The sequence below is a fragment of the Algoriphagus aquimarinus genome (assembly GCF_007997215.1).
In the GTDB taxonomy this organism is placed as follows: domain Bacteria; phylum Bacteroidota; class Bacteroidia; order Cytophagales; family Cyclobacteriaceae; genus Algoriphagus; species Algoriphagus aquimarinus_A.
In genome coordinates, this window is record NZ_VORW01000008.1 from 115,343 (window position 1) to 166,020 (window position 50,678).

Sequence of the window (50,678 nt, forward strand, 5' to 3'; positions counted from 1 at the left end):
CCTTATAACTTTTCAAGCTTTTAACATTTCTACCTTATGCTAAAAAACTACTTCAAAATCGCCTGGAGAAACATCCTTAGGAATAAGATGCGTTCGTTTATTCACATTTTGGGTCTTTCTATAGGTGTGGCGATATGCTTTTTGATATTCAATGTGGTGTCGCATTCCTATAGTTTTGACCGCTTTCATGCAGATAAGGAGAGAATTTACCGTATAAATACCCTGACGGATTGGGGAGATGGTGGAAGTTTTCCTAATTCTGGAACTCCAGGGCCATTAGGAGAGGTGATTCAGGATGAGATCTCAGGAATCGAAGGAAAAGGCAGGCTCTATACTATGTATGAGACCTTGGTGGCTTTGCCAAATACTAACAAGGTGTTTGGTAGGTCTAATGAGGTCACTTTTGCTGATCCTGGTTTCTTTAAAATATTCCCTAGAAAATGGCTTGCCGGAAATCCGGAAACAGCCTTGATTCAACCGGAATCTGTAGTGATCTCAGAAGCAAGTTTGCATAAATATTTCCCTGGCTCGGAAGCTTCAGATGTCTTAGGGCAGGAATTGATGTTCGTAGATTCGGATTCTATCTATGCAAAAGTCACTGGAGTCATCGCTGGATATACAGATAACACAGACTTTATTTTTCAGGATTTTATATCCTACAGCACCATCAGAACGCAAGAGCAAATAGAATGGTATGGTCTACATGATTGGACTTCTGTGAATTCAAGTAGTCAGCTTTTTGTCAAGCTCGCTCAGGGAGTATCACCTGAAACTGTGGATGAAGCATTCAAGCCTTTGATTGCAAAAAATATGGAGGCTGAAGAAAATGGTGAGTATAATACCAGCTTTTTCGCCGAGCCACTTACAGCGATGCATTTTGGACAAACCTATGGTAGTAACAGTGTTTCCAAAACATTCCTCAAAGGATTAGTTTTTATTGGCTTGATAATCCTGGTGCTTGCGACTTTGAATTTTGTGAATCTTGAAACTGCTCAAGCTATAAGCAGATCCAAGGAAGTTGGTATTAGAAAGACGATTGGAGGAACTCGGTTTCAATTGGTCTCCCAGTTTCTAGCGGAGACATTCATGATCATTTTGATTAGCACAATTCTGGCCTTAGGACTAGTAGAAGGGCTAAAAATATTATTTATTACTTACTTACCGAAGGATTTTAAGATAGAATATTTCTCGCTTTTCAACTTACTGTTTTATACAGCTTTCCCACTTTTATTGACTTTGATAACGGGGATTTATCCAGCCCTGATTCTATCTAATTACGATCCTCAGCGTGCTTTGAAAGGTGAAATGATCAGAAGTGGAAAGTTCTCTGTGGGAGTATTTCTGAGAAAGAACCTCACCATCATTCAATTGTCATCTTCTATCGCTTTTATTATCCTGGTGTTGGTACTGAACTATCAGCTGAAATATGTGTCGAGTCAGCCGCTGGGTTTTGAAAAAGAAGCGGTGATGTATGCCCGACTGCCATTCATGTCCGATCAGGATAAAATGCTCCAGCTTCAGGACCGCTTTAATCAGGAAGCAATAGTGAAGAGTGCAAGTCTGAGCGGTAGTCTGGTGTCGTCCACAAGTTTATGGACTTCGGATGTCAAGATTCCTGTGGACACCACAGAGAAGGAGATGTACATACAAGTGATGAATGTGGATTCAGCCTTTGTAAGTGTTAATGGTATTCCTCTACTGGCAGGTTCAGACGGTATAGACAGAGCCGATGAGATATTGGTTAATGAGCAATTTGTGAAGGAAGCTGGTTTTGCTTCGATAGAAGAAGCGGTTGGGATAGAGGTTACTTATAGCCAAGAGCAGGTGAGAATTATAGGTGTGGTTGCAGATTTTCACTCAAGAACGCTCCGTGAGGAAATTCGCCCATTGCTATTCACCTATAATCCAGCCTATTTTCAATCGGTGAATGTGAAGCTTAATTCCGATCAAAATTTGGCCGTAGCAAAGGAGCGATTGGAGCAGATTTATTTGGAGGTTTATCCTTATGAAACAGCCTCTTTTAATTTTCTGGATACTCAAATAGATAGGTTCTATCAGGAAGATGTGAAAATTAAAAACGTGCTGGGTTTTGCCTGTGGCTTGGCGATTTTGATTTCCTGTTTGGGATTGTTTGGACTTTCCAGTTTCACCATTGCTCAGCGCACCAAAGAGATAAGCATTCGAAAAGTCTTGGGAGCCACTTTACAGCAGATTCTTTTCTTGATCTCTAGAGAGTACATGATCTTGGTGGGAGTTTCATTCCTCATCGCAATATTTCCAGCATACTACTTCCTCAATGACTGGTTAAATGGCTTCAAAACCCGAGTGGAAATGCCTTATTTAATATTTGCTGCAGCCGGTTTGGGAGTGATGGCAATTTGCTTGCTGATCGTCGGTATTCATTCTTATGTGGCTTCGCAAACAAATCCGGCTAAGGTGCTGAAGAGCGAGTAGAATAAATTGCTCGCGGCGGCGCGGCGGCGCAACGTTAAAAAAATCAATAACATCAGATTAGCTCCCGCTCTTCGTAGCTATGGGGAGGCGCAGAGGCGCAATGTTTTGAAACAAATTTTTTAAAGTAACGAGCACCGTCGGTGCGGATTATGTTATAGCCCCCGGTTTCAACCGGGGGTAAATTGATAAGGCAAAGTTTTTGGGTTTTGGCCGCGGGAATGTCAAGTGATTCAATGCCAGTTCGCCAAAACCAGGGGAGTTAAAGATTTAAAATCTAAAGTCGAACACATTTGAGATCCTGTGGTGGAAAAGGAATCTGTGATGTAACATAGAGCGGCCCTACAAGGGTTGAACTTATTTGAAAGGAATTACAAATCCCAAAAAAACAGAAAAGCGTAGATAATACCGATTATTATCGAGGGCTACGCTTAGTGAAGCTGAAATGATACCGACGGAAGGTGTATGATATGTGCATACCAGCCAATAACTCTTTATGATTTTTCCATTTCTTCACATAAAAACTGCTTTTCGTTTTCAGGGTAAATGATATCTTTAGGGAGTTCTTTTTTACCAACCCATTTTTCATGACTGTATCTGATTACCTCCAGAGTATAAATACTAGGTATAAACTTGGTCACGCTACTGAACATACTTTTCGTGGTGATTTACAAAACCTCATCGAGTCCCTCGTTCCTAACATCTCCGCGACCAACGAACCTAAGCGTCAAGCCTGTGGTGCTCCGGATTACATTCTTACGAATAAAAAGGAAATTCCCGTCGGCTTCATTGAAGCAAAAGACATAGGGGATTCAGATCTGAAAGGCGTCAAAAAGAACGGAAACAAAGAGCAATTCGACCGATACAAAGGATCTCTGGACAACCTGATCTTTACCGATTACCTCGACTTTTACTATTACAAAAACGGGGAACTCGTTACTTCCATTTGCATCGGTGTGGTGGATGGTGGAAAAATCCTTCCCCTTCCCCATAATTTCCCTGCTTTCGAACTCCTCATCAAGGAGTTTACCACGCATATCAGCCAAAGTATCAAAAGCCCAAAGAAACTGGCTGAGATGATGGCAGGCAAAGCTAGAATGCTGGCCAATGTGATCGAGAATTCCCTCAATTCGGATGTGATGAATCAGGAGAATTCCACCTTGAAAGAGCAGATGAATGCCTTCAAGGAAATCCTGATTCATGACATTACGCCAAAGGAATTTTCGGATGTATATGCCCAGACGATCTCCTACGGGATGTTTGCGGCGCGGCTTTACGACGAGACCTTAGATTCCTTTTCCAGACAGGAAGCTGCCGAACTGATTCCCAAGTCCAATCCTTTCCTGCGAAAGCTATTCCAATACATCGCTGGCTATGACCTCGACGATAGAATCACCTGGATCGTGGATGCGTTGGCGGATATTTTCCGGGCTGCTGATGTGAACGCCATTCTGAGCAACTTCGGCAAAGCCACCCAGACCGAGGATCCCATCATTCACTTTTACGAGACCTTCCTGAGTACCTACGATCCCAAGCTGCGCAAAGCCCGTGGGGTTTGGTACACGCCGCATCCCGTGGTGAACTTTATCATCCGTGCTGTGGATGATATTCTGATCGATGAATTTGACCTGCCGATGGGATTGGCGGATACGTCCAAAACCACTATCAAAGTACCCATCGCTACGCACGACAAACGCTTCTCTGGCGGTATGCGGGAAGTGGATCAGGAAGTACATAGAGTACAATTCCTCGATCCGGCTACCGGCACGGGTACCTTCGTGGCGGAGGCGATCAATCATATCTATTCCAAATTCAAAGGACAGCAGGGTGTATGGAATTCCTATGTGGAAAATCACCTGCTGCCCCGCATCAACGGCTTCGAGCTCCTGATGGCATCCTATGCCATGGCGCATCTGAAGCTGGATCTGGTGCTCAAGCAAACTGGCTATACGGGCACCAAAGGTCAACGCTTCCGCATCTACCTTACCAACAGCCTAGAGGAATACCACAAGGATACAGGTACGCTCTTCGCCAACTGGCTTTCTGCCGAGGCCAACGAAGCCAATCAGATCAAGCGGGATGCTCCTGTGATGATCGTAGCTGGAAATCCACCTTATAGTGGAGAAAGCTCGAATAAAGGCGAATGGATTATGAATCTGATGGAGGATTATAAAAAAGAACCTGGAGGAAAAGAGAAACTTAAAGAGCGAAATCCAAAATGGATCAATGATGACTATGTAAAATTCATCCGCTATGGACAGCACTTTATAGAGAAAAATGGATCTGGTATTCTAGCCTTTATCAATCCCCATGGATTTTTGGATAATCCAACCTTCAGAGGAATGCGATGGAATCTGCTAAAAACTTTTGATAAAATCTATACCATTGATTTGCATGGAAATTCTAACAAGAAAGAAACTGCGCCTGATGGAAGCAAGGATGAAAATATTTTCGATATTAAACAGGGTGTGTCAATTAATATCTTTATTAAAAAGTCACCAAAAAATGATGATAAATTATCAAAATTGTTTCATAAAGATCTTTATGGTAAAAGGGAAGCCAAATATAGATATTTAGTTAATACTTGCTTCTCAAAAATTGACTTTAAGGAAATTGTTGTTAAACCTCAACTCTATTCATTTATAGGACGAGATGATAAAAAACAAAGTGTATATGAAAAAGGAATGTCAATTTCTAAGTTGTTTAATGAATCATCAGTAGGTATAGTTACAGCTAGAGATAATTTTACGATTCATTTTAATAAATGTGATCTTGAAATGACTATTAAAGAGTTTCTGTCTTTAGAAGATGAAGTAGCTCGTAGAAAATTTGACTTAGGTAAAGATGTAAGAGATTGGAAAGTGGCTTTTGCAAGAAATGATTTAAATAATAACTATCCAAATAAGGGTTCATTTGAGCAAATATCATATAGACCATTTGATAAAAGAGTGACATTTTATACCGGAAATTCTAAAGGATTTCATTGTTACCCTAGATTTAATATAATGAGAAATCTAATTAGTGAAAAGAATTTAGGACTTATTACGGCAAGAAGTAATAAATCAGAATCGTGTGATCATTTTTTTATTACAAAAAATATAATGGAGGCTAAATGTGGTGAAAGGACTACTCAATCAGCTGTTTTCCCTCTCTATCTCTACCCAGATTCCGATTCCCAACTTTCCCTAGATTCAACAAGCACCCGAACTCCCAATTTTGATCCAAAGATCGTAGCAGAAATCGCCAAGGGATTGGGGTTGAAGTTTGTTGCGGAGCCCTTCGACGTCGCTCAGGGTGACACGAGAACCATGTTTGCGCCGATAGATTTGCTGGATTACATCTATGCAGTGTTGCACTCTCCGAGCTATAGAGAGACGTACAAGGAATTTTTGAAGATAGATTTCCCTCGAGTGCCTTATCCTACCGATGTGGAGGAGTTCTGGAGACTAGTCGCCCTAGGCGGCGAACTCCGATCCCTGCACCTGATGGAAAGCCCAAGTCTAAACGACTACATTACCCAATACCCCGTAGGTGGTGAAAACGAAGTCGAGAAGCCGCACTTCGTCATTGCGAGCGACGCAGGAGCGAAGCAATCTGTATCAGAGGAACAGATTGCTTCGGCAAAAAGCCTCGCAATGACGGGGAAAGTCTATATCAACTCCGAACAATACTTCGACGGCGTACCCGAACTCGCCTGGAACTTCTACATCGGCGGCTACCAACCCGCTCAAAAATGGCTCAAAGACCGCAAAGGCCGCACCCTAGATTTCTCCGATATACTGCATTATCAGAAAATCATCAAGGCGCTTGTCGAGACTGATAGGGTGATGAGGGAGATAGATGGGGAGGATATTATGAAAGGAGGTGAGGGATGAATGCATATGTAATTAACTGGTATGGGCCATATGATGATACAACAATTAAAGAAGTTGAATTTAGTAGATGTTTGTATATGATTACTGGGTACTCAAATAAAGATTTAAAAAAGATAAATAAAGGAGATACTACAGATATACATAAAACTATACTTTATAGTGGCATTACTATGAGGAAAGTCAGAAAAAGATTGAATGACGGTAAACATAAGCATTGGAGTTTAGAGTCTGAGCCTGATTTTTGGATTGGCAAAGTGGAGATAGCAACTACTTCAAGGTATTTATTAGAAAAGATAGAGCATATTATTATTAATTTTTGGAGCCCAAAACTTAATAGTAGAAAAAAACTAACTAAACCAAAGCATAAATTAGTGTTAGTGAACCAATGGAGATTTGCTGATAAAACTACAAGAGTTATTAAATATCATGTTGCACAAAAGCTTCCAGATTTAATATTTTTTAATGGGGAAGACTGGTATTGTAGCGAAAGATTAGTGGAGTTTGAATGAGTTTGTTGCTGAAATTATTTAGCGAGATCAAATTTTTATAAAAATTAAAAGTATATGATAATGAAACGATCAGGGTATGTAGCTAACCTCAGAAAACAATATGAAATATTACATTCTTCGATATATAATATTTTAGACCCAGCTAGAGAACTGCCTATTAAAGGAATTTATAAGGTGATACGTGTGCTTGGTGACTGTGATAAGGCTTTTAACGATACCATGAAAGTTGTCTGTAATTGGAAAGAGGATCAAGATGATTTGTTTTTCGATGAATTTGAATTAACGATAGACTTGAAGTGTCTTATAGATGAATGTAAAAACCCAAAAGATGATTGGTTTAAGAATAATAATATCGATCAAAGAAGATTTTTTTTATGGGATAATATTAGTTATTATAATCTTAGAATTAATAAAGTTGATGCTTCGTGTATAGAATGGGATTTTTTCTACAAAAATAATAATATCAATTTCTCTATGAATATGAAAGGTCAAGCTCCAATGGTACGACACCCATTATTTGATCCCGAAAATAATTCTAATAATGATGTACCTAAAATATATGTTACCTCTAATGAGACAATGGATTATTTTAAAAATCTGTATCCTGGATACGAAATAATTCTTGTTTCAGAAAGGGAAATTTTTGATGCGGAAAGTTTTAAATACTTTGAAGAATATTCTAAACTTTGCGAAAGATTCGGGAAATTAAATGCAAAGACAATTCCAGTTCCAGGAATTTATCGAATCAATTTCGTTTATATGATTCAGAGCGACTTAGGTTTTGATAATGGTGTTAAGTTTCTTGGAAAAGCAAATTATTTGAGGGAGGTAGTTGATCAGGAGTATGTGTTTGATACATCATTTTCCGTCGTAATACGATTAAACTCTCTTGCTAATATTAATTCAAGTAATCCCACACTAAATATAGACTTACTGAATAATTTATCATTTAGGAGGGATTCTTCCGTTAAATTTCCTGAGTTAGTAGTAGATACTTGTAAATATTTTTTTATTAGAATTAATGACATACAATTGGAAAAGGGTTCATACTGTGTTGATTGGGATTTAATTCAAGTTGTTGAACTTGCAAAATGTGATTGATTTCATTGGTTATTAGTTTCTTAACCATTTACAAGTTGAACCCCTTCTGGGTGTAGTATTGCCTTTTGACTAAGCGGAGTTTGTAACTCCGCTTTTCTATTTTTTGGAAATTGAAATTCCATTTCCGAAACAAAAAATTTGGCTAAAGCCTAAAACAACCTTGCTATCACTTTTGCCTCCAGCTAAAGCAGGAGGCAACGCAGCCAACACCAGCAGGAATTGGAATGTGGCTTTAGCCAAATTCCCTAAAAGCTACCATAGCTTTACCGACCCTACATTTCATCCGTTTCCTGATCTAGATCTATTTTTTGTTGATCTAATTCATCTTTTTGCTGATCTAGATCTAGATGTTGTTGATCTAATTCATGTTTTTATTGATCTAGCTCTGCTTTTCGATGCGCTAGCTCATGAATTTGTTGATCTAGTTCTACTTTTTGTTGATCTAGATCTAGTTTGTGATGCTATAGATCATGATTTTCTAGATCTAGTTCTATTTTTTATAGATCTCTCGGGTTCTTAGTGGCACTTGGCCTAGGTTTCTGAGCTTTCTGAATAGTGGGACTCGCCTACAAAAAAAGCCGAAGTCAATCGACCTCGGCTTTTACTACTGGGTAATAAGCAACTTCTTACTCTGCTGATCCTGCCATTTCTTTTGGGCCCTGATGTTCAAATCGCTTTCTCAGTTCGTCATAGATCGCCTGAGCTCCCGGTACTCCCATTTTGGCGGCGTACTTGATAGAATTGTAATAAATACGTGCCTGATCATAGGCCTCCGAGCCAGTCAAGCTGATCGTGTATTTAAAGGACTCCAACAATTGCTCCAGCGCAACCATAAAAGGTTTGAGTTGCTTGTATGCATCCAGATCCTTTTTCATTTCCTCTACCTCTAGAAAAGGCGGATTGAATTGGGGATTGGAAATAGCAAATTCCGTTGCCTTCTCTACGAACGGCAACGTACCGTCAGCCATCTTGGTCAGACGCTTGGCTCTGCCCTTGGTAAGGGATGTGAAATAAGGATCCATAGTAGTTTGGATGTCCTGGATGTCCCCGCGCACCTTAATGATGTCTGCTTCTGGGATCACAATAGAGATTAGATTCTCCATAAAAATTTGTGTTTAAGGTAAAAGATTCATTAAAAACTGTATAAAATTTAGTTCTTAAAATATTAAAATTCAATAGGTTAGGCTGAATATTTTTGCAAACACATAGATGTATTCTTAATCTAGCACATGGAGTGCCGTTTTCATACTCTTTTTCTTACCTATCATTTATCTGATAGCTCTGAAAGTCTTAGTACTTTGTACTACATACATTGCACTTCTCACAAACTATCTTTTCCGAAAAAATCAATAAATAACCCTAGAAGTAAATAAAATTTTTAATTAAGTTTTTTTATCCCAAAATTGACATGAAACGTTAAATTGCAGTCCAGTTTTATCGATTGATTACAATAAACGCTCTAAATAATCTTTCATGTCCAAATCAAATTCTTTTTACTTTCTGGCACTTTTTGCTCTTGCAACGCTTCTAGCCTCATGCAGTTCGCAAAAAAGCAGTTCCGGTAAAGGCTTCGTCCAACTTTTCAATGGGGAAAACCTTGATGGTTGGGTAGGTAATAAAACTTCGTACAGAGCAGAAGATGGCATGATCGTCATTGATCCCAAGGGAACTGGTGGAGGAAATCTATTCACTGAAAAGGAGTATGGAGACTTTATCCTTCGCTTTGAGTTTCAACTCACTCCTGGAGCCAACAATGGTCTAGGTATTCATGCGCCGCTAGAAGGAGATGTAGCTTATGTAGGCAAGGAGCTTCAGATTTTGGATAATACGGCTGATAAATTTGCAGAGCTGGAAGAGTACCAGTACCACGGTTCAGTTTATGGCGTTATTCCTGCAAAACGTGGGTTTCAGAAACCTGTGGGCGAGTGGAATAAGCAAGAAGTGATTGTCAATCATCCACACATCAAAATCATCCTGAATGGAGAGACAATTCTAGATGGAGATTACCTAGAAGCAAGCAAAAACGGTACATTGGATCATAAGGAGCACCCGGGATTACAGCGCAGTTCTGGGCACATTGGCTTTTTAGGTCATGGTGATGTAGTCCGTTTTAAAAATATAAGTATCAAAGAATTAACAGCAACCAAGTAATAACTTCAATAAGAAATGAGTAAGAAAATAGAAAGTATTGATCGTAGAGACTTTGTCAAAAAGAGTGGTTTAGGGATTTTAGGTGCTGCTTTAGCTCCTTCTCTTTTGGCCAGATTAAATGCCGGTGAACGCCTAAGAACAGCACATATTGGTCTTGGCGGTATGGGAATGGCTGATTTGGATGCTATTTCTTCACATGCATTAGTAGATGTTACAGCTCTTTGTGACGTGGATAGTGTGAATCTGGCGAAAGCTAAAGCACTTCATCCAAACGCAAAAGTCTATTCAGATTATAGAGAATTGCTCAAAGAGATGGGCAATAAAATCGATGCTGTGGTAGTGTCTACTCCAGATCATACACATGCGCCTGCCTCTATGATGGCTATGGAAATGAACAAGCCAGTGTATTGTCAGAAGCCTTTGACTCACCATGTGAGTGAAGCTAGAGAAATGAGCAAGATGGCGACTGAAAAGAATTTGGTAACTCAGATGGGTATCCAGGTTCACTCTTTCTATGATTATAAATTGGCTACTCTGCTTATCCAGTCTGGAATCATCGGTAAGGTGCATACCGTACGTGCTTGGTCTCCAAAAGTCTGGGGTTACGATGGGCCTGAGCCAGAAGGATCTGATCCAATTCCTGCAAACCTTGACTGGAACCTATGGCAGGGAACTGCTTCAGAGCGTCCATACAAGGAAGGTTTTTATCATCCTGGAAATTGGAGAAAGATAATGGATTACGGCTGTGGTACACTTGGAGATATGGGTGTGCATATTTTTGATACTCCGTATAATGCATTGGAACTTGACGTGCCTCGCACGATCATCAATGAATGCCGTGAACCTACTGGTTTTGGCTTCCCTGCTAATAACATAGTGACTTATGAGTTCCCAGGCACTAAGCATACTGCAGAATCGCTGAAGTGGGTTTGGTATGATGGAATCGGAGCTCCAGAATCGCATGAAGATTTGATGCTTCCAAATGGAGATGAATTGCCTGATCAAGGTGCGATGTTTATGGGAGAAAAAGGCAGATTGTTATTGCCACACTTCCAGCAGTTGCCACGCAAAATCGTAGATGGCAAATATGTGGAAATGGACATAGAATCATTCAAGTTGGGCAAGCCTGTGAAAGATTATGATGGAGAAAGCAAGAAGCATTACCACCAGTTTGTGGATGCCTGCTTGGGCAAAGACCAGACTTCGGCGCCATTCTCGTATGCATCTAGATTGACAGAAACTATCCTACTTGGCGTGATCGCTGGCAGATTCCCTAACGAGACACTACACTGGGATAGCAAAAAAGCGAAGTTTGCTGAGAAGAAAGCCAATAAATTTCTTAAAGGGAAGTATCGTAAATTCTAGTATTAAGACTTAAGTATCAAGACACAAGAAATAAGACTCTGGTTATTGAAAATTGAACATTGATTATAGATCATTGAGAATTGAGGTTATGCTGTCAGGTCGAGCGTCCCGATAGCTATCGGGATCGAGACCATAATTAGTAATCACTTCGACTTCGCTCAGTTTGACATTGAACTTGAATATTGAACATTGAGAATTGAATCTTGATCATTGCCTTTGTGCGCTGGCGAACAAAAATGTTCGAGAAAGCAAACCTGATATACATGTTAAAATGCCTCTGGAGTTAATTCAGAGGCATTTTTTTATGGCATAAAAGTGGAAAAGAATGAATTGAATTTAAAATGTAGAATTGAAAATTTGAGTTGTCACCCTGAGCGAAGTCGAAGGGTAGATTCATTAAGGAAGGAATTATCGACACTGAACCTGAAATAATGCCTAATGATGAAGGTCGAATAATGAATAATGAAGTAGCCCAAGTGAGAATACTAATTTAACTATCCAATCATGTGGAAAAACTACCTTAAAATATCCTTTCGAAATTTGCGGAAACGCAAGTTGTACACTGGCATCAACCTGATTGGGTTGACGATAGCTATTGTAAGTTTTTTGGCGATTTGCCTGTATATACAGCATGAGTGGAGCTACGATAAAATGTATGCTGATTACGATAGAATCTACAAATTCAATCAGGAATTTGTTTCCCAAGGTGAAAGCCAGCTAGTCAGCTCTACACCCTCCAGTCTGATTCCTACGCTGATCGAGGAAATCCCAGAGGTGGAGACAGGTACCTTGGTTTTTGATATTAGTATTTTTTCATCTGTGCTGATAGATGCTGGTGAAGGGAATCAGGAGGAGCAATCCTTTGCCTATGCTGATGAAAACTACTTTAAAGTATTTGATTTCGAGTTGTTGTCAGGTAATCCGGCCTTGGTTTTGGCGGAGCCAAATCAAATTGTACTAACAAAAAGTACCGCAGAGCGCTATTTCGGTGATACTGGATCTGCTTCGGGTAAAGTCCTGAAAGTAGACGGCAAAGATTTTACTGTGTCTGGAGTCATGCAGGATTTCCCGAGCAACAGTCATATGGAGTTTGACTTTATAGCATCATTCAAATCTCACAGACATGGTATTGAACCGGAATGGTCCCCAAGCAACTACTATACTTATGTGAAGCTAAAGCCCGGTACAGATGTGGCGGCTTTTGAGGATAAAGTTGAGCAAATCAAGGAAAAGTATCTCGGTAAAGACCTAGCAGAATATGGCTACAAAACAGCCTTTTTCTTACAGCCAGTTAGTCAAATACACTTGGGAGATCAATCTCTTGGCAGCATAAAGCCAGGAACTGATATTCGGTACTTATACATATTTGGTATAGTTGCTTTGCTACTTATCGCAATTGGTATTATCAATTATGTGAATTTGGCTACTGCAGAAGCTACCGAGCGCAACAAGGAAGTTGGGCTGCGCAAAGCTATGGGTGCTGGTCGCGGACAGTTATTTGGGCAGTTCGTATCTGAATCCATGTTACTCACTTTTGGTGCTACTGTGTTGAGTGTGCTGTGTCTTTATTTGATTTTGCCTAAATTCTCTTCAATTGGTGGAGTGCCACTAAGTATGGATTCTTTGATGAACCCCATCGGTATTGGTTTTATGGTTGGCTTGATTGCGATTGTAGGTTTGCTTGCCGGTATGTATCCTTCCTTGATTTTGTCAGGAATGGAGCCTATCAAAGCATTGGCAAATAAGACGAAAATGGGTGGGGGCGCATGGGTTAGAAAATCCCTGGTGGTTTTCCAGTTCTTTGTTTCCATTGGACTGCTGATCGCGACTTTTATCGTGAAAAGTCAATTGGACTACATGCAAAATGTAAGTTTGGGATACGACCGTGAGCAGGTTGTGGCGCTAACATATCACTACAACATGCGAAATGTAGCCGAGACTATGAAGTCAGAAATGCTGAAAAGCGGCGCAGCTACTTCCATAGCACTGGCAGGAGATATGCCTATACATATCAAAGCAGGATATAAGATTTTTCCAGGTGGTGACAATCAGCGTGAGTTTATGATCACGGGATATTCCACCGATGAAGACATTGTAAAAACATTAAACCTAGCAATTCTTGCGGGTACTGATCTCAATGAAAATGATATTTCCAGAGCTGAGGCAAATGAAAGTAAAGCCATAGTCCCTATCATTCTGAATGAATCAGCCATCAAGGAAATGGGCTGGGAACCTGAAGAGGCGATAGGAAAGATTGTGAATTTTGGCTTCTCAGATGCAAGAATTAAGGCTGTTGTAAGCGATTTTTATTTCAACTCCATGCACGAGAATATTGGCCCGCTTGGGATATTTAAAGACCAGGGAAATGCTAACGTGATGCTGGTAAAAATACCTTCTGGAAACCCTAGTGCTACACTTGCTTCTTTGGAAGAAGTATGGAAAAATTTTGTACCCGAGCGACCATTTAATTACCGATTTATAGATCAGGAATATGCTCAGCTTTATCGCTCTGAAGAGCGAGTGGGAGTGATCTTTACGCTGTTTTCAGGCATAGCAGTCTTCATCGCCTGTATGGGATTATTTGGGTTGGTATCCTACGTAGCTCTTCGTAGAACCCGGGAAATCAGTATTCGAAAAGTGCTTGGAGCTACGCAAAAAGATATAGTGTCTGTACTTGCTTCGGATTTCTTCAAGTTGCTCTTAGTAGCTTCGGTTTTGGCAATTGGATTTGGACTTTGGTTCTCTGACACTTGGCTTCAGTCCTTTGCCAATAAAGTTGAATTCTCACCTATGCCTTATATTTTAGCCATTATGCTGGTATTATTATTAGCAGGTTTGACTATAGGATATAGAAGTTGGAAGGTGTTCAGACTGAATCCTGCCAAAACCTTAAAAAGTGAATAAAATTTAAAATGAAAAATTAGAGTTGGGTAATCTTCCAATCCGCCACGGCGGACAAGTATTTTCAATTTTCAAATATTTCAATTAAAAATGATAGAATTAAAAAACCTGGATAAATACATCGAATCACGATTTCAACGTGTATTTATCCTCAAAGGAATAGATCTTACGATTAACGAAGGGGAATTCATCACGCTCATGGGGCCAAGTGGTGCGGGGAAATCTACTCTACTAAATATCCTTGGTTTGCTGGACGAGGATTACGCTGGGGAGTACCTCTTTGGTGACAGAAGCATCAAATCAATGAAGGACCGAGAGCGTGCAGCACTTCACAAAAGCGAGTTTGGATACATTTTCCAAGCTTACCATTTGATTGACGAATTGACGGTGTATGAGAATATCGAGACACCACTTTTGTATAGAAAAGTATCTTCTTCTGAGCGTAAAAGTATTATCGCTGATCTTCTTGACCGGTTTAACATGGTTGCGAAAAAGGATCTTTTCCCAGCACAACTATCTGGAGGTCAGCAACAATTAGTAGGCATAGCTAGGGCTGTAGCGGGTAAACCACGCGTACTTCTAGCAGATGAGCCTACTGGGAATTTGCACTCGGGACAGGCTAGGGAAATCATGGAAGTCTTTCAGGAATTGCACCGCGAAGGAACTACAATTATTCAAGCTACCCACGCACGGGAAAATGCGGATTACGGCACTCGATTAATCGATATGCTGGATGGAAAAATAGAAAAAGATGAAGCGATTATACATGTATAAAAAGTTTATAACCCTATTTATCCCGATAGCTATCGGGACAATACTGTTATCGGGTGCGATTCAGGCTCAGGATACGGTGAGAATTAATTTTCGTCAAGCGGTGGATTTGGCTTTGGCATCCAATGTGGCTTATCAAATTCAGGCGAATAATATGGAAGTTCTAAAGCTGCAAAAGCAGTCAGCTCTTCTTTATCATCTCCCAAATGCAAATATCAACACCTCATTTTCTCAGCAGTCTGGACAGCAGTTTCAGCAAATAGAAGGTGAAATAGTCGTTACCAACGTAACCAATGAAGTAGTAAATGCAGGACTGAATATGAGTATGCCTATTTTCAATGCTGGCAGAAGAATTTTGGATACTCAGTCCGCTAAGTTGGCGTACGAAGCTGGAGGAAAAGGCTTGGATAGAGCTTCTCAGCAAGTAATGTTTGATGTGGCCAGAAGATATCTTCAAGTACTTTTGGATCAGGAGATAGTGAGGATTTCTAAGGAGAACCTTGAGAATCAACAAGAGCTATTAAGGCAAATCGAAGGCTTTTTGGAAGCGGGTTTGAGAACGATGTCGGACAAATACAATCAGCAATCTGAAGTCGCTAGATTGGAATCGGTGGTCGTAGATGCAGAGCTGCAATACCAAAATGATATTTGGGATTTGTCAGAGTATTTGCAGCTGGAAGCAGGAGTAGTACCCGTTTTGGAGTCAGTTGATCCTAGGTCAGAGGGGGCTAGATTTGAAGGAATGAGTATGCCGGAATTGTATGATATAGCTCAGGCTAACCGAGCTGATGGTACACAGCAGGAGCTTCTGGTGACTTCTTTTAAAAAAGATATGCAGGCGATCAAAGCAATGTATTATCCGAGACTTGGGGCATTTTATAATTACAACACCTTCTTTACTTCTTTGGATGATAGAAATCTACAGGATCAACTTTGGAAGGTGTACCCGCAAAACACACTAGGTCTTAGCCTAGCAATTCCAATTTTCAATAATTTCCAAAACAGATTGGATGTAAGTAGAAGTAGAGTGGCGTATAAAAATCAGATTTTGCAAAATGAATCGGTAAACAGAAAAATCTACCAAGACGTGAAACTTGCTTACCTAAACTATATGGCCGCTGTGAAAAAGGAGGGAAACACAGGCATACAGGTAATGGCAGCTGCAGAAGCACAAAATGCAATCAGCGAGCGTTTCCGTCTAGGGATTTCCAATTTCGTTGACTTGGCTACATCCAATCAGCAACTGGTTAGCGCTCAGGCTGATCAAGCTCAGGCTATTTACACCTTGTTCTTCCAGGAAGTATTGATGCAGCATGCTTTGGGTACGTTGGAGGTGTTGAAGTAGGATTTTCGTTTTAACCACATAGCCACATAGATTTCATAGGAAAGGGTCAGAGCATTTTCTTAAATTATTAGGCTATGCTTACTATGTGTCTATGTGGTTTTCATTTTTTCTCTTCCCTAAGAAAAGGACTAAGGAGTAACAGTTATATGTTACATTTTCTTATCAGGCTATTCTCTATCAAGTATCTCATAATACTTACTGATGAATGTCTTTTGACCATGATGGAAAATATTTACCACGTTGAAATTGATAAGTATTCCCTTCGGTGCTTTTAATAAATTTAGATAATTAATGATCTGCGCATGGTGAATTGGGAGGATTTCAGATACAGATTTTATCTCAACAACTACCTGGCTTTCTACCAAAAAGTCGCACCTAAGTTGAGTGTCTAAAAAGTGACCTTTATAATCAATAGGAATGGTTAATTCACTTGCAAATTTTATGTCTTTGGTTTCTAATTCGATTGCAAGACATTTATGATAAATGCTCTCTAAAAGGCCTGGACCCAAATACTTATGGACTTCTATTGCTGCCCCAATGATTTGGTATGATAAGTTGTCAATTGATTTTTGGGTTGATCTCATCTTTTTATCAAAATATAGGGATTTTCAAAAAGATATTCAGAACCTTTTAGCACGTTATTAAGATGGCTGGTTACAAACCCTGTTAATGTGCGATCAAACTGACTTTTATCAATTACTCATTGTTTCTTAAGCTAAAAACATAAAAAAAGCAGGCTCTAGAGCCTGCTTTTTCGGTTGTGGTGGTTAAAATAGTTGGTTGTTATTATCTTAAAGCATCGCAAAGAACATATCCAAATCAGGAATCAAAACGATTCTAGTTCTTCTGTTGATAGCCATGTTTTCAGGAGTGTCATTATCCACAAGTGGCATGTAACTAGCTCTACCTGCAGCGATCATTTTCTCTGGTGCCACGTTATATTGCTCTTGAAGTTTTCTGATAATACTTGTTGCTCTCTTCACAGAAAGATCCCAGTTATCCTGAATTACTCCTGTTGAGATCGTTCTTGGATCTGTATGTCCTTCCACCATTACTTGTAGGCTTGGTTCAGCATTGATTAGCTCAGCAAGTTTTTGTAGCAAAGGATCTGCTTTTGAGTTGATTCTATAACTACCTGTATTAAAAAGTAGCGCATCAGAAACAGAGATCATTACGACGGTTTGGTCTATACTGATATCGATCTCATCTTCTTGTCCTGCTTCGGTAGTAGAAGTGATATTTTTCTTAAGATTGTATTCAACTGCGAGATTTACTGAATCTTCCAAAGTCTGCGCTTGAGCCAATAAAGCTGGATCCACATTCGCTAAGGTTTGCTTCATTTTCTCCTTAGAGTTTTTCGATATTACGGTTGCACCTTCTATGCTTAACATGCCATCATTCTGCATGGTCAACGCATCATTGGTATCGCGAAGTGAGTTGATTCTAGAATTGTATTCTGCAACTCTATTCTCGATGATCTGCATTTTCTCTTCCAACTCAGCTTTTTCTTGCTCAGTGGTAGCAAGTTCAGTTTGAGTTCTATAAAGATTGCCTTCTAGTTCGGTGTATTTTTTCTTTGAAACACATGACACCATCACAGTGGCGCTCAAAAGTCCGGTTATAATTAGTGATTTTTTCATAGTTGATTTCTTTGTCTTTCTATCTACTATTTCAAAGCTATTGCCACAACTGAAAACCGATAATATTTTGGGTCAAATGATCACATAACATGCGTTTTAAGTCAATAGAAGCATATTTTTCAAAAAGAAGAAGTCCCAAAATCTATTTGGGACTTCTTCGAAAAACTGTGGAATACCTACACAGGTTGATTAACTAATTGCTCAGAAACATATATTCATCAATCCATTAAGCGATTGATGACTTTAAATTCATTCATAACTCTATAGGCAGCCCTAGTAACGTCAGATTGAAAGTTTGGAGAATCTGAATCAAAATTGGCAGCAGTATAGCCTTGCCAAATTGTATTTCCTCTTTTACTATCGATCACATAGATCACGAGCATTCCCTGGTTTTGAGTATATCGTACTTGATTGTAAGTCTCGTCTTTTTCCTGATCCTTGTCTAGCTCACCTTCTTCCGTTTCAGGCACTGTTCCTACGCGCTTCAGCCAATAGTCAAACTCCGGTTGTACGTATCCACGATAACGAATAGAATCCATGAAGATTTTATAACTCACCAATAAATCAGGTTTTGAATCTTGTTCTCTGAAACCTTGAGAACCCAATCTAGCGCCGATTGTAGCGCTTAATACCGGAGATATCATGCTGGTGTCTTTTTCAGTAGGAACTACAAAGGCGAATGTTTTATACTTTTTGAAAGAAGCTTGATAATTGTAGTCATAGTCAGTGACATAATCTTTGGAAGAAAAGCATCCCACACAAATAAAAATAAGGAGGGTGAAAAGTAAGTAAGTATTTTTCATGGCATTTGCTTGTGAGTGGTTGAAAGATATTTTACTAAGTACGAACTAGGGGGGTTAGATGGATTTAACTAAAATTAACACCAACATGTTTAAATTAATGAGTTGTAGTTCAGGTGAATAGCTTATTAATTTACCATTATTTCAGGATAAAAATGGTTATGCTTTTTATTTCCTTCTTTTTTTTCATTCAAAATGAGTAGTAAAATCAATAAAATATCGGCTGATGGATAGTTTTGAGAAATTAGTAACTGAAGCAAAGGCTTGTCGATTATGTGAATCATTCCTGCCGCTAGGTCCCCGTCCAGTATTTTCTATACGTCCTACAAGTAAGATTCTGGTGATAGGTCAAGCTCCCGGCACAAAAGTCCATGCTACAGGTATTCCCTGGAATGACCCAAGCGGAGATGAATTAAGACGATGGTTAGGAGTGGATAGGGATGTGTTTTATAATCCGGAAATTTTTGGGATTATGCCCATGGGCTTTTGCTATCCGGGTAAGGGAAAAGGTGGAGATATGCCGCCAAGGCCTGAGTGTGCCCCTACTTGGCATCAGAAAATGATGAATCAGATGCCTGAGGTGAAATTGACATTACTTATTGGGCAGTATGCACAGAAGTTCTATTTGGGTGAGCGCCGAAAGAAAACGCTAACTGAAACGGTAAGGAATTTTGAATTGTACTTACCAGAGTATATCCCGCTAGTGCATCCCTCTCCACGTAATCTGATGTGGAGGAGGAGAAATCCTTGGTTTGAAGAAGAAGTGGTACCGACGCTCCGTGAGCGGGTTCATGAGTTGATTCGGGTATAGATTAAAATCTTTTAGTTGTGGTTTCTGGCTGAAAATTAGTTTGTAATCTACGACTCTGAAAATCGAGCAAGTGACTTTTTAATTGCTATGATTTGGAAAAAAACAGGTATCATATGATGCTTCTTCATTCCTTTCACCAGAAATCTCCTTGCGGTAATAAATACTCACGCAGTACCAGTCTATAATAACCTCAGCTTTTTAGACAAACTCTCAATCCCTCTTTCATCAATGTTGGTTTGAGACCATAGGCTTTTTCAATCTTGGAGGAGTCAAAGCAATAGTCTGAATCTGACTGATAGCGAAGCTCAATAATTTCTTTCATTACAGGCATGAAAATCCCCAAAGTAGAGACAAGCCAGGCTGGCATCACTTGGATATTGAGCTGGGTGCCTAGCTGATGATTGACCATTTCCACGATTTCTTTTCCCGTAGGGTAAGAAGAATCAGTAGGGAGATTCCAGGTTTGATTCCATGCATCATCTTGTAGCGCAAGAAAGGCTGTAGCTTTCCCGGCATCAGGGATGTATATGAATGAATGTTTTTTATCTGCTGAATACAGCCAATGTGCACCTTTACCTGCTATCATTCGCTTGATTACTATTTCGTTTAGAAAGGAATTGCTGGCATTAGGTCCATAAAAATCAGGAGCACGAGCTACTAAAGCAGTGAGTTTTTTAGCTTTTACCTCTGTCCAAAGCATGTCCAAAATCTGCTTTCTCACTTTGCCTTTTCTGCTTTCAGGTTTCAAAGGAGTTTCTTCAGTGAGATGTCCAATATGCGCAGGATCACACGCGTACATGTTGTCGAAGAAAACCAATTTTGCTCCATGGGTTATGCAGGCATCCAGCGTATTTCTCATGATTTTTGGCCAGTCTCTTTCCCAAATAGCAGTTTTGTACTGGATTCCCGCTAATAGGAAAACGACTTCAGCTCCTTTCACCGCCTCAGATACAGCAGCTGCATCCAATAAATCTCCTGAGAAGAGTTGATCTTTATCATTCACTTTTTGAGGCTTCCGGCTAAATTGGCGTACCTGTATTCCTGACTTGTTGAGTTCAGCAGATACAACTTTGGCAATGTTGCCGTTGGCACCGAGTATAGTATGGATAGGCATAAGGTGAATTAGTAGTCTTGGAGAAAATGGTTTATTTTGAAAATTCAATTTCAACTTCCCAAGATAAGTTATTCACTATGAAATTTTTATCCAGCCTTTTTATCCTATTGTTATCCTTTTCCTGCCAACCTGAAAGTACTTCTGACTATGACGCCGACCTGATTATTTATGGTGGGACTTCAGCAGCTATCACAGCGGCGGTGCAGGCTAAGAAGATGGGCAAGTCTGTCATTATAGTTTCTCCTGATAAACACTTGGGAGGTCTGTCTTCCGGTGGATTGGGATATACGGATACGGGAAACAAATCTGTAATTGGTGGTTTGGCGCGTGAGTTTTACCATCGCGTTTATATACATTACCAAACCGATTCGGCCTGGAAGTGGCAGAAAAAGGAAGAGTACGGCAACAAAGGGCAAGGTACGCCTGCGATGGACGGGGAGAATCGAACCATGTGGATTTTTGAACCCCATGTAGCAGAGCAAATTTTCGAGGATTTTACAAAAGAGAATGAGCTGGAAATACACCGAGATGAATGGCTGGATAGGGAGACTGGCGTGACAAAAGAGAATGGGGAGATCACTCAGATCAAGACGCTATCAGGCAAAACCTATAGAGGAAAAGTATTTATCGATGCGACATACGAAGGAGATCTGATGGCCGCTGCTGGTGTGAGCTTTCACGTGGGTAGGGAATCTAATTCGACTTACGGTGAAAAGTGGAATGGTGTGCAAGTGGGCGTATATCAGCATCGACATTATTTTGACAAGAATATTAGCCCTTATATTATCGCTGATGATCCTTCGAGCGGATTACTGCCTGAAATATCAGCTGATCCTTCTGGAGAGAATGGTGAAGGAGACAAGAGAATTCAAGCATATAATTATAGAATGGCGCTTAGTCGTCATCCTGACAATAGAGTGCCCTTTGCGAAACCAGATAACTACGATCCAGCTCGCTATGAACTCCTGGCTCGGGTCTATGCAGCTGGACGGGATGATACTTTTGAGAAGTATGATCCAATTCCAAATCTGAAAACGGATACCAATAACCACGGACCTTTTTCGACTGATTATATAGGGAAGAATTACACTTATCCTGAAGCTAGCTATGAAGAGAGAAAGCAAATTCTTCAAGAGCATATTGACTACCAGAAAGGTTTGATTTACTACTTGGCAAATGATCCCAACGTGCCGGCTGTAGTTCGTGAAGAAATGACGCAATGGGGATTGGCGAAGGATGAGTTTACAGACAATGGAAACTGGCCACATCAGATCTATGTACGTGAAGCGAGACGAATGATAGGTGCTTATGTAATGACTGAACACGATGTACTTGGTGCTAAATCTGTTCCTGAGCCAGTAGGAATGGGTTCATATTCCTTGGATTCACATAATGCGCAGCGATTTGTGACCTCAGACGGTTTTGTGCAAAATGAGGGTGATATAGGAGTTCATGCTGAGAAACCCTATTCTATTTCTCTGGGAACACTTTTACCCAAAAAAGAAGAATGCACCAATCTGCTTGTTCCTGTGTGCGTCTCGAGTTCACACACGGCTTTCGGTTCGATCCGAATGGAGCCTGTTTTTATGATCTTGGGACAGTCAGCCGCTGCCGCAGCTTCCTTGGCAATTGATCAAGGGATTCCAGTTCAGGAGCTGAGTTATGCCGATTTAAAGGTCGTTTTGGATAAGGAGAAGCAGATTCTAACGCAGAAAAAGTAGTTTTTTTGAAAATTTTTAACCGCGGTGGACACGGATGATTACGCAGAGAGTACATATTGTGCTATCCTGCTTCTCCAGAAGCAGGATTTATTCTTATTTGCGATTTAGTGAAGCTTTCATCTCTGAATATTTTTTATTGTGTATATCCGCTTTTCTGCCAGTGTACAATTTTTGATAACTTATCTGTTTGATAATAGTATTCGTTTCCTTTGAAAAAATCCGAAGGATTGAAACAATTCATAACCCTCGGCAAAGCCGGGGGCAACGAAAAACGTTAGAAAAATAAAGCCCCGAAGGGGTGTAACTGTAAAGTTTCGCCCTTTTAGGGCTTTAGAATATTTGAAGCTTTCTTTGCCCTGCACTTCGTAAAGGGTTATGAATGGTTTGACTCCTTCGGAGCCTGTCAGACGACAAGCGGACTTGTCCAGAAATTATCGTATTGCTGGTTACCAAAAATATGGGTTAAATTATCTTTAGTTCATCGGGGTTATACTTTTACAAAGGGGGATATTCATAAAACACAATTGAGATTTCTCTCATCTAAGGAAAAAAGGGCTGAAAACTCAAAATACCCTAGCCCAGTCCGATAGGGCTGGGTGGAAAAAGGTAATTCATTTGCACAAGCTCTGAAAGAGCGAAATACATATGCCTATTTAAGTTTTCTGATGATCCAATTCAGGCTTGAGATCTAAGTGAAAATTGCCTGCAATATCTTTATTCTAATATCATTTACAAATATAAAAGTAATGTATTGCATTTACTTTTGTAAATATAATAAAAGACGTTTATGAAAGGCTATCATTTGGGTGAATTGGAAGAGTTGATTTTGCTGACTGTGGGGATCTTGGATAAAGAGGCTTACGGCGTCGCTGTATTGGAAGAGATCAAAAATCAAACAGGTAGAAAAGTCAATATATCGGCAATTCATACGGTCTTGAACAGATTGGAAGAAAAAGGCTTTTTGAAATCCTACATGGGAGGCGCGACTGAAGAAAGAGGAGGGAGAAGAAAGCGCCTATTCACACTTTCGGCAACAGGCAGGTCGGCTATCGAAGAAGTCAAAAATCTTAGAAATAAACTTTTTGAGCAAATTCCTCCATTGGCTTTAGACTTTTCCCATGGATACTAAGCTAAAGCATCACCCACCCAAATGGCCAGATCGTTTTCTGGAATTCTACTGCAATCCCAGTCGATTGGAGCAAATACAGGGAGATGCCTATGAGCTTTTTTATATGAATTTGGAGGAGCGGGGAGTAGGCTATGCCAGATTCCGATTTTTCATTCACGTGCTCAGCTTTTTCAGGTGGGGCAATATCAGACGAACAAGACCTTCTTATCAGACTTATAACCACGGAGCAATGTTTAAGAACTACATGAAAATAGGCTGGAGAAATCTTCTCAAGCAAAAAGGAACCACCTTTATCTCGATTTTTGGGCTAGCCGCTGCGGTGGGTTGTTGTTTGGTTGCCTATCTGTTTATTGAGCAAGTTTGGTTCAAGGGCATGCATCAGGAGAATAAAGATGAGATTTACCAGATTACTTATACGGCCGAAGGTGAAAATGGAAAAACCACTTTTGGGACTATCGCTGAACCTATATCGGAAATGATCAGCGAAGCATTGCCAAATGTCAAAGCGCAAACACGCATTCAGATAGATTTACCAATTCTTATTCACAAAAACGAAAGTTACTTCCAGCGTGCCCAATACGTGGATCCAGGATACATGGAGATGTTTACTTATTCCATGTTGTATGGCTATCCAGGTGCTTTGAACGAACCTGAGCAAGTTATCCTGACTGAAGAGCTTTCCGAAAAACTCTTTGGCGACACTCATCCCATAGGTCAGGAAATCGCATTAGTTTCTAATGGAGAGGAAAAGATCTTTAAAGTAGGAGGGGTATTCAAGGAATTCAATGACATGGAGATGTTCAATTTTGACCTGTTGGTGAATATTTCCAATCGCTCAAATGCCGAATTGACTCTGCCTCTTAAAGATGCTTGGAAGTCAGAATTGTGGACATTTATTCAGGTGGAAAATGGGACGGATCTTGGGGATCTAAATGCAGGTTTTGCTGAAATGGTGAAGACCCAGAATAAAATAGATCCTGAAAATCCTTACCTGAGCATTCAGCTAGAATCTTTCAATGATTTGGTCAAAAATTCAGAGAACATAGAAAGAGGTGTGGTTAGCTTCTTGGCCGTTGCTCCGCAGCTACTGCTAGCGGCAATCGGTACTTTCATATTGATTTTGGCGGTGTTCAATTACATCAATATTTCCATACTGATGGCTTTCAGACGACTCAAGGAAATAGGTGTTCGTAAGGTGATTGGTAGCAATAAGGGGCAATTGATCGCTCAGTTTCTCAGTGAAAATCTCATGGTCTGCTTTATGGCTATAGTGCTGGGTTGCTTGTTGGCAGCCTTTATTTTCGTGCCTGGATTTAATGATATAGCTTCTAAAAATCTTAAAATAGACCTCTTTAATGATGCATACATTTGGCTGTTTTTGGGAGCAATGTTGTTATTCATCACCTTGGTTTCCGGATTGTATCCTGCTATTTATATCACCTCCTTTAAACCTATCAATATCCTTAAAGGCAATCAGCAAATTGGAAGTAAAAGTCTTCTGACAAGTGTCTTGCTGACTTTCCAGTTTACGCTCGCGATCATAAGTATAGTAGCAGGAGTTGCTTTTGTGCAGACGAATTACATCAATTCAAATCGAGACTGGGGATATACTAGTGCGGACAAGATCATTGTAAATGTGCCTAGTTCTCAAGACTATATTCCTCTTAAAAACAAGCTCTCTGCACTCGCTTCTGTTACGGAAATCAGTGGTAGTCAAGATTTCGTAGGGAATTGGATAAGGGAGGAGGAAATAGTTTTTCAGGATGAAAAGTATGAAATCAGCCTTCTGAATGCTGAGGCTACTTATCCGGAATTGCTTGATTTAAAATTGAAAGAAGGACGAATGTTCAATCCGGAACTGATCTCTGATACACAGGAATCTATTCTGGTGAATGAAGCTTTTCTTGATCGGCTAGGCCTTAGCTTTCCTGTGGATGAAAAAATCACCATTGATAGTGCAAGCTATGCAGTGGTAGGAGTGGTGGAGGATTTTCACACAGTTTTCTTCCAGATGTCTATTGAGCCTATGGCGATCAGAGCATCTCCGGACACTACATTTAATTACCTCACGCTGAAAATGACTCCGGGAACGGCGGCATCTTCCATGCAGGCAGTGAAAAAAATCTGGCATGAAACGATCCCACGCGGTCTTTTTACGGGAAAATTGCAAACTGAGGTATTTGACCATGAGTTCAATGATGTAAAGGGAGTAAGCAACATTCTCTTGTTCTCCGCGATACTTGCTGTGGTTTTGGCAGCACTGGGACTCTTTGGATTGGTGTCTTTGAATATGAATTCCCGCATCAAAGATTTCTGTGTGAGAAAAGTGTTTGGTGCCGATTTGGGTGACTTGTCCATGAAGCTAGCCAAGCGATATTTGATTATTTGGGGAATTGCCTCGCTGTTGGGTGGAGGATTGTCGATTGTTCTTGTTTCTACTTTTCTCAATAGCTTCTTCGCTTTCAATTCAGGCGTAGGGGTGATTCCCTTAGGTCTTGGGCTTTTGGTTTTATTTCTCGTAATCGCCGGGACAGTCAGTTCTCAGATTTGGAAAATAGTGAGAGCTAATCCCGCTTCCATCTTGAAAGCAGAATGATAAGATAGAAGTCCGAAGTGCCGGCACCTAAACACTTTGTGTTTAGCGCGGTTTAAAGGAATGATGGAGGTTAATTATTCTCAGAAAAAAGGATTGATAAGCTACGTGATCAATGGAAAAATCACAGCCGATGATATGCGTCAGTTGCAGGAGGCAAGAGATCAACTGGCTGAAAATAGTGCCTTAAAAGTATTGGCGATTGTAATTTCTTTCAAAGGCTATAAGAGCTTTGAAGGGATGAAAAATGCTTTATTAGGCGATTGGAGAATGCTTCCTAAGCTTTCCAAATACGCCATGCTCACAGATAGTACTTGGCTGCGGGCTTTGATTTTTATTTTAAACCCCTTGGTGCTAAAAAGTGAGCTGAAAGCATTTCCCTTGCGAGATCGCAAGTTAGCCGATAGGTGGTTGGAGTAGCTTTCAGCGCTTTTTAGTTACTTGGGTTACAATTATTACATAGATCGTCTCTTAGGTCAGGCTAGCTTCTACAGGCTTACTTAACTGTTCGATTTCGCATTTGATTTTTGAAAATTGATCTGCCATTTTTTCAAGTATAGCACTAGAATCTATCTCTACTTTATCGATCAACTCTTGATAATATTCTACTCCTTGGATCAGGTTATTTCTGAATTTTTCTAAATACGCCTCTTTCTTGGCCACTTTCTCAGTGACTTTTGTTTCAAATTCCTTTTTCAAATAGGTGACATACAGCTGCAATTCCTTCACAAAAACGTGAGGTCTTTCGATATCCACTTTCAGAGATAACTTGCCATAGATATGATCAGCCATTTCTTTGAGTGAAAAAGTGCCTTTAAAGTAAGCCAGATTCGGTCCAGGACAAATGGTCACTGCATTGAGATTTCGTCTTGGCGTTTCTCCTGCTGCCAAAATCGCGGGTGCACTCAGTCCTTCGCATAGACAGTCTTTTGCTTCCACCTTTTCCATTTCTTCACCTTCTATTTCTCCAGCCTCGAATTGCTTGGCTTTGAGGTCTTGATATTGCCTGGAAGCGGTACAAATTGGCTTGTCTGTGAACTCAGTGTTATTCATCAAAAACTTCTTATAGCATGGGCTTCCGGCTCTGTTCTTCTCAATTCTAGCCTGACGCTGTTCTTCACCTGAGGAAGTTCGCAGGTTGTTGAAAGGCACACCTAAGGGCGAAGCATGGCTGAGGTAGTAGTCGGATTTCTTTGCTTGGAACAAACGCTCCAGCGTATCGTCATCTACTGAGGTAGCTTCAGGTACGAGGAGAAAAGGACTTCCCCAGCCAGTTCCGTCCAGTTCGTAGTATTCACGTAAGAAGTTGTCTTCACTCGCCGTTCCTATACCTCCTTGGTAGGTAATCTTGAAAGTGGGGGCGCTTGATAGCTTAGTTAATTCTTTGTTTTCCAGTGCGCCTTGACAAGTTTCAAAAAGTGTTTGAAACAAGTCATTTCTGTTGTTTTTGAACTCTTCCAAAATCGGTCCGATCAGAAAACCATCAGTTGCAAATGCATGACCTCCGCAGTTCAGACCAGATTCTATTCTGAATTCGGAGACCCAAAGACCCTTCTTTGCTAAGAATTTCCCTTGAATCAAAGCAGATCTATAGTCACTCACTTTTAGGATAATTCCCTTCGAAATCTCTCCGAATTGATTTGGGTAAAATTCCGAAAAATGCTCTGCATACCCATATAAAGCCGGATTCATGCCTGCGGAGAATACCACCGATCCATTTGCTTTGCTCTTGGCGAAACCTCTCAAGGCAGACAGGGCATCCGAGTATTCTCGTGGTAATTCATTGCCTGCTTTATCGATGTTGATCTTGTCCACTTTCGTCATGATGTTCACGTCGACTGCGCCTATACTCAGTTTGGATTTCAATTCTTCTTTGAGTTGAAATTTCTCAGAATCCGAAGCCGTTTCCAGCTTTGCAAACAAGTCCAGCAGCACAGTGTTTTGAGGCAAAAGATCCAGGTACTTACTGAATTCGGTATTTGTTTCCCAGTTCTCATTGATCAATTTATTGAATTGCTCTTCTACGAGAGACTGAGTCAAATCCAGGTAGGCAGTAATTCGCTTTGCCCGATAATCCTCATCAGTATCCGGGATAGGAATGAATTCACGCACAAATTTCTTCGAGTAGATTTTTCGCATGTCTTCGAGCAGATGATCATCCATGATGGAGATCACGCTGGAAATGCCATATTTGGCCACTTTTATTGGCGTGTCTACGGTATATCCTAACCCCATAACTGGGATGTGGAAAGTGTGTGTCAGAGATTGAGAATTCATATATAACTAGGATGAAATTTGCACTTATTTGAAAAAGTAAAATTAGGCTCAATCATAGCCCCTTTGCCTGCTTGGCATCAGTGCTAGGCCTGACTTTTATCAGTTTCTTACCACAGAGGTCACGGTGTCCCGAGCTATCGGGATGCACAGAGAACGCAGCTAGTATTGGCCTTTATTCTTTAATTTCATTATGTCAAGTTGAAAATTGACAATTGAATTTGAACATTGATCATTAACACTGAAAAGCAAGCAACTAACAACCGACAACTTTTTACATTCGATTCACCATTTTAAATTTTAAATTCATCCATTTTAAGTCCCTCCCTCAAAAATATTCTCCTCCTACTGTAGCGTCTTGAGCAAGAACCCCGTCAGGGTAATAAAGAAAGATGAACACACTTCTAAGGATCTATTTGGTTTTGATATTTGCGAGCAGCGCACTAAATGCGGGCCCAGAGAATGACTTGATCAACAAGGAATTCCCGATGGAAGCATCTAATTTTGCTACAAACCGTCGCTATCCTCAGAATCTCGAGGGAATTACTGATTGCATGAGTTCCACAATTCAAATGGAGGAAAGTGCAATAGTTAAGTCAATTACGGAGAAAAGCTCAATAGAAAACTCCTCTGAGGAGCTGAGCAAATGAATAGCTAAGAAGTGAAGATCCCGACTCCAACATGGATGTCGTAAATTATAGATTAATAGGTTTGAATTGAATTGGACTGATCAGGAGCTGATCGATGGTTGCAAACGACGATCGGCTAAGTACGAAGAGGTATTCTATAAAAAATACTATGGCTATGTCATGGGGATCAGTCTGTCCTATTCCAAAGATAAAGCCCTAGCCGATGAGATCACCAACGACTCATTTATGAAGTTTTTTGGATCGATCAAGAAATTTGAGGACTTCCAGTCTGTAAAGGCTTGGCTTCGCCGAATCACCGTAAATACCGCGATAGACTATTTCCGCAAGCAGAAGAAGTTTCAAAATCAAACCGACGTGTCCGAGGAACCTGGCATTTTCCATGAAGTGAATGCGCTTCAGGATTTGGCCTTTCAGGATATTATAAACCTAATCAATCAATTACAGGACGATCACAAAATGGTGTTCAATCTCTATGAGATAGAGGGCTATAGTCATAAGGAAGTGGGCGAAAAGCTGGGTCTGACAGAAAGCTCCTCCAGAGTTTATCTGGCCAGAGCAAAGTCTCAGCTACGCAAATTAGTATCATTACACTTGAAAGAATATGAAGGAAGATAAGCTAGATGAGGAAATCGCTGCTTCCCTTAAAAAGAAGTTAGTCGAAGCCTCCGTGCCCTATGAACTGGGTGCTTGGGAAGGTTTTCAGAAAAAGCGCGCACAGCGCAAACGTAGAACTATTGCCTACTGGGCATCTGGGATTGCTGCGTCTCTACTGCTCATCGCAGTGGGGCTGAATACGGTGGATACTCCCGAAAATAGTACGCCTAGCTCTACGGAAATTCAGCTGGCAGAAAGTGCTGAAAAATCTCCGGAGAATAGAGTTGAGGAGATAACTACAAGGGGATCTGAAGCAGTTGCTGAAAATTCAGACGAGTTAGTCCCAAACACAAATGCATCGGGCTCTAAAACAGCGAAGGAAGCTCCTAAAGTCCAAAAGTCCGATACAACTCCTGCGGATACAAAAGCTTTGGCTTCTGTTCCTCAGCCTGTAAAAAAGGCTATAGAAAAGCCTGTGAAAACGGAAAAGGTAGTGCCTACGGCGCCAATAATTCCCAATGAAAAAACTGTAGCTCAAGTGCCTGAAAAACAAATCTCACAACAGCAGACACTTATTACCAAAGTGGGCGAAGTGGAAAATCCAGTTGATTTGGAGATACCTAAGGAGACGCTGGCTTTGGCAAAAGCTGAAGAGTCTGCGAAACTTACGGAAAAGGAGAAGTTTGTAGCAGAAAATGAATTCCCTATTATCGCAAAAGACAAAGCATCGGTAGGATTAGGCATGGGACTGTCTCCAGGTTTTGGAGCGATACAAAGCGATAATCAGGTAGCGACTGCTCAGACGATTGGACTGGGAATGCTGGTGGATATAGATCTGCCGGGCAAGCTTACCCTTGGTTCTGGTCTTGGCTTGAACTACCTCAACCAAAATAATGAGCAGGAAAGTACGGTGATGTCTTTAGGGAATACTTATCCGCAGGTAGAGAAGTTGGAAGTTCGTCAGATGCAGGTAGAAGTGCCTGTTTTCGTGAAGTATCCTGTGACCAGAAACAACTCAGTATCTATACAAGCTGGATTTTCGAACTATTACGCGCTGAACCAAACAGCCAGTCAAGAGAATACTACGGAGCGCCAATCGGCTTTTTATGCAAATGATGCTTTGGGTAACTCTTCAGTTTCACTTCGTCAAGAGTCGGTGGTAGAAAACAACTCTCTAGAATCAAAAAGTGGCAAGTTCTACCCATTTGCTACGTTGAATTTTGGAGTTAACCTTCGGGTCTTGGAGACTAAAGGTGCCAACTATGTGGTTATGCCTTTTTACAATTATCAGTTGAAGCAAGTTTCTGGTTACGGTGATACCTATGGACTATTTGGAGCAAGCTTCAAGATGAATTTTGGAGGAGGAGAGAAGTAGAGGAAAGTCCCCATATTTTGAGAGTAGAATGGAAAAATAGAATTATTATGAGTATTCTCTAGGATGCTAATTGTCTTATTTTCGAGGATCAGCTAATCTCAGGATGAGGTGAAACTCATTACTCAAAGCTAGTGTATTACCCCGTCGCATTATATTTTTCATTCGCTACTGGTAGGAAAGAAGACATTTCTATACAATTTTAATAATATGAGGTTACTATATTTTTTGACAGCTAAATAAATCAATGCTAGAGCTTTTTGAAATGATTGCGCAAAAGTTTAGATGTGGGTTAAAATGATTATATTTCTTAGGAAGTATTATTAGAATAATACAAGTTTTACTTTCACCCAATCTTAACCCACTTTGCTATGATAAAGGCCCTAAATCTCATTGGGAATATATTGTTTGCTTGTCTCTTTATCTACCTGACATCCTGCGCGAGTTACCGTTATAAGGCTAATGTAGAAGATGAGAAAACGCCAACCCTTTCTGATGGTTGGAGCCAACTTGATGATTCGAACTATCTGGTGGTGCATAGTGGAGATCAGATGATGGAATTATATGAAGTTTCATTTAATGAGAATGAAAAAATTGTTTCGGGAAAACTTAAGCCATTTGTGGGTCTTCCCTTAGAATACTATAATAAAATTCCAGATAAGTCGAGGAATAAAAAGCAGCCAAGAAAACCGGGCAAAACCGATAAGGATGCAGTGAAGCAAATTCATTTTATGCTTACTGACAATTTTGATTTATCGAGTAATGAAATTTCATTTCAACTTGCAGAAATAAGGAATGTTGCACTTTCTAAAAGTGCAACACCTAACAGTTCAATTGTAGGCATAGTAGCAGGTTCAACAGTTGTAGCTTTTGGTACATTTCTAGCCATTGCGTGTAGTTGCCCACATGTTTTTATAAATGACGGTGATGAAGTGAAAAAAGTGAATTCACTTTATACTGGCGCTAAAGCATCACAACTAGAACGTAGTGATCTGAAAAAACTTCCTGATTATTTCTCGGATCAAAGCTCATTTTCTTTGACCATTACAAACGAGGAGAACGAAGATCAATTCACCAATATGGTTGAGTTGGTGGTGGTCAATCATGACGAAAACGTGACAGTGGAGGCCGATATGGATGGTAACATTTACACAATTCTGAAACCGAGAAGTTCTGTTTCAGAGGAGGATTCTGATTATGTTTTAGCTAGAATTTCGGCTAAAGATGAATCCTCATATAAGTTTGATTCAGATGTAGCAGATGGATTGAGTACGATTTCGCTAGAATTTCAAAACCCGCTCCGGGAGAAAACCGGCAAATTGGTGATGAACTTAAAGAATACCCAATGGTCAGGTTATGTATATAATGAATTTAGCTCGCTATTCGGAAGCAAGTATGTAAAATGGATTGAGAAGAATGAGGATAAATCCAAAGAAGAGCGTGAGCAATGGATGCGGGAGCAGGGTATTAAGTTACTGGTAGAAATGAAAACCGAGGAAGGCTGGCAGCAAATCGATGAAATTGAGCTTCTTGGTGATATTACTTATAATTCTGTTGTTGTTCCATTTGAAATTAAGAATGCCAATCAAAATGTTGAGTTTAGGCTTAAATCAGGATTTAGATTTTGGGATTTGGACTTTGCAGGAGTCGATTATTCAAAACAGGATGAATTAAACGTTACCGTTATTAAGCCTAATAGTGCTACTGGCAATAAAGGAGAAGATTTCTTAGATGTTCTCTTGGCTGATGATGAAGTGTATATGAAGCATCTCGGCATGGACTCTTCCACTGAATTAAAATTTGAAGGGCTTCCGGTTTCATCGGAAATGGAAAGAACTGTATTTCTTCGAGCTAAAGGCTATTACATTTCGAAGCAAGAATATCTAGGGAAAGTGGACCGCGCAAAACTCAAGAACTTCAAAAACCCAGGTGAGCTATCAAGGTTCTCTCAAGAATTGTATCAAAACGTATTTTATAATAACCTAGTCACCAAATAATGGATCATCCAATTCACTTTTTACAAGAAACTGATGGTTTTTATGAAGAGGTAAAAAGGGATGTTGCTAAATACGTGAAAACTTCAGAATCCAGAGGATTAGCAACAGGAATTTTCTTTGCGAAGGCTGGGCTTTTAGTTTTCCTTTACCTTGTGTTGTATGGTGTCTTACTATTTACTGACCAAGCTTCAATAGCATTAATAGCAATGGCCTTCATGGGGCCTATTGCCATATTTATAGGGATCAACGTAGCACATGACGCAGCTCATGGCTCTATTTCTAAGAAGCAGTGGCTTAATAGTAGTTTTTTACTTCTATTTGATTTCCTCGGAGCAAACTCGTATATCTGGAAAAAGCGTCATGTTTTCTCTCACCATATTTTTCCGAACATCTTAAATGCAGATGCTGATCTTAAACAAAACCCCATGGTTCGCATTTTCCCAAATGACGAGATCAAGGGTTACCATCGCTTTCAGTTTATTTATGCGCCTTTTTTGTACTTACTATATACCATAAACTGGCTGTTCTTTCGTGATTTCCAGGATTTTAAAAAACGAGAAATCGGTTCACTTAAGCTACGTGGACATGAAAAATCGGAGTACCTCAAGCTAATTTTCTTCAAGATTATCTATGTTTCTTATATAATTATTTTGCCACTTATTTTCTCATCCTTAAGTGGTTGGCAGCTATTTCTTGGTTTTTTGCTTATGAATTTTACTGCAAGCATTACGATCACTTTAGCGCTTATTCCATCTCATGTTGCGGAGGATTCTGCATTTCCTCTCCCTGATGAATCGGGACAAATGACCACTTCCTGGTCGCATCATCAGTTGCATACGATCAGAGATTTCGCAACATCAAATTGGTTTCTCAATTTCTTGTTTGGTGGGTTTAATCACCATTTAGCTCATCATCTTTTTCCCAATATATGCCATGTGCATTATGTGAAGATTACACCGATTATAAAAGAGACAGCTATGCGGTATGGCTTGCCTTATCATCATGAGGAAAGTTTTATCAATGCCTATTTATCCCATTATAAGCTTTTAAAGAAAAATGGTTTGCAAATGAGTTTAGCGGAAGTCGCATGATGTGGATATGGATTTTACCTGGCTTTTCTTTATTTAGTGTGCTCCTTTTTGTATTTCTAAACAAGCAGTTAAAAAGGAAAAAGCCATCCCTTAAAATTGATGAGATAGCGAATTTGCCTACCAATAAAGAATACGCTTATACATTTTTAAATCTTGGAGTGTTTGGCATTATCGGTGCATTCATGGATTATGCTCAGACAAATGATTTATTAAGACTAGAGCCAATCTATACTTTGGAGGAACTGAATTGGTGGTTCCTTATCGTTTCAGTATTTATCTGTTTGGGTATACACGACATCTACTTTTATTTTTCGCATAGGTTATTGCATGTGCCGTTTCTCTATAAAAAGGTGCACACCATTCACCATAAATCAACCAATCCAAATCCATGGACAGCCTTTTCGTTCCACCCTTTAGAAGGAGTTATTCAGATAGGGATAGTCCCACTTCTTGCTATTATTCTACCTATTCCAGAATTGGGTTTGATCATATTTACCCTAGTTATGTCCCTACTTTCAGTATATGGTCACTGTGGATATGAGTTGCGCGCTGAGAAGTGGAAAGGCTTTGAAGTTTTTAATACGGCTTTGCATCATCAGCAACATCATCAGTTGGTACGCTACAATTTTGGGATTTATCTAAGTATCTGGGACAAGCTTTTCGGGACATTTTCACCTTCCTATGATAAATCTTTAAAGCAACTTATCGCAAAAAATAAGGAAGCTAAGAGTTAGTTTGATTCAAAAGGGCGTTTGATAAACCAAACATTTAATCCGTCATTTTCCCACTCGTCGTAAACAGTAAAACCATAACGCCTGTATAAAGGGAGCATATTTTTGGCGGCAGTCTCTGCAAAGATTGGAAGCTTCTCTTTTTTTGAATAGTCATAGACAAAGTCCCTAATTTCTTTAATAGGATTGAGGCCTTCGCTTCTATCTTCTACACCTAACATCCAAAAATAAAGGTGCTCTACATTTGGCCTTCGTTTAGTTATTTCGGCCTCACGTTTTATGATGGTCAAAGGTCTGTTCCAGCCTATGCATTTTCTCCAGAGGGTGGCATATCCGAGCAACCAATTCATAAAATGCTGTTTCCTACAACTTTTAAAAATGAGAGCAACGCCTTTTCCATCCGAGGTAATAAAAGCACCGTCTTTCTCTATGGCAACTGTGAGACAATAATTGCATAGAACTGCGATCCTTTCTTCAATTTGCTGGTCCTTTTTTACAACCCAAAGCACGCCTGGGTTATCGTGAAAACTAGAAATTAATACTCGAAGAGCTACAGATTTATTATGGCTATCAATTTTCAACATAACCTGTAATGGAGCAAATTAAGCTTCACAAAGTGCTGCCTGTTTTGGTACTTCAGGCATTTTCACTTTGCAAAATGGGCACGGATACAAGGTGCCATCATAGTCTAAAAGCATGTAGCTAATGCCACCACCGCAGGGTTTTGCTTTGCGATAACCTGCAGGAAAAAGAACAGTGGGATAGTCTAGAAACTCCCTCTCAAAATTGAATTGATCGCTAATCTTTTTGAGATGTTCTTTGTGCTGAATGTCTAACTCTACATCTTTATCTTGATAGTTCCCCACGGCACGAGGCTCTAATAGATTTACAATCGGCACGTTCCATTTTTTTACCAACTCGATCAATTCTTCAACTCCTCCAGATTCGATATATGCTTTGGTAGGGCAAACGTTCAGAGCCACCAAAACACCAACTTCCTGAAGGTTTTTTACAGCCTCATGTACCCAGAAAAATGATTTGCTACTTCCTCTAAAGGTATTGTGACTTTTCTCTAAATGATTGTCCAAACTGATTGCGGCACCATTAAGTCCCGCTCTTTTAAGTTGCTGTGCTTTTTCTAATGTCAGTCCAAATCCAGAGGTATAAATCCACTGGTCACAACTGGGTTTAAAACGGCTAAGCATCGTAAGCAAATCATCAAATCGACTCAAGGGTTCTCCTCCGGAATAAATTAATTGACCAACACCTTGAGATACGTATTTGTCAATGCGGCTTATAAACTCATCACATGATAACACATCATTATTGTACAGCGTGCCAGCTTCACTACAATGTTCACAGGCCAGGGGGCAGCGTTTTGTTATGGCAATTAACAACCTCCGCAGACCGAACTGGTTTTGATTGGTAGGTTTGATTTCTTGTAAATGAGATTGAAAAAAGGAATTAAACCCAGGTGAGGGCCAGGCGGGATTAAACATATCCCAAGCATACCTACCATCAATTTTAAATGCACGAACCAACTTTTTGTTTCCAATCATCTCTTGGAAATCTGAAATGAGATGCTTTACAACTTTGAAGGCTGTTAGTGGATTTCTATAAAGTTTTACTCCCAGCCACCAGATATTGATAACCATGAGTAAGCGTACTATATCATATTCTACTCGGGTTACAATTCTGGGCATCTTGTGTTTTTTTTTTGATATCAGCCAGTTTTCAAATCAGTTTACATTCCCTCTAGGGTCGTAGAGTATTGATTTTTATTTCTTGGCCAATAGTGTCTGTTTTTAGAAAAAGTATTTTTTTAACTGCTACATAGTTTTTTAGCATAGCTATTGAAAACTTGGTCTTTCCTTGACCTAATTCAAGAACGAGAAAAAAGATAGACCTTCAAAGTTATGCGAAGAAAAATTGGTGGGGGGTTATGGATTTTCAATTTCAAAACCATCGAGACTTGAAAACCTTAAAAATTGCGCACCCCTTCGTGCCCTTTGATGTTAAACAAAAAAAATCCCGTTCATAGCAGAACGGGATTTAGGATTGTGGCAGTATGATTACTTAGTAATCGATAAAGTTGGTCAGTAATTGTAAATCAAGTTTTTTGGAATTATCCGTTGACTGCTTATAGCCTCTTAACACCAAGGTATACACTCTCTTTCCTTTAAGATCCACGTTGGTAGCAGTAGCAAGTGTTTCACCAGTGCTAGAAACAATCTTCAAGTTGTAAGTTTTGGTGGCTAGGCTTTTAAAATCTGAATTTCCCTTGAAAGTCAAATCAGAGAATAGAGCAGTTGCCACTTCATCTACCTTGAGTGAAACTGTTCCTGCATCAGGAGAAAGGTTTACCATTCGAATTTGCGCTTCAGCAGCAGTTGGCTCCGACCAGTCATCATCTACCAAAACAGCATCCAATGCAGCCGCATTTTCCACCATAAATAAGGAGTAAACTGAATCTACTTTGATCTCAAATTCCTTTTCCAAAAGAGAAGTCACAGAATTTGCTTCTGAAAACTTGAAGAGTCTATCCCCAGGATAGAAGTTTTTGTACGGCAATACTTCTGAGTACTTCAATGGGGAATTGTTGACCTGATTTTGATCAGCAAAGACAATCGTTCCAGCGTTACTCGGAGCGCCGTTGTAAATAGAAATGTAACCGGCAGCAGGGTATTCAATTGGGTCATTGTCATCCATGCAGCTGGTCAATCCCATAGTTCCAGCCAGTAGTGCTAGGGAAGCCAGAGATCTAAGATTCTTAGTCGCAAATGATTTTATACTCATCATATGTATTTGTTGGTTTTTGTTTTAAATCACAACCAAGACGCATGATAAGTTTTATTCGCTACAGAAAGAATGAAAATTTGAGCAAGCTCCTTATTTATAATGGGTTAATAATTTGTAACAGTGGTCTGTGTCCACATAGACCCTCTTGTTGCGGCCTGTGAGGACACAAGTCGCGGTAGAATGAAGTATTAATACTGCTCCCAGAAGTTTGGAGGAGTGATGCCTAAAGCGCGCAGATAGACAAAGCCTTGTCCTCGGTGATGAATTTCATTGTCTATGATGTAAAACAAAATGCTGTAGCCAGTGCCATCATACTGTCCAAATGCTTTGATTTTCTTTTGGAACTCCTCCATCATAATGTCCTTCCAATACTTTTGGATTTCTTCTGTGGATTTATCCCAACTGGCGAGAAGCTCAGCTTTTGTCGTCAACTCTTCTTTTTTCTCATCAAGAGCTTCCCAAGTGTCTGTTGCCAAACCTCTAGCTGTTGTACTATCCATAGCCAGCATTTCTTTCATTAGCTGCGCAAAAGTCCGCATTCCACCTATACTGAATTCGAAAAGTTCTTTCTCCGGAAAAGCTTCCAGTGTCCTGCGGGTGACTTTACGATGTCCTAGCCAATGCGTTAGCAATTGATCTTTGTTGATGATTTGAGCAGGTATTGTTGATGTTTCCATAGTGGGTATGTTTTGTTTAAGAATATTCAAAGAAACTACATCATAGTGTCAGCCCTATGTCAGTAGGATTTTGGGATATGAAAGATTTTCTGATTTTTTCCAGTTTCTTTACTTACAGGTTTCAACTGATTTTTTTATGAACAGAATAGATCGACTCACTGCCATACTTACCCACCTTCAATCCAAGCGAACTGTGCGAGCTTATGAGCTTGCTGCTCGTTTTGAGGTGAGTTTGCGTACGATCTATAGAGATGTGAGATCTCTTGAAGCGTCGGGAGTTCCGATCATCGGGGAGGCAGGGCAAGGCTATTCGTTGGTGGAGGGATATAGACTTCCGCCCATCATGTTTAGTAGAGAGGAGGCTCTTGCGATGTTGGTTGCAGAGAAGTTGGTGGAAAAATCTCTGGATGATCAAAGTAGCAAGGTTTTCAAGGAAGCGCTGATTAAGATAAAGGCTGTGCTGAAATCCTCCGAAAAGGATTTGTTAGTAGAAGTGCAGGATACGATTAAGGTTTTGAAGTCGGGGTCTTCTCAGTCTATGAACAGATCCAGCAAGGCTTTTCAGCTTATTCTTCAGGCTATTTCGGAGAAAAAAGTGCTGTCTACGACCTATATTACTTTTGATCCCGAGCGGATTTCAGTAAGAGAATTGGAACCAGTAGGCTTGTTTCATTCGCACGAGCAATGGTATTTGATGGCTTATTGCAGGTTGAGAAGTGATTATCGCACGTTTCGACTTGATCGCTTTAGCAAACTTCAGGTGACAGATTTTTGCTATACCACCTCTAAACATCCCTCCTTACAGTCTTATTTGGACAAATTAGCCAGCGAACAAAAACTACATCAAATCATTCTGGAAGTGCCTGATGGTTCTCTGAAATACCTCGTCAATTCGAAATACAATAATGGATTTGTGTCTGAGGAAAGAGTAGGGGAAAAGACAGTGATGACTTTTATGAACTCATCCATCGAGGGATTTGTGCGCTGGATAATCGCACTGGGAGATATGGTAGTGGTCAAGGAGCCAACGGAGTTGCGGGATCGCTTAGCTCAACTGATAGAGGAGATTAAGGTAATGCAGGGATGAAAAACATTGACCATGTTTTGTGAAAAGTTGGAACCAGGTTCTTGATAGCACTCAATAGCCCTGTTACGCTCTAAATATTGATAATTACATTTCCGGTTTTATTGCCAGAAATAACATAATCATATGCCTCCGCTATAGCTTTCAGTGGGTATTCTCTATCGATTACAGGTTTGAATTTCCCTTTTTCCAACATGGATTTAATGTAGGGAAGTGTCTCTGTTAGGCTATAAGGAATGGGGAAAATTACTTTCTTACCACCTGAGAGTGGACTATAGAGTGCTAAGAAGATATTTTGTGAATATGGGCCTAATTCCGAAGAAATATAAATCCCTTGCTCTTGTAGCAAAGACTTGCACTTACCGAAGGTGCTTTTGCCTACGGCATCAAATACAAAGTCGTATTTCTCATTTTTTTGTGTGAAATCTTCAGTTAAGTAGTCATAGACTTTGTCCGCTCCTAGGGATCGGATAAGTTCAATGTTCTTAGTATCGCAAGTAGCAGTCACATGAACATCAAATGTCTTGACGAATTGCAGTAGTGCTGATCCAATAGCGCCCGTTGCCCCATTGATAAGGATTCGCTGTCCTGGCTGTATAGCTGTTTTATGGATAAATGTGTAGGCATAATGAGCGCCTTCAAGACTGGCAGCAGCTTGTTTATATTCAATTTGTTCGGGAATGGTTAAAAGGTTGTTCTTAGGTTCCAGAACCATGTACTCAGCCTGCGATTCTACCCCTAGATCGGTAAAACCAAACACTCGATCATTAACTTGGAAGGATTGGATTTTTGTTCCTATTGCTACCACCTCACCCGCGAAATCAGTTCCTAAGGTTATTTTTCTAGGCTTAAAAAAACAAAGGAAAAAGCGCATGATGAAGGGTTTGGCAGTGAGATTGGCGCAATCCGTTCTATTCACTGTCGTAGCGTATACTCGGATTAATACTTCGTTTTCCTTGGGGGCTGGTCGTTCGGTCGTCTCAACTCTGATTGTTTTGGGACTACCGTATGACCTTCTAAATGCAGCCTTCATTGGAGAGTTTTTGGTGACAGATTAAAAGAGAACCTGATGTGTGATCCTGTAAGATCGGTAATCGAGCCTACATTCTGAAAAGATAAGTAGAGAGATATTCCAAATCTAAAATGGTAATCATTATGGAAACTGTTGAAACTATACTGGTCTGTTGAATGCCTTACAGGTATTTTACAACCTCAACCTTCTCCCTTCTATTCCATCATCTTCTGAGAACGGATCGTATTCAGGCCCATTGATCACTGTCCAGCCTAAGGAGTTTAGAACCTCATCGCTGAGTTTCTCTTAGTTGAAATCGGTTGGGGTGATAATTATATTCTGTTTGCTCAAAAATAATTTTTCTAATTTCTATAAAATTGAGGAAAATAGGGAGTTTAAATAAGCTAGTTCACAGTTGAATTAGGAGAAAGTACATTTGAGGGAAGATGCATTATGCATTGCAAGTATTTTCTGTGAATATCAATAAACAGGGGGATCATTTCCCCATTTCAGGGAGATTAGGCGCATCGCAAATTTCAGCTTTAGGCTTTTAGAAGACATCTGATTCCAGGGTAGCATTAATAGCTTGGTGAAATTTAGCTTTGCTCATATGATAGAAATCAATTCAAAGCACACTAAAACCAAGTCTTTTGACTTATTTCGATGCATTTTTACGGAAAATCAATAGCAGGGAAAGCTGCATTTCAATCTGAAATGAATAACTTTGAACTTGCATATTAATCAGAGGATCGATGGAATGGCATTTGAGACTACTAATAAAAATCACAATCATCAAAAACTGTAAATTATGAATGTAAAAATATTAGGTACAGCTGCTGCGGCATTATTGATAGCAGTAAGTTGCCAACCGAAAAAAATAGACAATGAAGAAGTAGCAGAGATGGAGATTGTTGCTCCTGCAGAAATTTCAATTGAGAAATTCAGCGATTCTCCTGCTTATTTGACTTCCTCTTTGACTTTGAAAAAACCGACCAGCACTACAATTTCCAAAGCAGGGGAAGTGGATTTTGCATTTGACGTGAAGGAATATAACCTAGGTGAAGTAACTGAGCGTACGGGTATGGCTGCGAACTTGGCTAATTCCGACAAAGGTCAGCACATCCACTTTATATTAGATAATGAGCCATATTCTGCTCATTATGAGCCTGAATTTAAGCGTGAGATGCCAGAAGGAACACATTATTTGGTGGCATTCCTTAGTAGATCTTACCATGAGTCAGTGAAGAATGATAAGTCATTCATTGCCAAAAAATTTGTTGTAGGTGCGGCTAGTGACGATATGAATGTAGACTTCGAGAAGCCTACTATGATCTATAGCCGTCCAAAAGGTGAGTATAGCGGAGCAGATACTGAGAACTTATTACTTGATTTCTTCTTGCTAAACACTACACTTTCTGAAACTGGAAACAAAGTAAGAGCAACCATCAACGGTCAGGAATTTATGATCACTGATTGGGCACCTTACGTGATCAAAGGACTTCCTAAGGGTGAAGTAACTGTCAAATTGGAATTGCTTGATGGGGATGGAAACTTGATCCCAGGTGGATTCAATGACGTAACTAGAACAGTAACTTTGAAGGACTAATCCATAAACGATTAAGTCTGATACTTAAAACTCCGTGTGATTGATTTCGCACGGAGTTTTTTTTATTTACCGCGAAGTTCACAGAGGTGGTCGCGGAGGGGGCAATTTCTGCTAAGTTGTCCTGCTTCTCCAGAAGCTGGACAGGATTTGTGCTTTCATTCAATATGTCTATGCAAGTTTTTTTAACAGCATAGAAACATAGTTAGTATATAGCAGAACTATAAGTGTTATGTAAAAGGCTGAAAGCCTAACATAAAACAGCCCAGCCTGCAGGGCTGGGCATAAATGGCTATTTAGATTCAAGAGCTCTTTAAGAGCTTAATAGAAACGATTCTATAATTATTGAGCAGGAAAATATTCAGGAATAAGCCTTTTGATTTTATCCAAGGTTTCAGGCATGGAGAGCGCACTCATTCCCCCAGAGGCATTGGCATGTCCACCTCCATCAAAGTGGGCAGCAGCCAAACCATTTACTGGATTCTCTTTGCCTTTTGAGCGGAAGGAAATCTTGATGATGCCATCCCGTTCTGAAAAGACCATTGCCGCTTTCATCCCTTTGATAGACAAAGCAAGGTTGGCTAGACTATCTGTATCTCCTTTTTGGTAGTGATATTTTTCCAACTCTTCCTTAGTCAAAGAAATGATAGCCACCGAGTTTTCTTCCATGATTTCCATTTTCTGGCTCATCGCAAATCCCTGTAGACGAAGACGAGATGCAGTATTCGTGTCATTCAGCAATTCATGGATCAGGTGATGTTTTACTCCAGCTGCAAGCAATTTAGCTAGTACTTCATGTGTTCTTGGCTTGACGGAATTGAATCGAAAGCTTCCTGTATCAGTTAGAATTCCCAGATATAAGGGAGTTCCGATTTCTTCATCCAGTAAAGTACTGTTGCCAGATTGCTCTATTAATTCTACGATCAACTCAGCCGTAGATGATGCGGAGGTTTCGGATACTGTAATTGAAGCGAAGTCCTGCGGATCTAGATGATGATCGATCATGATTTTGGTACAGGTCGCTGATTCCAGCAAGGGCTGCATTCCTTTTCCTACACGGTCTGTTGCATTATAGTCCAGGCAAAAGATCAGATCCGCTTCTTGAAATGCTGCCGTTACCTTCTCAGGTTCCTGATCCATCACGGTGATGGACGAGAGTTCAAGGAAATCCAAAAAATCTGGAGCTTTGTCAGGATGACAGATGATAGCCTTTTTGCCAAGCTTTTCTATAAAATGCAAAAGACCCAAAGAAGAGCCTACAGAGTCACCATCGGCAGATTTGTGGGCAGTAATAAGGATGTTTGATGCTGCTAGAATTTTAGCTTCTATTTGTTTGTAAATATTCATGAAAGGGAATTGTACAGGGGAATTGAGCTTTAATATTGAAGAACGAAGAGGGTGAGGTTCTTCTGAAGACAAAGGAACAAAAGTGAAGAGCAAAAATGAGGGGATTGGAACATTAATTACAATTCATAAGCTATAAAGTCTAGATCTCAGTTGATTTGAAAAAAGATGTCTTGTTCATTTAGGTTTGCGTTGGTTTATTTTCTTTGGTAATTCTTGAGATTTTTACTCTCTTAGCTCAGACCTTTTCTCTTCAATTTCAGCCGCTAAAATTGCGTTAATATCAGTTTTGGTGCCTAGAAGTAGCTGAATAATTGTACCGAATTCCCTAGCATTGGGATCGGTGATGGTTCCTATTTCTTCTGACTTTTCGAAAAATGAGATTTCTCTTTCGCTGACCCCGTCTTCCACTTCTCTTACCAAAATCACATTCTTGATTTCCTTGCTAAGATCTATCCAATTGACATAGTCGGCATTCAAAGTGACAGCCTGCAAGCCTTTGTTTTTTGTATAAAAGTTAATCGCCCCAGCCTGTCCATAATTATCACAGATGATCACCGTGTATTCGTCTGAAGGAGCTTTAGCATAGGCAATATCAACTTTCTCAGCGAGTTCTTTCCAGCCTAGCATATCTGCGAAATCCTGTGGCAAATCGTGGATTTCACCATCTTCCCAGCGGTTCTCCATTAGATCAGGATGCCGAGATTGGACTCCCTTGAGGTATTCTGGATTTCCGATAGGATATGAAATTGGAGCAGCGAGGATAAAAAGTCCTATCGGAATAATCATTGCAACTGGCTTCAAGTAGTTACCCCAGCTTTTGCGCAGCAAGTATGAAAGATACATCGCTCCAAATGCAAAGTGAATAGGGTAGAGGCCGATCGCATAGTAGCCTTTTGCTCGGAAGTAGGTGAAGATCGCTAATGTGAAAATCGTAGCCCAAAAGAAAACTTGGTACTTGCGAAAAGGAGAGTAAGTGAAATAGGAAATCAGCGCCAAAAGGAGAATGAAAATTGATCCGAAAAAGAAGAAAAACTGATCATTCAGAAAATCAAATCGGTTTACATTCACCAACTGATATTGACTCAGCATTCGCATGTGCCAGAGCACAGGGAAATCATTTTGTACTTGCCAGATAAGGTTTGGTAAAGCAATCAAAAAGGCTAGTCCAAAGGCAGCATATAAATGTGGATTTTTGAAAATCTTCCGCTCTGAAGTCAACAGTAAAGCTGGTATCAATCCTAGTACTTGAAATGCGATGTTGTACTTGTTTAGAAAGCCAAAACCTATTCCGATTCCCAGCCAGTAAAGCCATTTGTTTTTACCAGACCGGATGAAGCAGAGCAATGCGAAGTACACAAAAGTCCATGCTAGAATGTCAAAGGAATTGGGCTGGAATAAGATATTCAGCCGAGCCAAAGAAGAAAATATCAGACAAATTGCTGCCAAAGATTGAGCATATAAATTCCCGCCTAGTCTTTCTATGGCCTTCCAAACCAGTAAAATAGTCAGTGCTCCAAAGAGTGCAGGAAAGAACTTGACCCAGAATTCAGTATTTCCAAAAAGATATATCAGGTAAGAAAACCAGGAAGTCACAGGAGGAACCGAGATATATCCCCAAGCCAAATGATGCGCTTGGTCTAGATGCAGGTATTCGTCCCGATGTAGGTCGTAACCCGAATCTGTCAGGAGATATTGAAGGATAAACTTGATGAGTATAAAACCCATCAAATATCCCGTGTTTTTGGTCATGACCTTCAACACTTACCCGTTAAAAATCAGCTTAAACGTAGTGCCTTCACCTTGAATAGAGCGAACCTGTATATTGCCTTTGTGGCGACGCATAATCTGCTTAGAAAGACTCAAGCCGATACCAGAACCTTTAGATTTGGTGGTGAAGAATGGGATGAAAATCTTTGAGAGTGCTTCCTCCTCGATTCCTTTTCCAGTATCTGCCACTTCCAAAATGATTTTTCCCGCTTCATCTATAAATGCCCGTAGAATGATGCGTTTCACTTCAGAATCTTCCACCGCCTGAATTGCATTTTGGGCGAGATTGATCATGACTTGCTCTATCTGAGTTTGATCTCCAAATAAGATTAACTCTTTTGGATTGATCTCTTTAATCAATTCAATCTGATAAGTGTCTAATTGGTTTTGTAATAAAACTTCCAGCTGATGGAAAAGCTTTGCGATAGCAATACTGCTGAACTTAGGTGCTGGAATATGTGCCAAACTTCTGAAGTCAGACACGAAGCTGATCAGACCTTGACTACGCTTTTCAATCGTGCTAATTCCCATCAGATAGTCTTCCATTTCCGAAGGAGTGATTTGCTCTACGTTGTCTATTTTGCTTTCCATTTCTCCTTGGATCGTTCCTGCCAGTGAAGAAATAGGAGCGATGGAGTTCATGATCTCATGAGTCAGGATTTTGACTAGGTTTTGCCAAGCTTCCATTTCCTTTTCCTCCAGTTCTGACTGAATATTCTGAAGGGAAACCAGCTTAAACTTTTCCCCGCGCATCAGTAATTCAATCACATACACTGAAATCTGCATGATCCCGTCAGGATGCGCAATCTTGATCAACTCAGATCCACCAGTTCGCAGGTTGTTGATCGCTAGGTGCAACTCCTTATTAATGCCTTCAATTTCTCCGATGTTTTTCAACTCTTCCACATCAAGTATCCTCTTTGCAGCCGTATTTGCGATCTGAATCCCGCCATTTTCACCAAAAGTGATCAGACCTATACTTAGGTGTTTGAACACTGAGCGGAAGTACTGATAATTCGCTTCTTTCTCAGCTTGATCCTCTTTCAGTTTTGCGAGAATCGCATTGAATTCTATATGAAGATCATCTGTTTCCGTACCATCAAATTTGACAGGGTAGAGTTGGGAGTATTTGTCCTGCTTAATGTTATCCAGAAAAATGCGCACCTTATTAAATGAGCCTTCGGAATAACGAAGCAAATAGATAATCTGAAATACAACTAAAATGAGAAAAAGAGAGATCATAAAGACTCCCCAACTATCAATAATAGCGTAGGCAAGAAGAAAGAGAGAGGCAGCTAAAAAGGCGATTCTCCCAAGTAAGCCAACTTTATAGTCCATATTTTTCCAGCCTTCTGTACAAGGAAGCTCTGGTCAGGCCTAGCTCCTTAGCTGCTTTTGAGATGTTTCCTCCGTTTTTATCAATTGCTCTCTGAATAGTCGTGCGCTCCATGTCGTCTAGATTGAGCGTTACTGCTGTGGGAGCTTTGTCAGAAGCTGGTTTCGCCGATAAGAAGAAGAAATCTCTGGAGTCCAGTTCATCACCTTCGGCCATAATGATAGCTCGCTCGATAGCATGCTGAAGCTCACGGATGTTTCCAGGCCAGCTATACCGCTGTAATAGTTCCATTCCCGCAGCTGTGAAGCCATTGAAGGTTTTTCGGTATTTCTGACTGTAGCTTTTTAGGAAGTGATTAGCCAAGGTTGGGATGTCATCCTGTCTCTCACGTAGTGGAGGAAGGAAAATCTCAACTGTATTGATTCTATAGAGTAGATCTTGTCGGAAGGTATTATCAGCTATGCTCTCGTGTAGCGGCATATTAGTAGCGCAGATCAAGCGAATATCCACCGGAATGGCTTTGTTGGTACCTATTCTGGTAACTTCTCTTCTTTGAAGAACAGTTAGAAGTTTGGACTGTAATGGAAGGGAAAGATTTCCGATTTCATCCAAAAACAAAGAGCCATTATCCGCTATTTCAAACCTACCAGCTCGATCATCTTTAGCATCGGTGAATGCACCTCTTTTGTGTCCGAAAAGCTCAGATTCGAATAAGGATTCTGTAATAGACCCCATATCTACACCTACAAAAATATCATCTTTTCGAAGTGAGCGATCATGAATGGCACGAGCGATAAGTTCCTTGCCAGTTCCATTTTCGCCTAGTATCAACACGTTTGCATCGGTCTGAGCTACTTTATCGATGATTGAGAAGATGTTTTTCATGGAAGCAGATTGTCCGATAATATCGGTGTACGGCTTCTTCATGTCGGTCTGCATCTGCTTTTGCTTCTTTTGAAGCTTATCGACTTCATTGTAGCTTTCCTTGAGTTTGATAGCCGCGGAAAGTGTAGCTATCAATTTCTCATTTTGCCAAGGCTTCAGGATAAAATCAGTCGCACCTTCTTTCAATGCTTGCACAGCCATTTCCACGTCGCCGAATGCCGTGATCAGGATTACCACCGCCTTTGGGTCTATCTCTTTGATTTGCTTCAGCCAGTGAAAACCTTCCTTGCCTGAAGTGGTATCCTCCCGGAAATTCATGTCAAGAAGGATCACATCGTAATTATTGTTATTTACAAGAAAAGGGATTCGTCGAGGATCCTTTTCTATCATGACTTCTTTCGCGTGCTTTTTGAGAAGCATTTTGGCGGCAAAGAGTAAGTCTTCATTATCATCGATGATAAGAATCTTGCCTAAATCTTGAGTTTCCATGGTGAATTGTTTGGTGTTCTTAAGGGGAAAATGATGCCAACCCTAATATAAGCCCATAAACTGGGTTTTTGAGATAAAAGTGTCCACTATTGTACGATTTCACGCTAAAATCGGACAGTCGGACGGGGTTTTCTACCCTAATAGATTTTTGTACCTTTGTACTTTACTAAAACAAAAGACTATGCAAGCTAAAAAAGGAGATGCAGTTCAAGTGCATTATACCGGTAAATTAGAAGATGGAAGCGTATTTGATACTTCAGCAAATCGCGAACCGCTAGGATTTACCTTAGGCGACGGAAATATGATCAAGGGCTTCGATACAGCTGTTGATGGCATGACATTGGGTGACAAGGTCACCGTGACTATCCCTGCTGCTGAAGCATACGGAGAGCGAAGAGATGACATGATGATTGAAGTGCCAAAGGCGCAAGTACCTGCGGACATCAAACCTGAAGTTGGACTTGATCTGATGCTTCAAGGTGGAAATGGTCAGCCAATGCCTGTAAAGGTGGTAGCCATTGACGATGAGAAAGTCACACTTGATGCGAATCATCAGTTGGCTGGAAAAGATTTGATCTTCGACATTGAATTGGTGAAAGTCAATTAATCAAACTGACTAAAATAGAATTCTAAAAGGCTATTTCAGAGATGAAATGGCCTTTTTTATTGTACTAAGGAGAGCGCGGAGGATTGCGCAGAGGAGTACGGTTGTGCCTCTTCTTCAGAAGCCGCATAACCAAATGCAAAAGCCTGACGACTTCCTTGGAAAACCTTTATCAGGAGTTTCAAGCTTTTAAAGGTGAAGTGCTTAATCTAGAACCTTGACATAACAGGTGTTGAAATGGCGAGTTCTGAATATTGTATAAAGAAGGATTAAATCTCAGTTTTGAGACTCACTTCAAAGACTTCAACCAATCCGGAGTAATGTACATACTCACTTTATCCTTGGAGACAATGGCAAGCCTTTCTTGTCCGATTTGAATGTAAGAGGCTTCTGAATTGTCCAGCTGTGCGAGAGTGACTATTTCATTGCTTGAAAGAGATATTGCCATTAGATTTTCCCCTTCTATCCAAAGCAGGTGTTCCTTGTAATAGCACAATTTATTGATTCCTGTCACCGCTACTTTTCGCATCAGATTACCTTGATTGTCAAAAATGAAAATGCCTGTATCGGGCACATTCATAAATAGGCGGTTTTTGAATTCTCGGATTTCTGAGACGTTTAGATCTTCGGATTCTAAAATCAAATTGAGAGGTTGAGATTGAATAATCAGATTTCTTAGATAATCCAATGATTTCAGGTTCAGGTCAGATTCATCCCAAACCCAGATTACATTATTGTTCCCCAGCGTCGCAGCTTTGGCCAAGTTGATTTCTGCAAGTGAAAAACCTTTTTCTGCCAAAGGATTAAGAAACCTATCCAAAATTCTATATTCTTGGAGATCTGCTGAAAAGCTAAAAATATTCACTGTCCAGCCAGCTTCTAGTTGATTCAATCTTCCTTGACGGGCAGGAGAAAATAAGTTGAGCTGCTTTCCTTCTTGGCTGTAAAGATATATATCACCAGAAGTATTGCTGGCGAATAATTGATCCTTTGTGTCGAAAGAAATCAGATCAAGATTTTCAAGTGATATTTCGGCAAGAGGAGTACCAAGCTTCGACGGCACTTGTGCAGAAGCTACAAGTGGCAAAAGCAAATAAATAAGTAGCCCTAGCGATCTCATCCTTTGAAGGTAATGAGCTTTGTTCCTTGAGCGTCAAATACAAGGTAGGTGTTTTGAGTTACCCACTCTCCAAGGTTGTAATAGGTAGAGTTTGATCCAACTTCTAGTTCCAGTGGCAAGTGTCTATGCCCAAAAATATACAAGTCATGATGGTCCTTTTGCTCCAATTCCTTGCAGTAAGTCCAAAGCCATTCGTCCTCATCAAGGAAGCGACTTTCATCTTTTTCGATATTGGTAATGCGGCTATGACCCGACCATGCCTTGGCAAGTTTCATTCCTAGATCGGGGTGAATCCAGCGGAAAAGCCATTTTGCCAAAGGATTTGTAAATACTTTTTTAAGAAATTTGTAGGAATTATCTCCTGGACCAAGACCGTCACCGTGTCCGACTAAGATAGATTTTCCTTCTACTTTCAGCTCGATCGGATGCGTGTAGACGGGGATTCCAAGCTCTAAAGTGAAGTAGTCCTTCATCCATAAATCATGATTTCCTGTGAAAAAAAATATAGGTATTCCACGATCTCTGAGTTGACTTATTTTTGAAATAAATGGAATGAAACCCTTTGGAATCACCTGCCCATACTCAAACCAAAAGTCGAAAATATCACCAACTAAAAAGATGGCAGCAGCATCATCTACAATTGAATCCAGCCAACGGATTATTCTTCTTTCACGGACCTTACTTTCGACGTCATTCGGCGCTCCAAGATGAAAGTCAGATGCGAAAAAGATTTTTTTTCCATTCAGCGGAAAATCCAACGGGGTTGATTGCATGGCCAAAGATAAACGTGCGGATACTAAAACAAAAAAGCCCCGAGCTAGTCGGGGCTTTTATTATAAAATTGTCTCGTCCTGAAATAAGTTGACACCAAATCGACTTATTATGGAAAAAGAAAACCTCTCTAGTGTCAAGGGGAAAAAGCGTTCGCAACGTGATTACAATTTAGGCTTTAAATTGACCCTGATTTCC

The 50,678-nt window shown here is 40.2% G+C and carries 41 protein-coding genes; 24 read left to right on the top strand and 17 right to left on the bottom strand.

Going from position 1 to position 50,678, the window contains the following annotated elements; genetic code table 11:
- Window positions 1–36 precede the first annotated feature (36 nt).
- From ESV85_RS13200 to ESV85_RS13220, 5 genes are all read left to right on the top strand, one after another.
- Entirely contained in the window at window positions 37–2,454 is a 2,418-nt protein-coding gene (locus ESV85_RS13200; protein ID WP_146918335.1) for an ABC transporter permease, read from the top strand.
- Window positions 2,455–3,038: 584 nt separating this feature from the next.
- Window positions 3,039–6,326 (top strand): type ISP restriction/modification enzyme, encoded by a 3,288-nt coding sequence (locus ESV85_RS13205; RefSeq protein ID WP_146918337.1) that lies wholly within the window; start codon window positions 3,039–3,041, stop codon window positions 6,324–6,326.
- Window positions 6,323–6,835, top strand: a complete 513-nt coding sequence (locus tag ESV85_RS13210; protein ID WP_146918339.1) for a hypothetical protein — start codon at window positions 6,323–6,325, stop codon at window positions 6,833–6,835. The genes ESV85_RS13205 and ESV85_RS13210 overlap by 4 nt, the downstream gene beginning before the upstream one ends.
- 60 nt (window positions 6,836–6,895) lie before the next feature.
- Window positions 6,896–7,936, top strand: coding sequence for a hypothetical protein (locus ESV85_RS13215; protein WP_146918341.1), 1,041 nt, complete (start codon window positions 6,896–6,898; stop codon window positions 7,934–7,936).
- A 160-nt stretch (window positions 7,937–8,096) separates the two neighbouring features.
- Window positions 8,097–8,456 carry a hypothetical protein gene (locus ESV85_RS13220; RefSeq protein WP_146918343.1) on the top strand — a complete coding sequence of 120 codons (360 nt, stop codon included), beginning with the start codon at window positions 8,097–8,099 and terminating at the stop codon, window positions 8,454–8,456.
- Between the two features lie 106 nt (window positions 8,457–8,562).
- Here ESV85_RS13220 and ESV85_RS13225 read toward each other — a convergent pair whose 3' ends face one another.
- Window positions 8,563–9,039, bottom strand: a complete 477-nt coding sequence (locus tag ESV85_RS13225) for a hypothetical protein (protein ID WP_146918345.1) — start codon at window positions 9,037–9,039, stop codon at window positions 8,563–8,565.
- A gap of 370 nt (window positions 9,040–9,409) precedes the next feature.
- Between ESV85_RS13225 and ESV85_RS13230 the strand changes: the two genes are divergently transcribed.
- The 5 genes from ESV85_RS13230 (at window position 9,410) to ESV85_RS13250 (ending at window position 16,469) form a co-directional block, all read left to right on the top strand.
- Window positions 9,410–10,087, top strand: a complete 678-nt coding sequence (locus ESV85_RS13230) for a DUF1080 domain-containing protein (RefSeq protein WP_146918347.1) — start codon at window positions 9,410–9,412, stop codon at window positions 10,085–10,087.
- Window positions 10,088–10,102: 15 nt separating this feature from the next.
- Window positions 10,103–11,452 (top strand): Gfo/Idh/MocA family protein, encoded by a 1,350-nt coding sequence (locus ESV85_RS13235; protein ID WP_146918349.1) that lies wholly within the window; start codon window positions 10,103–10,105, stop codon window positions 11,450–11,452.
- A gap of 504 nt (window positions 11,453–11,956) precedes the next feature.
- On the top strand, window positions 11,957–14,356 hold the full coding sequence (locus ESV85_RS13240; RefSeq protein WP_146918350.1) for an ABC transporter permease: 2,400 nt from the start codon (window positions 11,957–11,959) through the stop codon (window positions 14,354–14,356).
- Window positions 14,357–14,443: 87 nt separating this feature from the next.
- Window positions 14,444–15,127, top strand: a complete 684-nt coding sequence (locus ESV85_RS13245; RefSeq protein WP_146918352.1) for an ABC transporter ATP-binding protein — start codon at window positions 14,444–14,446, stop codon at window positions 15,125–15,127.
- Window positions 15,105–16,469, top strand: a complete 1,365-nt coding sequence (locus tag ESV85_RS13250; protein WP_223275997.1) for a TolC family protein — start codon at window positions 15,105–15,107, stop codon at window positions 16,467–16,469. The genes ESV85_RS13245 and ESV85_RS13250 overlap by 23 nt, the downstream gene beginning before the upstream one ends.
- Window positions 16,470–16,636: 167 nt before the next feature.
- On the opposite strand, the gene ESV85_RS13255 is transcribed toward ESV85_RS13250, so the two are convergent.
- The 3 genes from ESV85_RS13255 to ESV85_RS13265 all read right to left on the bottom strand — a co-directional run bounded on the left by ESV85_RS13255 (window position 16,637) and on the right by ESV85_RS13265 (window position 18,912).
- A complete protein-coding gene (locus ESV85_RS13255; protein WP_146918354.1) occupies window positions 16,637–17,053 on the bottom strand; it encodes a GxxExxY protein in 417 nt (138 codons plus the stop codon).
- Between the two features lie 207 nt (window positions 17,054–17,260).
- Entirely contained in the window at window positions 17,261–18,109 is an 849-nt protein-coding gene (locus tag ESV85_RS13260) for a flagellar motor protein MotB (RefSeq protein ID WP_146918356.1), read from the bottom strand.
- A gap of 218 nt (window positions 18,110–18,327) precedes the next feature.
- A complete protein-coding gene (locus tag ESV85_RS13265) occupies window positions 18,328–18,912 on the bottom strand; it encodes a DUF4136 domain-containing protein (RefSeq protein WP_146918358.1) in 585 nt (194 codons plus the stop codon).
- Window positions 18,913–19,135: 223 nt separating this feature from the next.
- Between ESV85_RS13265 and ESV85_RS13270 the strand changes: the two genes are divergently transcribed.
- Window positions 19,136–19,720 (top strand): uracil-DNA glycosylase family protein, encoded by a 585-nt coding sequence (locus tag ESV85_RS13270; protein ID WP_146918360.1) that lies wholly within the window; start codon window positions 19,136–19,138, stop codon window positions 19,718–19,720.
- A gap of 190 nt (window positions 19,721–19,910) precedes the next feature.
- On the opposite strand, the gene ESV85_RS13275 is transcribed toward ESV85_RS13270, so the two are convergent.
- Entirely contained in the window at window positions 19,911–20,834 is a 924-nt protein-coding gene (locus ESV85_RS13275; RefSeq protein WP_146918362.1) for an NAD-dependent epimerase/dehydratase family protein, read from the bottom strand.
- A gap of 77 nt (window positions 20,835–20,911) precedes the next feature.
- Between ESV85_RS13275 and ESV85_RS13280 the strand changes: the two genes are divergently transcribed.
- The 4 genes from ESV85_RS13280 to ESV85_RS13295 all read left to right on the top strand — a co-directional run bounded on the left by ESV85_RS13280 (window position 20,912) and on the right by ESV85_RS13295 (window position 26,697).
- Entirely contained in the window at window positions 20,912–22,555 is a 1,644-nt protein-coding gene (locus ESV85_RS13280; protein ID WP_146918364.1) for an FAD-dependent oxidoreductase, read from the top strand.
- 787 nt (window positions 22,556–23,342) lie between these two features.
- Window positions 23,343–23,684, top strand: coding sequence for a PadR family transcriptional regulator (locus tag ESV85_RS13285; protein ID WP_146918366.1), 342 nt, complete (start codon window positions 23,343–23,345; stop codon window positions 23,682–23,684).
- Window positions 23,674–26,280: an ABC transporter permease gene (locus ESV85_RS13290; protein ID WP_146918368.1), complete on the top strand. Its 2,607-nt coding sequence runs from the start codon at window positions 23,674–23,676 to the stop codon at window positions 26,278–26,280. The genes ESV85_RS13285 and ESV85_RS13290 overlap by 11 nt, the downstream gene beginning before the upstream one ends.
- A 60-nt stretch (window positions 26,281–26,340) precedes the next feature.
- Window positions 26,341–26,697 carry an STAS/SEC14 domain-containing protein gene (locus ESV85_RS13295; RefSeq protein WP_146918370.1) on the top strand — a complete coding sequence of 119 codons (357 nt, stop codon included), beginning with the start codon at window positions 26,341–26,343 and terminating at the stop codon, window positions 26,695–26,697.
- 51 nt (window positions 26,698–26,748) lie between these two features.
- Here ESV85_RS13295 and ESV85_RS13300 read toward each other — a convergent pair whose 3' ends face one another.
- Window positions 26,749–28,554: a hypothetical protein gene (locus ESV85_RS13300; protein ID WP_146918372.1), complete on the bottom strand. Its 1,806-nt coding sequence runs from the start codon at window positions 28,552–28,554 to the stop codon at window positions 26,749–26,751.
- A 389-nt stretch (window positions 28,555–28,943) separates the two neighbouring features.
- On the opposite strand from ESV85_RS13300, the gene ESV85_RS13305 reads away from it, so the two are divergent.
- From ESV85_RS13305 to ESV85_RS13330, 6 genes are all read left to right on the top strand, one after another.
- Window positions 28,944–29,201: a hypothetical protein gene (locus ESV85_RS13305; protein WP_146918374.1), complete on the top strand. Its 258-nt coding sequence runs from the start codon at window positions 28,944–28,946 to the stop codon at window positions 29,199–29,201.
- 66 nt (window positions 29,202–29,267) lie between these two features.
- Complete coding sequence (locus tag ESV85_RS13310; protein ID WP_146918375.1) at window positions 29,268–29,816, top strand: RNA polymerase sigma factor; 549 nt, start codon at window positions 29,268–29,270, stop codon at window positions 29,814–29,816.
- A complete protein-coding gene (locus tag ESV85_RS13315; RefSeq protein ID WP_146918377.1) occupies window positions 29,803–31,170 on the top strand; it encodes a hypothetical protein in 1,368 nt (455 codons plus the stop codon). Before ESV85_RS13310 ends, ESV85_RS13315 begins: the two co-directional genes overlap by 14 nt.
- Window positions 31,171–31,538: 368 nt before the next feature.
- Complete coding sequence (locus tag ESV85_RS13320; protein ID WP_146918379.1) at window positions 31,539–33,164, top strand: hypothetical protein; 1,626 nt, start codon at window positions 31,539–31,541, stop codon at window positions 33,162–33,164.
- A complete protein-coding gene (locus ESV85_RS13325; RefSeq protein ID WP_146918380.1) occupies window positions 33,164–34,255 on the top strand; it encodes a fatty acid desaturase family protein in 1,092 nt (363 codons plus the stop codon). Before ESV85_RS13320 ends, ESV85_RS13325 begins: the two co-directional genes overlap by 1 nt.
- Window positions 34,252–34,989: a sterol desaturase family protein gene (locus ESV85_RS13330; protein ID WP_146918382.1), complete on the top strand. Its 738-nt coding sequence runs from the start codon at window positions 34,252–34,254 to the stop codon at window positions 34,987–34,989. Before ESV85_RS13325 ends, ESV85_RS13330 begins: the two co-directional genes overlap by 4 nt.
- Here the strand turns inward: ESV85_RS13330 and ESV85_RS13335 are convergent.
- The 4 genes from ESV85_RS13335 to ESV85_RS13350 form a co-directional block, all read right to left on the bottom strand.
- Window positions 34,986–35,570: a hypothetical protein gene (locus ESV85_RS13335; protein WP_146918384.1), complete on the bottom strand. Its 585-nt coding sequence runs from the start codon at window positions 35,568–35,570 to the stop codon at window positions 34,986–34,988. The two genes, ESV85_RS13330 and ESV85_RS13335, sit on opposite strands and share 4 nt — an antisense overlap.
- A gap of 18 nt (window positions 35,571–35,588) precedes the next feature.
- Entirely contained in the window at window positions 35,589–36,641 is a 1,053-nt protein-coding gene (locus tag ESV85_RS13340; protein ID WP_191322010.1) for a radical SAM/SPASM domain-containing protein, read from the bottom strand.
- A 421-nt stretch (window positions 36,642–37,062) separates the two neighbouring features.
- Entirely contained in the window at window positions 37,063–37,785 is a 723-nt protein-coding gene (locus ESV85_RS13345) for a DUF4397 domain-containing protein (protein ID WP_146918388.1), read from the bottom strand.
- 188 nt (window positions 37,786–37,973) lie between these two features.
- Window positions 37,974–38,462 (bottom strand): DinB family protein, encoded by a 489-nt coding sequence (locus ESV85_RS13350; protein WP_146918390.1) that lies wholly within the window; start codon window positions 38,460–38,462, stop codon window positions 37,974–37,976.
- A gap of 136 nt (window positions 38,463–38,598) precedes the next feature.
- Here ESV85_RS13350 and ESV85_RS13355 point away from each other — a divergent pair, with 136 nt between their 5' ends.
- Entirely contained in the window at window positions 38,599–39,549 is a 951-nt protein-coding gene (locus ESV85_RS13355) for a helix-turn-helix transcriptional regulator (protein WP_146918393.1), read from the top strand.
- A 70-nt stretch (window positions 39,550–39,619) separates the two neighbouring features.
- Here ESV85_RS13355 and ESV85_RS13360 read toward each other — a convergent pair whose 3' ends face one another.
- Window positions 39,620–40,579, bottom strand: a complete 960-nt coding sequence (locus ESV85_RS13360; protein ID WP_146918395.1) for an NAD(P)-dependent alcohol dehydrogenase — start codon at window positions 40,577–40,579, stop codon at window positions 39,620–39,622.
- Window positions 40,580–41,366: 787 nt separating this feature from the next.
- On the opposite strand from ESV85_RS13360, the gene ESV85_RS13365 reads away from it, so the two are divergent.
- Window positions 41,367–42,164 carry a hypothetical protein gene (locus ESV85_RS13365; protein WP_146918397.1) on the top strand — a complete coding sequence of 266 codons (798 nt, stop codon included), beginning with the start codon at window positions 41,367–41,369 and terminating at the stop codon, window positions 42,162–42,164.
- 339 nt (window positions 42,165–42,503) lie between these two features.
- Here the strand turns inward: ESV85_RS13365 and ESV85_RS13370 are convergent, their stop codons facing one another.
- The 4 genes from ESV85_RS13370 to ESV85_RS13385 form a co-directional block, all read right to left on the bottom strand.
- Window positions 42,504–43,508, bottom strand: a complete 1,005-nt coding sequence (locus ESV85_RS13370) for a DHH family phosphoesterase (RefSeq protein WP_146918399.1) — start codon at window positions 43,506–43,508, stop codon at window positions 42,504–42,506.
- A 222-nt stretch (window positions 43,509–43,730) separates the two neighbouring features.
- Entirely contained in the window at window positions 43,731–45,257 is a 1,527-nt protein-coding gene (locus ESV85_RS13375; protein ID WP_146918401.1) for a glycosyltransferase family 39 protein, read from the bottom strand.
- A 12-nt stretch (window positions 45,258–45,269) separates the two neighbouring features.
- On the bottom strand, window positions 45,270–46,613 hold the full coding sequence (locus ESV85_RS13380) for a sensor histidine kinase (RefSeq protein WP_146918403.1): 1,344 nt from the start codon (window positions 46,611–46,613) through the stop codon (window positions 45,270–45,272).
- Window positions 46,603–47,985: a sigma-54-dependent transcriptional regulator gene (locus tag ESV85_RS13385; RefSeq protein WP_146918405.1), complete on the bottom strand. Its 1,383-nt coding sequence runs from the start codon at window positions 47,983–47,985 to the stop codon at window positions 46,603–46,605. The genes ESV85_RS13380 and ESV85_RS13385 overlap by 11 nt, the downstream gene beginning before the upstream one ends.
- Before the next feature lie 181 nt (window positions 47,986–48,166).
- Here ESV85_RS13385 and ESV85_RS13390 point away from each other — a divergent pair, with 181 nt between their 5' ends.
- The gene (locus tag ESV85_RS13390; RefSeq protein ID WP_146918406.1) at window positions 48,167–48,592 is read left to right on the top strand and encodes a peptidylprolyl isomerase; all 426 of its coding nucleotides are present in this window, start codon (window positions 48,167–48,169) and stop codon (window positions 48,590–48,592) included.
- A 286-nt stretch (window positions 48,593–48,878) separates the two neighbouring features.
- Here ESV85_RS13390 and ESV85_RS13395 read toward each other — a convergent pair whose 3' ends face one another.
- Both ESV85_RS13395 and ESV85_RS13400 read right to left on the bottom strand, forming a co-directional pair.
- Window positions 48,879–49,709, bottom strand: a complete 831-nt coding sequence (locus tag ESV85_RS13395; RefSeq protein ID WP_146918408.1) for a hypothetical protein — start codon at window positions 49,707–49,709, stop codon at window positions 48,879–48,881.
- On the bottom strand, window positions 49,706–50,482 hold the full coding sequence (locus tag ESV85_RS13400) for a UDP-2,3-diacylglucosamine diphosphatase (RefSeq protein WP_223275998.1): 777 nt from the start codon (window positions 50,480–50,482) through the stop codon (window positions 49,706–49,708). Before ESV85_RS13400 ends, ESV85_RS13395 begins: the two co-directional genes overlap by 4 nt.
- Window positions 50,483–50,678 lie beyond the last annotated feature (196 nt).

Bases quoted from the DNA above. Each gene is read 5' to 3' on its own strand.
- ESV85_RS13210 (WP_146918339.1), top strand. From the start codon at position 6,323: ATGAATGCATATGTAATTAACTGGTATGGGCCATATGATGATACAACA.
- ESV85_RS13370 (WP_146918399.1), bottom strand. From the start codon at position 43,508: ATGAATATTTACAAACAAATAGAAGCTAAAATTCTAGCAGCATCAAAC.
- ESV85_RS13385 (WP_146918405.1), bottom strand. From the start codon at position 47,985: ATGGAAACTCAAGATTTAGGCAAGATTCTTATCATCGATGATAATGAA.
- ESV85_RS13395 (WP_146918408.1), bottom strand. From the start codon at position 49,709: ATGAGATCGCTAGGGCTACTTATTTATTTGCTTTTGCCACTTGTAGCT.
- ESV85_RS13340 (WP_191322010.1), bottom strand. From the start codon at position 36,641: ATGGTTATCAATATCTGGTGGCTGGGAGTAAAACTTTATAGAAATCCA.
- ESV85_RS13380 (WP_146918403.1), bottom strand. From the start codon at position 46,613: ATGGACTATAAAGTTGGCTTACTTGGGAGAATCGCCTTTTTAGCTGCC.
- ESV85_RS13260 (WP_146918356.1), bottom strand. From the start codon at position 18,109: ATGAAAAAATCACTAATTATAACCGGACTTTTGAGCGCCACTGTGATG.
- ESV85_RS13215 (WP_146918341.1), top strand. From the start codon at position 6,896: ATGAAACGATCAGGGTATGTAGCTAACCTCAGAAAACAATATGAAATA.
- ESV85_RS13320 (WP_146918379.1), top strand. From the start codon at position 31,539: ATGATAAAGGCCCTAAATCTCATTGGGAATATATTGTTTGCTTGTCTC.
- ESV85_RS13350 (WP_146918390.1), bottom strand. From the start codon at position 38,462: ATGGAAACATCAACAATACCTGCTCAAATCATCAACAAAGATCAATTG.
- ESV85_RS13245 (WP_146918352.1), top strand. From the start codon at position 14,444: ATGATAGAATTAAAAAACCTGGATAAATACATCGAATCACGATTTCAA.
- ESV85_RS13360 (WP_146918395.1), bottom strand. From the start codon at position 40,579: ATGAAGGCTGCATTTAGAAGGTCATACGGTAGTCCCAAAACAATCAGA.
- ESV85_RS13285 (WP_146918366.1), top strand. From the start codon at position 23,343: ATGAAAGGCTATCATTTGGGTGAATTGGAAGAGTTGATTTTGCTGACT.
- ESV85_RS13200 (WP_146918335.1), top strand. From the start codon at position 37: ATGCTAAAAAACTACTTCAAAATCGCCTGGAGAAACATCCTTAGGAAT.
- ESV85_RS13315 (WP_146918377.1), top strand. From the start codon at position 29,803: ATGAAGGAAGATAAGCTAGATGAGGAAATCGCTGCTTCCCTTAAAAAG.
- ESV85_RS13375 (WP_146918401.1), bottom strand. From the start codon at position 45,257: ATGACCAAAAACACGGGATATTTGATGGGTTTTATACTCATCAAGTTT.
- ESV85_RS13300 (WP_146918372.1), bottom strand. From the start codon at position 28,554: ATGAATTCTCAATCTCTGACACACACTTTCCACATCCCAGTTATGGGG.
- ESV85_RS13280 (WP_146918364.1), top strand. From the start codon at position 20,912: ATGAAATTTTTATCCAGCCTTTTTATCCTATTGTTATCCTTTTCCTGC.
- ESV85_RS13390 (WP_146918406.1), top strand. From the start codon at position 48,167: ATGCAAGCTAAAAAAGGAGATGCAGTTCAAGTGCATTATACCGGTAAA.
- ESV85_RS13240 (WP_146918350.1), top strand. From the start codon at position 11,957: ATGTGGAAAAACTACCTTAAAATATCCTTTCGAAATTTGCGGAAACGC.
- ESV85_RS13250 (WP_223275997.1), top strand. From the start codon at position 15,105: ATGAAGCGATTATACATGTATAAAAAGTTTATAACCCTATTTATCCCG.
- ESV85_RS13335 (WP_146918384.1), bottom strand. From the start codon at position 35,570: ATGTTGAAAATTGATAGCCATAATAAATCTGTAGCTCTTCGAGTATTA.
- ESV85_RS13345 (WP_146918388.1), bottom strand. From the start codon at position 37,785: ATGATGAGTATAAAATCATTTGCGACTAAGAATCTTAGATCTCTGGCT.
- ESV85_RS13290 (WP_146918368.1), top strand. From the start codon at position 23,674: ATGGATACTAAGCTAAAGCATCACCCACCCAAATGGCCAGATCGTTTT.
- ESV85_RS13265 (WP_146918358.1), bottom strand. From the start codon at position 18,912: ATGAAAAATACTTACTTACTTTTCACCCTCCTTATTTTTATTTGTGTG.
- ESV85_RS13205 (WP_146918337.1), top strand. From the start codon at position 3,039: ATGACTGTATCTGATTACCTCCAGAGTATAAATACTAGGTATAAACTT.
- ESV85_RS13305 (WP_146918374.1), top strand. From the start codon at position 28,944: ATGAACACACTTCTAAGGATCTATTTGGTTTTGATATTTGCGAGCAGC.
- ESV85_RS13225 (WP_146918345.1), bottom strand. From the start codon at position 9,039: ATGGAGAATCTAATCTCTATTGTGATCCCAGAAGCAGACATCATTAAG.
- ESV85_RS13355 (WP_146918393.1), top strand. From the start codon at position 38,599: ATGAACAGAATAGATCGACTCACTGCCATACTTACCCACCTTCAATCC.
- ESV85_RS13295 (WP_146918370.1), top strand. From the start codon at position 26,341: ATGATGGAGGTTAATTATTCTCAGAAAAAAGGATTGATAAGCTACGTG.
- ESV85_RS13365 (WP_146918397.1), top strand. From the start codon at position 41,367: ATGAATGTAAAAATATTAGGTACAGCTGCTGCGGCATTATTGATAGCA.
- ESV85_RS13270 (WP_146918360.1), top strand. From the start codon at position 19,136: ATGGATAGTTTTGAGAAATTAGTAACTGAAGCAAAGGCTTGTCGATTA.
- ESV85_RS13275 (WP_146918362.1), bottom strand. From the start codon at position 20,834: ATGCCTATCCATACTATACTCGGTGCCAACGGCAACATTGCCAAAGTT.
- ESV85_RS13255 (WP_146918354.1), bottom strand. From the start codon at position 17,053: ATGAGATCAACCCAAAAATCAATTGACAACTTATCATACCAAATCATT.
- ESV85_RS13235 (WP_146918349.1), top strand. From the start codon at position 10,103: ATGAGTAAGAAAATAGAAAGTATTGATCGTAGAGACTTTGTCAAAAAG.
- ESV85_RS13330 (WP_146918382.1), top strand. From the start codon at position 34,252: ATGATGTGGATATGGATTTTACCTGGCTTTTCTTTATTTAGTGTGCTC.
- ESV85_RS13400 (WP_223275998.1), bottom strand. From the start codon at position 50,482: ATGCAATCAACCCCGTTGGATTTTCCGCTGAATGGAAAAAAAATCTTT.
- ESV85_RS13230 (WP_146918347.1), top strand. From the start codon at position 9,410: ATGTCCAAATCAAATTCTTTTTACTTTCTGGCACTTTTTGCTCTTGCA.
- ESV85_RS13325 (WP_146918380.1), top strand. From the start codon at position 33,164: ATGGATCATCCAATTCACTTTTTACAAGAAACTGATGGTTTTTATGAA.